This is a genomic window from Pseudoselenomonas ruminantium (genome assembly GCF_900142515.1).
In the GTDB taxonomy this organism is placed as follows: Bacteria; Bacillota; Negativicutes; order Selenomonadales; family Selenomonadaceae; genus Selenomonas_A; species Selenomonas_A ruminantium_D.
The window spans coordinates 50,055-107,725 of record NZ_FRBC01000005.1 but is presented as its reverse complement, the minus strand read 5'-3'; the positions used below and the strand labels follow the sequence as shown (position 1 = coordinate 107,725).

Here is a 57,671-nt window from a genome sequence, read left to right as displayed (position 1 = left end):
ACTGAGCTATTTCCGCATTTTGTTTTTTCATCACCAGCGATTCAGAAGTTTTTTCTGTGTCTCGCTGACTGACAAAAACTATTATACGCATATCCATACCATCTGTCAACACCTTTTTTATATTTTTTTCAAGTTTTTTTAAAAAAGTTTGTCCGCACGCACCCCCCTTAATTCCCCACCAAATCCTACGATAATCATATAGAAGAGATATGCTTTCAAGGAGGAATTCATCATGGCCATGATCATCAACAACAATTCTTCCGCCCAAATGGCTTTAGGCGAAATGCGCAAGAACAACAGCAAGCTGGAAAAAGCCTCCCAGCAGGCCGCCACCGGAGTAAGGATTGGCGGTGCCGGCGATGGCGCTTCTGAATACTCTATTTCCGAGAAGATGCGCGTGCAGATCCGGGGCTTGGAACAGGACATTGCCAACGCCCAGACCGGCACCAGCCTCATCAAAACCGCTGAAGGCGGCATCCAGGACATCATCGACAACCTGAGGAGCCTCAAAGAACTGGCCCTCAATGCCGCCAATGACCATAATACCGATTTGGACAGGGAAACCATACAGAAGGAAGTCAACAGCCGACTGGAAACCATTGACGATATTGCCGCCACTACCAACTACAATGGAAGACTGCTTTTAAATGGCAACTACGGTATCCCCCAGGACGTCAGCACCAATAATGGCCCCACCGGCACCCCTACACTGATTGGCGCTGGGACTTACGATTATAATATCACCAGAGACGGCGTATACAGCATTTCCAGCAATTACCACGGACATATAAACATCACCGCCAAAAACGTCAAATTCGTCTCTGAAACTGCCGGAGCTACCTTGACCGCAATAGCTATAAAAACATCTTCAAGCGGGGGAACAAATGTATGGCTGGATGACATAACCATACATAACGACAATGATACAAGCAATAGCCTGTATGCCCAGGGAAAATGTAATGTCATACAATTCCAAGGAAGTAACAATACCCTGAACATCTGCAATTCTGTACAAATATTTGGCGGGAATTGCAATAATCAAGGCGCTACTCTTACAAATCGCGAAAACTCCGCTGCCATAAATATTGGGGATGGACTAACCATAAATGGCATAGGTGCCAATAGTTCCCTTATAGCCAACCTTACCGATGTTGGTCCTGGTAACTGTCATGCAGCGGTTATTGGCTCAAATCAGGGCGAATCTTTATCCGGTGACCTTACCATCAACAATCTATCTTATTTTCAATCAGGATGTGAGGAAGGGCCCTGCGTTGGCGCCGGTCGGGGCGGACATATCGGCAATATCACATTCAATAACGTAGGAGAGATTCGTTTAGGCACACGCAATGGCAACGGTATCGGAGCTTCCCCCGGCGGAAGCGTGGGCAATATCACCATAAATGCCCATCGTCTCTATGGCAAAACTGGAAACTATGATGGAAATGGCACCGTCATCGGCAATTACAATGGCTCCAATGGTGCCATCAATATCAATGCCGACTATATCTTCCTGGCTTGCAAACCTTCCATAGCCTCCGTCGGAAATTTTACCATGAATAATAATACCAGTGGTACTACCATCACCGCCCCAGCCACCATAAACGGAACTGCCTATAACCCTAGCGGCCATAGTTATATTGCTAATCCCAGTCAATATCCCAATTCCCAAGTTTTTGAATATACTAGTCCTGCCGCCGCTGACAACAATGGTGAAAAACTCCATGGCCTTGTCATCCATACCGGCACCAAGGCCAATCAAAACCTGCGGGTTATCATCAACAGCATGGACACCGGCACGCTGGGAATCGATCCCTTGCCTGTTAATCCCCGCGAAGCGGCAGTCAATGCCATTTCTGCCATTGACAATGCTATCGGCTACAGCCTCAACGAAAACACCCGCATGGGTGCCTATCAGACGGAGCTCTCCTACACCATCACCAACCTCACCACCGCCAGCGAAAACACGCAGGCCTCCGAATCCACCATCCGGGATGCCGACATGGCCAAAACCATGATGGAACACGCCAAATACAATATCCTCACCCAATCCGCCCAATCCATGCTGGCCCAGTCCAACCAGAACAGCAGCAACGTACTGAACCTGTTGCAATAAAGCATTTTTTCAACACAATCCGGGGTGCAAGCGGCGTTTTTCAACACGTCCTATGCAGGAAAAACATTCCTTTCTGCCGAATTCTTTTGTGTTGTTTTTTCACTATTGACTACGAAAGGAAGTTCTTCTATGCAATTCATCCCGAACAACTCCGCCCGCTTTATGATCGGTGCCGGTCTTGCCGCAATGGTTGGCGTAACCAATCCACTGGCCTGCCATGCGGAAACGCCGGCCAATATCTCCCTGCTTGCGGCTGCCCAGCAGGAACAAGGCGGGGCACAGCTCACCAACGTCAATGCATTTCAGGATACGATGCTGAAATACCGGGACCGACAGGAATTACAAAATGCCATCAATTATGGGCAGAGCCTGCTGCAGACCAATCCCGCCCCGGAACTGGCTCTGGAAATCTGCGCCCAGCTGGGCAGCATCTACACCTACGACCTGCCGGACAGAAGCAAGGCCCTGCCCTATGTAAACCGCGCCATCGAGCTTGCCCGCCAAAAACACAGCCAGACCGAGATTGAGCGGCTGGTAAATGACGGTGGGCTGACGGTTGAATTTTGTGCTTATAAGGGGGAAACCAATACCATCCGGGAAATCTACATCATGAAAGCCGTCTTGGAAAACACACCACCAGCCTTTGAAAGCCACACGGTTATAAAAGACGTAAGCTATGTAGAAACGGACAACATTCAAAATATCATCTATCCCACCAACTGGACCGGTTCTGAACGTGTGCGAAATGATGTCGCGGCCAGGAAAATCACGCCAGCAGAAAGAACGCAGCTGGACGAAAAATTTAACCAAGAAACGAGTTCTGCCATTATCGATCTGGAACGCCATGTTATGATTTTCAACGGGATCGGCCTCGCGCCTTCCACTGCCGCCACTGTCACCAAGGCTAAGATAGCCGCCAAGCAGGTAGCATGGCTGGATGCCCTGCGCAGTCTGACGGAAAGAATTATGGGCATTGATACTACTTATCCCGATGAAAACACCTTGATCGCCCAATCCAAGACTCCCCCCAACATCCTCAACCATGCTTACGAAATCGGCACCTTCCCCCTCGATGACGCCCCTAGCGGCTTCTGCACCTATATGGAAATTCCCCTGCAGTATATCGAGGGCTATCTCAAAAAATAAGCGGCGTGAATTGCCATTCCCCCTGCTCATTATGCTATAATGTCGGTATGAACAGATTGCGAAAGGGGAAGGTTTATGCGTTTGCTGAAGGCCATGCAGGAAAAGGAGCGTTTTTCCTGCACGGAAGCGGCTATTGTAGATTACATCCTGGCCCATCCCGCCCAAATCGCGGAAATGACCACCCGGGAGCTGGCAGAAAAGACCTATACCAGCCCCGCCGGCATCTTCCGCTTGTGCCAGAAATTAGGGCTGAAAGGTTATAATGAATTCAAAATCAAATTCACCAGCGAAATCAACCGGACACTGCCCTGCGGTGCTCATATCATGCACCGTCCCATCACCGGCAAGGATACCACCTCGGATATCGTGCGCAAGCTTGCGCAACTGGAAGTCGAAGCGATTGAAGAGACCAAGAACGAGATGGACCTGCAGCAACTGGAACGCATTGCCGCCCTGCTGGATGCAGCCAACATCATTGATATCTACGCCTATGACCAGAATTATTCCCTGGCGCAGATGGCCGTCTACAATTTCCTGCAGATCCAGCGCACCGCCGTGGCCCACAATTCCTTGAACAGCCAGCTTTCTGCCGCCCTCTGCTCCGACCAGAGCCATCTGGCCTTCCTGATCAGCCGTTCAGGCATCAACCAGCGCCTCATCCGCACCGCCAAGCTCCTCAGGGACCGCGGAGTAAAGACCGTGCTGCTGTCCACCAGCGGCCAGACGGAGCTGGCCCAGCTCTGTGACGAATTCCTCTACGTGGCCAACACCGTAGATTATCTGGATCTGGGCGGCAATATCTTCAGCGTGGGCGTCCGCTACTACTTCGACGTCCTGGTCAGCATCATCCTGTCCCAGCACTTCACCGAAGTGGAAAAATCCTATCAGGAATTCGAGAATTATCTGGGACATGCCGAAGACAAAGACCGACTCTGGTGAATCCTAAGCCATAACAAACGGAACGCCGTTTCATGCGTTCCGTTTTTTTCTGTCTTTTTCTGAAACAATCCCCCGCAATTGTCTGAATCTATTGAACCGCCACACATAGGATGCTATAGTAAGAGTATCTTAAAGCCAGGCTGCATTTATAGAAAGGATGACCGTTTATGAAAAAAATCACACTTCTCTGCGCCGCAGGCATGAGCACCAGCATGCTGGTCAAGGCCATGCAGAAAGCCGCCGCTGCCGAAAACTTTGAATGCGAGATTGCCGCTTATCCCACCTCTGAGGCCAAGGAAAAGGCAGCCGGTTCGGATGTGATTCTCTTAGGCCCGCAGGTGCGTTTCCAGAAAGGCAAGATAGCAGAACTGCTGCCGGGCATTCCTGTGGAAGCCATCGACATGCGCATGTACGGCCGCATGGACGGTGCCGGCGTCCTCAAATTCGCGCAGGAAAAAATGAATGCCTGATAAACCTGACACATTCCGCATCTTTTCACGGAGGTTATGATTATGAGTTTTCCAAAAGGTTTCTTATGGGGTGGCGCAGTGGCTGCCCATCAGTTAGAAGGTGGCTGGCAGGAAGGCGGCAAAGGCATCAGCGTAGCTGACGTCATGACCGCAGGCCGGCATGGTGTGCCCCGGGAGATTACGGATGGCGTGCTTCCCGGCAAGAACTACCCCAATCATGAAGCCATTGATTTTTACCATCATTACAAAGAAGACCTAGCCTTGCTTGCAGAGATGGGCTTCAAATGCTTTCGCACCAGCATTGCCTGGACGCGCATCTTCCCCAACGGGGATGAGACAGAGCCCAACGAAGCAGGCCTGCGATTCTATGATGACCTCTTTGACGAGATGCTCAAGCACGGCATTGAACCGGTGGTAACCCTGTCCCACTTCGAGATGCCCTACCATCTGGTCACAGAGTACGGCGGCTGGCGCAGCCGCAAGCTCGTGGACTTCTTTGTCCGCTTTGCCGTGACCTGCTTCAAGCGGTACAAGAACAAAGTCAAGTTCTGGATGACCTTCAACGAGATCAACAACCAGCGGGAAGTCAACGTTCCCTTCACCGCCTTCACCAACAGCGGCATCCTCTACGGCGAGGACGAGGACAAATACGCCACCCTCTATCAGGTGGCACACCACGAATTCATCGCTTCAGCCAAAGCCGTCATCGAAGGCCACAAGATCAACCCGGACTTCAAGATCGGCTGCATGCTGGCCATGGGCCCGGTCTATCCGGAAACCTGCCGTCCCGGCGACCAGATTGCCTCCCTGAAGGAGATGGACAAGAGCTTCTTCTTCGGTGACGTGCAGGCCCGCGGCCATTACCCTTCCTATATCCTGAAACTTTGGGAGAACAAAGGCTATCAGGTGGAAATGGAAGAAGGCGATCTGGAACTTCTCCAGCAGGGCAAGGTAGACTACTTCGCCTTCAGCTACTATATGAGCAATGTGACCACCTCGGTCGAAGAAAACAAACAGAGCCTGCAGGGCGGCTTTGCCACCGGCGTGAAGAATCCCTATATCACGGAATCCGACTGGGGCTGGCCCATCGACCCGGAAGGCCTGCGCTATATGCTCAACATCCTGCAGGAACGCTATGAGCTGCCCCTGATGATCGTAGAAAACGGCATCGGCCTCCATGAAACCGCTCCGGCAGAAGGCGAGATCCAAGATGATGCCCGCATCGACTACTTCCGCGCCCATATCCAGGAAATGAAAAAAGCCATCGACGAGGATGGCGTAGATCTCTGGGGCTACTGCCCCTGGGGCCCCATTGACCTGGTATCCGCCGGCACCGGCGAGATGGAGAAACGCTATGGCTTCATCTATGTGGACAAGGACAACGAAGGCAACGGCACCCTCAAACGAGCCCGCAAAAAATCCTTCCACTGGTACAAAAAAGTCATTGCCTCCAACGGCGAGGATTTAGACTGATACAAGCGAAAGGCCGTCCATTGGTCTTGGACGGCCTTTCTCCCTCTACGGCTGACTTTTGCCCGAGGTACTTTACTGGTGGCTGTGCTTATTTCACCAGCACGGTAAACAGATAGTTGGCTACCAATCCTGCAATCAGAGAAAGCAGGAAGTCACGCAACAGGGGTAAATATTTCATTAGCTTAACCTCCCTTCCGCTGAGAGGCGCACAGCAAAATTATTATAGCATTTTCTGCTACAGTGTGCTACAATACAGTTAAGGTAAATATTTCATAGCTAACAGCGTTGCAGGTTGACTGCCTGCGACGCAGGGGTCCGCTATTCGGACAATAAAAAGCCATCCTTTTGGTCGAGGGTGGCTTTTTTCTTAGGTTCTTCTGCCAGCGAAAAAAGCCTCCGTGCACATACCGCACGGAGGCCTTTTTTATCCGTCAAGCGTTCCCATTCGTCAACATACGTCTCTTCTGTCAAAAACGTTCATTGCAGAAATTTAAGCCTGTATCGTCCGGAACCCGCTGGCCTTGTGGAGCCGGTTCATGATGGCCAGCCCCAGGCCTTCGCTGGTGGTGCCTTCTCCCAGCAGCATATCCGCTTCCTTGTCGTCGAAGCTGCGCAGGCCTTCGTAGATATTGGCGGCGATGGCGGGCAGATTGCCCTGCCGGCCATATGGCACCAGCATTTCCGCCGGCATTAAGTCGTGAAGTTCCGCAATGACTTCCTGACTGGCCAGCACACCCACATTGTGTCCTTCCGCCTGCAAACGTTCGATTTCCCGGCGGAAGGCCCGCACCATGCGGGTAGGCATGCCCTCGATCAGGGTCAGAGGCGCTTTGGGGGCGTAATGGGTGTATTTCATGCCCGGTGCCTTGGGGACGGAATCTGCACCGACCAAAGCGGGGTCAATCACGACACTGCCCTCGCCCAGCACTTCTTCGAGCATTTCCTTCGTAATCGCGCCGGGGCGCAGGATAACGGCCTGTTCGCCCGTGGCATCGACAATGGTGGACTCCACACCGAAATCACAGGCGCCGCCATCGAGGATCATGGGAATCTTGCCCTCCATATCCACGAGCACGGATTCTGCGGTCGTGGGGCTGGGACGACCCGAGATATTGGCCGACGGAGCCGCAATGGGCACACCAGCTGCGGCAATCAAAGCTCTGGCCACATCATGTTCCGGCATCCTGACGCCCACGGTAGACAGGCCGCCGGTAATCTGCTCCGGCACAATGCCTTTCCGCGGCAAGATCAGGGTAATCGGGCCGGGGCAGAACGCCGCAATCAGCTTTTCCGCCTTTTCCGGAATCCTGGCTGCAATCTGGTCAATCATGGAGCGGTTGGACACATGGAGAATCAGGGGATTGTCCGAAGGGCGTCCCTTGGCCTGATAGATTTTCCGGCAAGCTGCGGCATCCAGGCCGTTGGCCCCCAGTCCATAGACCGTCTCCGTTGGGAAAGCCACCACTTCTCCCTTGCGGATAAGCTCACCGGCGAAATGAAGCGCTTCTTTGCCTGCTGTGATATTATCGATTTTTATACATCTTGTCTGCATGATTTTTTATGCCTCTTTCCAAGCCACTACTACCCGCTCAATGCCGGCGTAGTCCTTCAGGATTTCCGTGCGGGAAATCAGCGGGTTCTTCTCGGCCAGTTCCGCTACGTCCCCGGCCTGTTCAATACCCACCTCAAAGGCCATAAAACCGCCCGCCTCCAGCATGGCAGGTGCCTCAGCGCACAATCTGCGGTAGAAATCCAGCCCGTCCTCGCCGCCATCCAGCGCGGTATGCGGTTCACTGGTACGCACGTCCGCCGACAGTCCCTCGATGTCCTTCGCCGGGATATAGGGCGGATTGGAGAGGATGGCCGTATAGGTATTGCCCTGCAAGGGTGCCAGCAAATCGCCCGTGAAGAAATGCGCCCGTTCGTTCAGTTCCAGCGAGGCCGCATTTTCTTCGGCCACCGCCCGCGCCGCCGGGGAAATATCCACCGTGTCCAGAGCAGCATCCTGAACAAAATGCAGCACGCTGAGCCCCACGGCCCCCGTGCCCGTACCGATATCGGCAATGCGGGGATTTTCCGTGCCGAGCTGCCGCAGGCGGTCAACGCCTGCCTGCACGAGGATTTCCGTATCGGGCCGAGGCACGAGCGTATCCTCCGTCACCTTGAAGACCAGGCCCATGAATTCCTTTTCGCCCAGGATATAGGCCACCGGCACATGCGCGATGCGCTTTTTGATCATCTCGCGGAAAGCAGCCAGTTCTGCGGCCTGCAAGGGTTCGTCAAAATGCACATAGAGATAGATGCGCTGTTTCTGGAGGACATGACTCAACAGAACCTCTGCATCGAGCCGCGGATTCTCAATGCCCTTCTGGGCAAAATAATCTTCCGTCCACTTGAGGATGCGGCCGATTGTCCATACTTCATTTCCTGCCATCATTTCACCTGCTTCAGACGCTCTGCCTGATCTGCGGTGATCAGGGCATTCAGGATCTCGTCGAGGTCGCCCGCCAGGACTGCATCAATGCGATGGAGCGTCAAACCGATGCGATGGTCGGTCACGCGCCCCTGCGGGAAGTTATAGGTGCGGATGCGCTCACTGCGGTCACCGCTGCCCACCTGGCTCTTGCGGTCAGCCGAGATGCTGTCCATCTGCTCCTGCTGTGCCTTGTCCATGAGCCTTGCCCGCAGCACCTTCATGGCCTTGTCCTTGTTCTTGAGCTGGGAGCGCTCATCCTGACACTGCACCACGATCCCCGTGGGGATATGGGTGATGCGGATGGCACTTTCCGTGCGGTTGACATGCTGGCCGCCCGCGCCGGATGCACAGTAAAGGTCGATATGCAGGTCCTTGGGGTCGATGGCCACGTCCACATCTTCTGCTTCAGGCAGTACCGCCACCGTCACCGCCGAGGTATGGATGCGCCCGCCCGATTCCGTTGCCGGCACACGCTGCACGCGATGGGTGCCGCTCTCATATTTGAGCTTGCTGTATGCGCCAAAGCCCGTGACCATAAAGGAGATTTCCTTGTAGCCGCCCAGCTCCGTGGGATTCGCGTCGATGATTTCCATCTTCCAGCCCTGCTTTTCCACATAGCGGCCGTACATGCGGAAAAGGTCGCCCGCGAACAATGCCGCTTCCTCGCCGCCGACACCGCCGCGGATCTCCACGATGACGTTCTTGTCGTCATTGGGGTCCTTGGGCAGCAGCAGGATGGGCAGTTCCCCGTCCAGGACTTCTTTCTGCGCTTTCAGTTCGCTCAGCTCTTCCTCGACGAATTTGCGCATCTCATCATCCAGGGATTCCTCGAACATGGCCCGGGCTTCCTCGATGCCCTTGACCACTTCTTTGTACTCCCGGAACTTTTCCACGATAGGCACCAGGCTTGCATGCTCCTTGCTGTACTTCTGCCAGCGGCTCATGTCTGCAATCACATCGGGGTCGCTGATCAGCGATTCCAGCTCTAAAAATTTATCTTCAACGGCTTGGAGTTTTTCCAGCACTGATTTCACCTCAAATTTATTCCGTAACAGCAGCCGCCACGGGAGCACTCTCCGCCGGGGCCGCTTCCTCACTTGCTTTGTTGATATAATCCGGCGTGCCAGCCACGATCTCCTCTTCCGGCAGTACCGCCTTCAGGGATTCAATCGCCACTTCCACCATCTCATCCTCAGGCGGACGGGTGGTCAGATACTGCAGCCAGAGTCCCGGCCTGATGGCCGTCTGGATGATGCTGTTCTCACTGCGGCCCGCCAGACGGATAATCTCATAGGAGATACCCGCCACCACCGGCAGCAGCAGGATGCGGCTGGCAATGCGCTCCCAGAGCGAAGGCCAGCCCAAGAACGCAAACACGAAGATGGACACGAGCATGACGATCAGCAGGAAGTTCGTGCCACAGCGCGGATGCAGGCGCGGGAACTTCTGCACGTTCTCCACCGTCAGCGGCAGGCCTGCCTCATAGCAGAAAATCGTCTTATGCTCCGCTCCATGATACTGGAACACCCGCCGGATGTCCTTCATGCGGGAGATGCCCCAGATATACAGCAGGAAAATCACCAGCCGCAGGCCGCCTTCCAGCAGGTTCAAGACCATCGGATCTTCCGTGGCCCCATGCAGCCATTTCGCCCCGAATGTCGGGATGGCAATGAACAGCACACTGGCCAGCACCAAGGCAAAGACAATCGTGCCTGCCATTTCCTTGTCCGAGAGCTGCTCATCCTCTTCGCCTGCCATCCTGGCCGAATAGGACAAGGACTTCATGCCGATGACCAAAGACTCGATCAGAGACACCGAGCCCCGCAGGAAGGGCTTCTTCAAAATCGGGAATCTATCGCTAATGGAATTCACGGGCTTGGTCTCGACCTGGATTTTCCCCTGCGGATCACGCACGGCAGTAGCCGTAAGCTTCGGCCCCCGCATCATGACCCCTTCGATAACGGCCTGACCGCCCACCATCAATTTCTTACTCATAATTTTTCCTCAACTATACAAAATAAAGCAGAGCCATAAATGTGCTCTGCTTTACCATAACGTTTCTTACTTCTTGGCGTAACGCTTGTTGAACTTTTCGATACGACCGCCTGCCTGTACGTCACGCTGACGACCCGTGAAGAACGGATGGCACTTGGAGCAAACATCGACGCGCAGTTCTTTCTGCGTGGAACCCGTGGTGAACGTGTTGCCGCAACCGCAGGTTACCGTAGCTTCGAAATATTCCGGATGAATACCCTGTTTCATTATTTACACCTCGCTTTCACCCCAACGAAACTGGGAATTGATACAAGCAAGCTATGCGCGAGCTTGGTTTAGACCTAGCTTACCTCTTGGGGCAAAGCCAGTCAAATTTTGACTTGGAACCAGACGTCAGTACGTCCAGTACCCGACTATTATAGCACGCAAGCTGCTGCTATGCAAGGAAAGAAACAAAAATTTGCTTGAAAAAATTTCCTACCTATATGATAATGGTAGTATCTGTCGGAAATAACACCAAGGATTTTGATATAGAAAGGAACAAACACAACCATGGCCAATCAAGCAGTACAACATCAGTGCAGCTTCTGCAAACGGATCATCAACGTCCGCGACCAGTATGACCTGCCCATCTATGACCCCAACACCGGCTTTGCCATCTGCCGCAACTGCATCAAGGATGTCTACCACTTCCTCGAAGAACACGATGCCGCGCAGATCCAGGATGAAAAGCAGGTCTTTGCCGGGGAGCTGGATGATATCCTCAAGAAGAACAAGCCCCATATCATCAAGCAGTATCTCGATGAATACATCATCAATCAGGACCGCGCCAAGAAGATCCTCTCGGTAGCAGTCTACAACCACTACAAGCGCATGAAATACGGCTATCAGAACGACGACGGCACGGAAATCGAAAAATCCAACGTCATCATGCTCGGCCCCTCCGGCTGCGGTAAGACAGCCCTGCTGTCGCACCTCTCGAAGCTCCTCGACATCCCCTTCGCCGTAACGGACGCTTCCAGCCTGACGGAAGCCGGTTTCGTGGGTGCAGACGTGGAAGTCGCCGTGCGCAACCTCTACTACGCTGCGGACAAGGACGTGGAAAAAGCTGAACACGGCATCATCTACCTCGACGAATTCGACAAGATTGCCCGCAAGTCCGGCGCCAACAACTCCATCACCGCTGACCCGGGCCATGAAGGCGTGCAGCAGGCCCTGCTGAAGATGCTCGAAGGCAGTGTTGTGGAGTTCACCTCCCGCGGCCAGCGCAAGCATCCCGAAGCCCCCACCATCAAAGTGGACACGAAGAACATCCTCTTCATCGTCGGCGGTGCCTTCGTGGGCATTGACGATGTCATTGCCAAGCGCCTGTCAAAAGCCAGCACCATCGGTTTTGGTGCCGAAGTGCAGGGCAAGGATGACAAGCCGAAATTCGACGAACTCATCCATAAGGTCCGTCCGGAAGACCTGATGCAGTACGGCATCATCCCCGAGATCATCGGCCGCCTGCCGGTGATCTGCACCCTCGAGACCCTCGACGAGGACGCCCTGCTGCGCATCCTCACCGAACCCAAGAACGCCCCGGTCAAGCAGTACCAGAAACTTCTGGCCATGGATAACGTGGAACTCGAATTCCAGGAAGAAGCCCTGCGCGCTGTCGCCCGCAAGGCCATCGAGCGCAAGACTGGCGCCCGCTCCCTCAAGGGCATCATCGAAGACATCATGCTCGATGTCATGTTCGATATCCCGAAATCCGACGAAGCCCGGAAGGTCATCATCACCAAAGAATGCATCGAAAAAGGCGCCAAGCCGGAAGTCGTGAAGAAATAGTACTACAAATGGCCCATCATTGACTATTGATGGGCCATTTGCTATAATCAAAGTAAAGAAAATGCCACACACCACGGGAACAGTCAGCCCGTATCAATAGATCCGAATTAACCGCCTTTGTTTTGCAGACTTGGGGCGGTTATTTTCGTGTATGCAAATCTTTTCCCAGCATATAGCCAACGCTAAAGCAGGTAAGCGCAAAGGCAAAAAAACCCATTGCTGATTCAAGTGTCATAAGACATCCCCCCTTATACATATTCTCCTAAGAGTTTCTATGTCATCGGAGGGTAACAGTCCCTCCGCAGAGGGCTAACCGCTTCCTTAGGTGTGTAGCAGGTACAGTATAACATATAGTTTCGCGATATAGCAATACACTATTTTCGCGGCTCTGGCAGCAAGAACGTCGCCGCCGCACAGCAGATGGAAATCAGGAAAATCACCACCATCACCGCCGCAATGCCGAAGCTGTCCGCATACCAGCCCAAAGACGGCACGATGATGCCGCCCAGGCTGAAGGACAGGCCCAAAGTCACGCCGGAGGCGAAGCCCAGGCTTTTGGCCAGATAGCTCTGCCCCAATACCACGAAGGCCGCATAGGGCCCCTGCATGGCAAAGCTCATGGGAATCAGCATGGCATAGACAGCCCAGATATTCTGCGTGAAGACCACCACCGCCAGACAGGGGATAAGCAGCAAGGCCCCATAGCGCATGGTATTGACATAACCCTTGCGGTCAGCCAGCCAGCCGCCCACCAACGTTGCCAGCACTCCCGCAATGGAGATGATGGACAGCGTGGCACTGCCCACCGCCGGACTTGCCCCCAGCACCTGGATGCAGAACAGGGGCAGGAACGCACTGATGGACGTAAACAGCGTGGAACGGAACACGATCACCACGAACAGCCGCGCAAAGGCCGGCCAGTCATTTTCCCGCGGCACGGCATCTGCCCTGACCGTGTCCCGTGCCTGAGCCAATTGCCGCCGGCTCTCCCGCGCAATGGCCGGCGCAGCCAAAAAAATCATCGCCGCCGTGAACAGGGACGCAATGCCATAAAAAGCCGTCCCCTGCATGCCAAAGGTGGTGACCAGGAACACCGCGAGCAGCGGCCCCAGCCCGAAGCCGCCGTTGCCGCCCACGCTGAAGATGCTCATGCCCTGCCCCTTTTTCTTGCCGGCAATGGCATTCACATTGCGCGCCGCCTCGGGATGGAAGATGGAACTGCCAATCCCCATCAGGGTAACCGCCGCAAAGATGCCCCAGTAATTGGTCACAAAGCCGGTGCAGGCCAGCGACAGCCCGGCCATCAGCACGCCCAGCACCATAAACCACTGCCGCGAGCCTTTATCCGCCAGCCAGCCGAACAAGGGCTGGATGATCGAGGACAAAAAAGACGAGGCAAACATCAGCCCCGCAACAGATGTATAATCCATGCCGTACTCACTGACGAAAAACGGCAGCAGTGCCGGCAGGGAACCGCTGTTGATATCCACGCTGAGATGACCCGCCGACAGCATATAGAGATATTTCTTATTCATCACCAAGGGACTCCTTCCGAAAAGATTGTCTTTATTGTAGCAATTTTTCCCAGCCCAGGCAAATCCTATACACAATTGAATGAAGAAAAATAAAAGCAGGCTGTCTCCAGCCTGCTTTTTCGCGCCATCATTTGCCCTGCTGATTATCGTCCCAGCAATAACCCCTATGACCATGACGGCCATGACCACCGCCGCACCAGTTATCACCAGCCTGACGGCAATAGCCCGGACGGTCATTGCCAGCGGCATTGCTGTCCGCCGCCAGAGCCGGTACCGCACTGGCCACGATCATGCCAGCCGCCAGAGATGCGAATATTTTCTTCATAATAAAAACCTCCTCAAGGTCCAATCATTTTCTCGATGCTTTCATTATGACGGCCATTTGTGACGAAAATGTTACGAAGAAAAATATTTTTTGCCGCCAGAACGATTATTTGCTAAACGGAAGCCAGATAAATGCAAGGAGGCTTTTGACAGATAAATAAAAAATTATAAATAATTATAAAAGAATCTTGAATACATTATAACTTATCGATATAATAGCATTGAGGTGATGAACTTGGAATACTATACTATCAATAAGTTTGCCAAAATCATCGGAGTCACCCCACAAACCCTGAGAAACTGGGACAGAAACGGAAAACTCCACCCTCATCACACTTCGTCCAACGGTTACAGATACTACTCGGAAGACCAATTAAATGCCGTAACAGGCATTCAATTAGCTCCTAAAAAGATTATTGGCTATTGCAGGGTATCAAGCCCCAAGCAAAAAGATGACCTTGAAAGACAGGTCGAAAATCTGAGAACATATTTGTATGCCCAAGGGCAGCCCTTTGAAATAATCACTGACATAGGGTCTGGAATCAACTACAAGAAGAAAGGTTTACAAGACCTTATTCGTAGGATTGAGTCCAACCAGGCCGAGAAAGTGGTTATCCTCTATAAGGACAGGCTTTTACGCTTCGGATTTGAGCTTATCGAAACGATTGCCGCTATTCATGGTTGCAAAATAGAAATTGTCGATACCACTCAAAAAAGCGAACCAGAAGAGCTTGTTGAGGATTTAGTGCAAATAATTACAGAGTTTAGCTGTAAGCTCCAAGGAAAACGGGCACATAAGGCGAAGAGAATGATACAGGAGTTAGTGGGATTTGATTCAGATGATAAGGTCAAACAGGATACGGCTGCTCCCGAACAACAAGCAGAGGACTAAACTGTTTCAGTTCGCAGGTGCTTCAAGGTTTGCCTACAACTGGGCTTTAGACAAGCAGATGGAGAATTTTCGGCATGGATTTAGGTATTAAAGACTTGGCGATAATCTCTGACGCTACCAAGGTCAAAAATATCAACAAGACGCATACAATAAGGAAACTCAAGAAAACGAGACGCAGGTTGCAGCGTCAGGTATCTCGTAAATACCAGATGAACAAGAAAGGAGATCGTTACTGCAAAACAGGCAACCTTATAAAAAGTGAAAATATAAGTTTTCAGTAACGGGATTGATATGGCACGGATCCTGATTGCCGATGACAACGAAGCGATAAGGGATATATTGTCCATTGCCGCCACGGCAGCCGGTCACGAAAATATACAGGCCGCTGACGGCGAAGATGCCTGGCAAAAATTCACGGCGGGGAACATCGACCTGATCCTGCTGGATGTGATGCTGCCCAAGATGGACGGCTTTGCCCTGTGCCGCAAGATCCGGCAGGAATCGGCAGTGCCCATCATCATGATCACCGCCTGCGGCGACGACTACGACCGCATCATGGGGCTGGATCTGGGCGCGGACGATTATGTGGTCAAACCGTTTTCCACCGCTGAAGTCATGGCCAGAGTCAAGGCCGTCTTGCGGCGCTGGCAGCGGGACGGACAGGCCGCCGGACTCTCCTGCGGCAATCTGCACCTGCAGGAAGAACGCGGCCTGGTCGAAATCGCCGGCGCGCCCCTTTCCCTGACGCATAAGGAATACGACCTGCTCCACCTGTTCCTCACCCATCCGCAGCAGATCTTCTCCCGGGAACATCTGCTGGATCTGCTCTGGGGCTATGATTACAGCGGCGACACCCGCACCGTGGACACCCATATCCGCCGCCTGCGGGCCAAACTGGAAAAAGCGGGACTGGCCGGCGGCAGTATCGGCACCGTCTGGGGCAGGGGCTACCGCTGGGAAAACGAGGCAACAGCGAAATGAAACACACACTCCTGCGGAAAATGCTGCTGTATTTTTCCGCCATCATCCTCCTGTTCTCCCTTATCATAGGGCTGGCTTTCGCCTGCCTGTTTGCCCGGCACAGCCAGGACGTCCATCAGGAAGAGATGCAAAAGCGGGCCATTGCACTGGCAGCCGCCATCCCCGCCATGGAAGAAGCAGCTGCATTGCTGCAAGCCGAAAGCATCGGACCTGACACTCAGCCTGCCCAGCCGGGGCGCGGCGGCCCGGGCATGGGGCACGCCCGCCATCACGGCAGGATGATGCAGCAGGGCTGGTGCCGACGGCAGTACACCCTTGCCCCGCACGAAGCGGGCAGCAATTCCGAAGCAGACCAGCGGCTGGCCAGCTTCTTCCGGCAGTTGAACGAACTGGGCGAAGGCGAGGTTTGGCTGGTTGGTGCGGGCAGCCATATCATCCGCTCCTACGGTGCGGAAAACGAAGAGACCATCACTGAACTGCCGCCGGCAGCCGAAGCGCTTATCACGGATGTCCTCAGCGGCCAGCCCGCCCGCAGTCAGGCTTTCTCGCCGCTGCTCGGCGTCCCTGCTATCACCGCCGCCGCCCCCATCTACCATGACGGACGCATAAGCGGTGCCATTCTCCTGCATCATTCCCTGCAAAACATGGAAACGAGCATCTGGCAGGGCCTGCGCCTGCTCGCCCTGTCCCTGCTGCTCGCCCTCCTCCTGACCGGCACGCTCGCCTGGGGGCTGGCCAGGCATTTCAGCAGCCCCCTGCTCAAGATGCAGCAGACCGCCCGCGCCTTTGCCAGCGGCGATCTGACTGCCCGCACCGGCATCCGGCAGCAGGACGAGATCGGCCAGCTCGCCGCCGATCTGGATGCCTTGGGCACGGAACTTTTGCAAGCCCGCACGGAACGGCAGGAACTGCAAAAACAGCGGCAGGAATTCCTGGCCGCCATCTCCCATGAACTACGCACCCCGCTGACCATCCTGCGCGGCACGCTGGAACTCTTATGGCAGGATCTTTCTATGACCAGCGAAGCCAAAGCGCGCTGCCAGAGCCAAGCCAGCAGCAGCCTCAAGACCTTGGAACGCTTGGTCGGTGACCTGCTGGAACTCACCCGCCTGCAAAATCCTGGCTTCATCCTGCAGAAGGCCCCGCTGGATATCACCGAAGCCTTCCGGGACGCCGTGCGGCAGATGCAGGTCATCGCCCGGGACAAGCACATCACCATCCAGACGGACTTTTCCCAGCCCCTGCCCATGGACGGCGACTACGGCCGCCTGCGCCAGCTGCTGATCATCCTGCTGGACAACGCCATCAAATTCTCCCCCGAAGCCTCTGCCATTACCGTCCGCCAGCAGGTCTCCGAAACCGGCTGGCAGATCAGCGTGATCGACCAGGGCTGCGGCATTGCCCCGGAGGAACTCCCCCATATCTTCGCCAAATTCCACAGCACCCGGAGCAACAACCAGCAGGGTACCGGCCTGGGCCTGGCCATCGCCCAGGAAATCGCCCAGCGCCATGGCCTGCAACTGACCTGTAAAAGCCAGCCCGCCCAAGGCAGCACCTTCACCATCCACGGCAGGAAATCTTCTGGCCTGCCAGCCTTTTCTGCCATGCAAAATCGAGATATACTAGTGTGACAGACACAAAAAAACCCCGGCTTTGACGAGTTGCCGGGAGTTTTTTCTAATCCATTGCTTTCCATATGCCTAGTATAGCACCGCACGGAAAAAGCAATCTCTTTTTCGTGTCTTAGATATCCATCGAATGAATATTCTCCGCTTTCATGAAGGCGGAGATTTTTTGTACGCCGCGCATGACTTCAGCATAGTTTTCCGGTGTCAGGGACTGCGGCCCATCAGACAAGGCCTTGGCCGGATTCGGATGCACTTCCATCATCAGGCCGTCCGCGCCGGCGGCAATGGCCGCAAAGGCCATGGGCTTCACCATTCTCCATTTGCCCGTGCCGTGGCTGGGATCTACAATGATGGGCAGGTGGGACAGATGCTTGACTGCCGCCACTGCGCTCAGATCCAGCGTATTGCGCGTATAGGTCTCATAGGTGCGGATGCCGCGCTCACAGAGCACCACATTGGGATTGCCGGCATTCATGATATATTCGGCAGCATTGAGCCACTCATCAATCGTTGCCGCCAGACCGCGCTTCAACAGCACCGGCTTGCCGCATTTGCCGACTTCCTTGAGCAGGCCGAAATTCTGCATGTTGCGGGCACCGATCTGCAGCATGTCCGCATATTCCACGACACGCTCGATGGCCTCCACCGTCGTGACCTCCGTAACCACGCGCAGGCCAGTGCGCTCACGGGCTTCCGCCAGATACTTGAGTCCCTCGATTTCCAGCCCCTGGAACGCATACGGGGATGTGCGCGGCTTATAGGCACCACCGCGCAGGAACTGGGCGCCAGCCTTTTTCACGATTTCGGCGGCCTCGAACAGCTGTTCCTTGGACTCCACGGCACAGGGGCCAGCCATGACCACCGGCGTGCCATCGCCGATCTTCACGCCAGCGACATCAATGACACTGTTCTGAGGATGGAACTCGCGGCTGGCCAGCTTGTAGCTCTTGGAGATCTCCACGCTCTTTTCCACACCGTCCATCGCATCGATGGGCACCGTAGCCAGTCTTGCCTTATCGCCGATAACCCCGACGATCTTCTGCTGACTGCCTTCCATCACCTTGGCCTGCAGGCCTGCGCCTTCGATGACCGCAATGACTTCCTGGATGTCTTCTGCCGTAGCATCCACATTCATGATAATAAACATAATTCCATCCCCTTCTATATCAGAAAAATTTATTTCACATGTATAACCGGATAAGTGCCCAGATTCCTGAGCCAGATACTCTTCTCCGCCACCGCCGCCAGCGACTCCGCAAGCTTCGGCGAGTCCACATATTCCAGATCGAAGAAGAAGATATAGGCTCCCAGCTCCGTCCGGGCTGGCCGCGACTCGATGCGCGTCATATTGATGCCCCGCTGGGCAAATTCCTTGAGCACATCAAAGAGGGCACCAGCCTTCTGACCATCGATCTGGCAGATCACGAGCAGCTTTTCCTTGGGCAGGAATTCCTGTGCTCCCCGCCCCACCTGGAAGAAGCGCGTGCAGTTGGCCGCACTGTCCTGGATCTCCTTGGCGATAGGCAGTAGCCCCAGAAGCTCACCAGCCCGCGCCGTGGCAATGGCGGCGCAGTTGTCATCCTCCGAATCGGCCACGATCTCTGCGGCCCGGGCGGTGCTCGACACCTTTATGAGTTCCGCCTGCGGATAATGCGCCTGCAAAAAAGCCCGGCATTGGGAAATGGGCTGGGCATGGGAATAAATCCTCTTTATCTCGCCCTTGCGCTTTGCTAACAGCTGATTATGTACGGGCCAGATCAGTTCCCGCCAGACATACAGCCCATCACTGCGCGCCAGCGTGTCCAGAGAGATATTGATGGCCCCCTCCAGTGAGTTCTCCACCGGCACCAAGGCCGAATCCACCTCACCATTTTCCACTGCCTGCAGGCAGTCAAAGATATCGGCAAACAGTACCAGCCTGTAATCCTCGTGGCAATGCTTCTTCAGATAGACCGCCGCCGCCTCGCTATGGGTTCCCGCCGGGCCTAACACCCCCAGGGTCTTTGCCATGCATATCCTCCTCCACAGGAAAAGCCCCGTCCTTGAATCATGGACGAGGCTTTTTGACCTAATTTCCCTTCAAAGTGATACTATCATAGCACAAACGATAGCAATTAACAAGCATTTTTGCAAAATAAGTTACATTATGTCTTTTTTATACATACTTTTGTTTTATTATTTTTAATATCCGCTTCATTGCCACCAATCAGCTCACCGGAAGAATCTCTCTGCCCTCTTCTTGTCTCAGACCTTCAGCAGCCTGCTGACACGCAATGGATTGCCAGCAAAGGGCGGCAGCGCGCAAAGTTCCGCCGACAGGCCCAGCTCGGACAGATCCCTGCCCAGCCCCTCCATTATGGCCGGCGAATCGAATCGCTGGCTGGAGCGTATATACATCGTATCGCCGTAAGTTGAAGCAGCCAGGCCGAAGGAACCCAGCCCCTTGATGCAGATGAGGCGGGTGATTTCCCTGACCAGGGGCTGATCCCCGACCGGATACAGCTTTTCCATCGCCCGGGTGGCAGCGAGGGAAATCAGGGCTGCCACGGAAGTTTTTTCCGCCTTGGCGGCAGCCAAAAATTCCTTCAAGGGATAGCGGAGCTCATAGCCTGAGCAGTATGCCACATCCATGGGATAAGCTTCCTCAGGAATGGCAAAGGCCGCCGAAGATGTGCCCTCCTCCTTCCCGGCTATTTCTTCCGCGAATTTCCGGTAAGGGTCCAGCCTTTCCACTTCATCCAGGGAACGATCCGGCTCCAGCCGTATCACGGAATCGGCATCCGGTACCAGTCCCCGGCCCTGAGCATAATAATAGAGAACCGTCCGCAAAAAACTCCAGATGCCATGGAGCATCACCAGCAGGGAACTCAGATAACACAGGGACATGACCGCTCCCATGCCAAACATGCCGCCTTCCGCATAGAGCACATTGAACAAAGCCCCTACCGCATTCAGCCCCGTCTAGACAAAAATGGCCCGCAGGGCGTATTGGGCCTGCCCCTCCAAAAAGAGCACGGAAATCTGCATGGGCAGGAACAGCAGCAAGGCCATCCCCGGCGCCATGCCCCTCAGATAGTCGGTCAGGGCCTGAGCCACTGCCGGTTCGCCGCCCCCGGCGCCCAGCAGCAGGGAAAGCTCACCTGCGCCCCAAAAGATTCCCAGCCCCAGCAACGAGGAAAGCGGCAGGCAAAAAAGCAGGGCCAGGGAATATATGCCCCGGGCCTCCTCCTGACGTCCCCCGCCGATGCTCTTGGCGCAATTGCTTTGCACCCCCAGCGAAATGACCTGGCTGAGCATCATGACCAAAAAGACAAGCGGCAGCGTCAGCTGAAAGGCACCCATGGCCTCCAGCCCCAAAAAGCGGCTGAGTGCCAGTCCCTCGGGGCCCGACTGATAGATTTTGACGATCCTGTCTCTAGGCAGCCGATAAACCGCTCCATTCCGCCTTTTTCCCTGCACAAAAAGGCCGGCAGACGAATCTGCCGACCAAAGGAATCTCATATTTTTTATTGTCCTCCTGACAGGAGGCAGTTTCCCGCCGCCTGCAGGCCATGATCTGCGGTTTATTTCTGGTTCGCAGCTTTGACCTCTGCCAGTTTCGGTCCCATGATGCGCTTATAGGATTCTACGCCCGGCTGGTTGAAGGCATCCACGTTGGAAAGCTCGCCTTCGTAAGCGACAGACATAGCCAGCATGTAGAGGAGTTCGCCGAGGTGGTAAGCATTGAGCTTCGGCAGGGTGAAGCAAGCGTTGTAGCGCTTGTTGGAAGCCAGTGCATCAGCGTTGGACTGACGGGCAACTTCCAGTGCCTGACCCATGGTCACGCCGGAGATATCGGACAGCTTCTTGGCTTCCGGGAACACATCGGGGATCGTGAGGTCATTTTCCCAATCAGCCAGACGGATGAACTGCACAACCTTGTTGAGCTTGCCCTCCTGATGCTGCTGCGTCTGGGAATGCATGTCCGTCGTGCCTACTGCTACCAGCGGCGTACGGCCATAGCATACTTCCTTGCCGTCCTTGTTGTACTGTTTGCCCAGGGATTCAGCCAGCAGCTGGATATACCACTCGGAAACAGATTTCATGTAATCGCCATAAGGCATCATGACTTCGATATCGCGGCCATGCTTTTCCGAAGCAGCGAATTTCAGGGCTGCATTGAGCATAGCCGGGTTCTGCCAGAGGTCGTCGTTCTGGCAGGCCTTGTCCATGTCGCGGGCACCTTTGAGGAAGGCTTCGATATCAAAGCCCACGCAGGCAGCCAGCGTAAGACCGACTTCGCAGAAGATGGAGAAACGGCCGCCCACCCCATCGGGTACAGCGTACTGCGGCCAGCCCTTTTCGATAGCCAGCTTCTTCAGGAGCGTCTGCTTTTCCATGTTGGGATCCGTTACAGCGACAACTTCCACATCGATGTTATCGAACTTCTGCAGGGCATCATAGATGACCATGAAGTTAGACATCGTGTCGAGCGTACCGCCGGACTTGGAGATAACCAGCAGCAACACTTTCAGGTTGCGCTTTTCATGAGATTTGGTGACTTTGGCGCTGTTTTCGAGATAATGGATGATGTCACCCGTACGGCGCGGGTCAATGTTCTGACCGCTGAAGATGATCTTCGGGAAGCCATCACGTTCTGCCTTCGGCAGTTCGTTCCAGAATTCGCCGCAATGTACGTCAAAGATGACTTTATCGCCTAAGAAGGAGCCGCCGATACCCAGCGAAACCACGAAATCCACATTATCTTTCACATGGTCCGTCAGTTCCTGCAGATGCTTGAGGGAAGACGGGCTGTTCAGATGGCCTTCCTCAATGTAGGGAAGCTGGGAGAACAGCACTTTTTCCGGCTCGCCGTCCTTGGACAGATGGGCACGGATAAAGCCTTTTTCGCGCATGACCTTCATGGCTTCGTGAGCCTTCTTCAGATCTTCTTCATAGGATTTCAGGTCTGCTTCCGTAACTTTGCCTTCGCCGTAGAGGTTTTCGTAATCAAACTCAAAACCAGATTGCAGCTTCAAACTCATGTTCTTAACACTCCTCTAAATTCATTCCACCATAACAATCATCATTCTATTTTATTATTGTTACATACGAAATCATTATAACTCCAAATTGCATATTTTTCCATAGGGCAGGAAAAAATTCTCCCTGCGCCTATTTATGCCAGCCGGTCACCAACTGGGCTGCCCGCTGCTGCAAATAGGTGACGATCTCCTGGCCTTCCGCCTGTTCTTCGTCAGGTGCCTGCCCCGGAACAATGCCCAAAGCCTGCAGTTCTGCCTTCAGCTGGGCCAGCGACGCCTCGGGGTCCAGATACCACTGGCTGCCCCGCACCCGGACAAAGTTCCAGCCCATACGCTCCAGCACGGCCTGACTATAGCGCAGGTCAGCCGCCTCCTTGAGGCTGTCCACCCAGTGCTCGCCATCACAGGCAATGATGACGCGTTTTTCGCCGTATTGGGCGGCCACCGGCACCACCAGGCTGCCCACCGCCATGTTCTGACGGATTTCATACCCTTCAGCCTGCAGGCTGCGGACTACGGTAAGCTCCAGCGAAGCGGGCTGCTTGTCCGCCATTTCGTCCACGGCCTTGGGTGCTGCTGCATATTCCAGCAGCCCCCGCCGCAGATCGCCCTCTTTCAGATCGTCGATGTCCATGGAATGGAAGATCCAGACCTGCTCTCTGGCACGGCTGACGGCGACATTATAGCGCTTGGCCGTGTCGCCGGCATGGCCTTCGCCCACCAGGCGCATCTGCTGGAGTGCCTCCAGGCTGTCCCTGCTGTCCACCAGCGACAGGAAGATCACATCGCGCTCATCTCCCTGAAAATCTGCGGGACTGCCGCAGAGGAAATGACAAGCTTCCAGCGCGGTAATGCCGATTTCCTGCACGGCCAGTTCCCGGATCAGCTTGCCCTGTTCGGTTCCCAACATGGAGATGGCTCCGAACGTCAGCCCCTGATAGGCCGGCTCCTGAAGGCATGCCGACAACGTTGCCACAATGTACTCAGCCTCGAGGAGATTCTGCTTCCTGCCCGGCTCCCGGATACCATGGACCTTCACCGTGACCCAGGGCGGCAACAGGCGGCCGGATTCCCGCAAAGGCCGGATTCGTCCATCATAGGCGAGCTGGTTGGAATAACCGATGATTTCCGGCACACAGCGGAAATGTTCCGTGAGCATCCGGGCGGCAAAATTCATCTGGGCGATATCGTACAGGGAAGTATCCATGGTATAAAGGGACGCATGCTTGATCACGCCCTCGATGGTACTGTTCTGCAGATGGGTGATCTCTGCCGCCGTCACCCCGACCGCAGCGGGACTGACCTGCTTGTCATCGCCCACGATGATGACCTGCTTGCCAAAGTAAAGCAGCGGCAAGGCGGTGATGTCCGCCTGGCTGGCTTCGTCGATCAGGATGATGTCGAATTTGGGGCTTTCCGGATCCAGGTTCTGCCAGACCCGGGGCAGCGGCATGATCCAGGCGGGAACAGCATTCTGTGCCTCCCGCATGCAGGCCTGGGCTTCACGCCTGTGCCGTGCCGCATAGCGGCCCTTGCCACGCCCCAGTTTCTGCACCGCCTTGCTCCAGCCCACTAGGCTGGTCTGCAGGCTGTTGCCCTCCACATTGGCCAACAGATGCTGCCAGGCCTGATTCTCGGCCAAAGCTGCCGTCGCCTGAGCGAACCGTTCCGTCAGTTCCTTGATTTCCACCTCGATGCACTGCGCATCGCCTTGCGGCAGCTGCGCCAGTTCCCGGCGGAACTGGGCATACAGCCAGGCATCCTCAATATTTTCCGGCGGCGTCCCGGCCCCGCTGTGCCCAGCCAGAGACTCAATCTGTGCCGCCCATTGCGGAGCGGCCTTTGCGACCTGCTGCAACAGATGCTGCCGCTGCTGCAGTCTGGGCAGGAGCTTTTCATAGTTCACCAATTTGGCATAAGCCTCTGCATAGGCTTCACCGCTGCCGGCAGCCAGAGCGTGACCGAACTGGCGGGCCAGCGCCCCATCTGCCGCATCGAGCGCGTCCTTGGTCTCCCGCAGGCTGTCCGCAGAGGCCTGACGTCTGGCCTGCATCAGCAGCAAGGCCTGCAGGTGCGGAAAGTCTTCCCGCAGCCAGCGCAGCCGCGCTTTGAGCGTCCCATGAGGCGTTGCATAGCCGGGCTTGCCATAGATAAGCTGCCAGTCCACCCCGGCCTGCCGCCAAAGCAGCAACAGATCCTGCCAGACATTCTCCTGAAAGTGCAGATAGACCTCAATCTCCTGCCAACGGGCACTGAGCAGGTCGTCCAGATCATCCCCCTGGGCCGACAGCTCCTCCCAGGTTATCATGCCATAGGGTTCCAATAGCTGCTGCCACTTCACCTGCACATCATGGCGCGCCAGATGCAAGGTCACATACTGCATGGCCAGCTGGCAGTCCCGGCGGCTCGCAATCTCCTTTCCATCTATCGTGAAAGCCGCCTGCACCGCCTTCCAATCGCTGTGCCACAACTTGTCCCACCAGCTGAGCCTGCCATGTGCATCAAAAGCTGCCGCCATATCCGCCAGCGTCTGGATCAGCTGCTGAGTCAGCCTCCCCTTCCCCCGATAGGCAAAATCCACGCCAAAGAACTGGGTCATATTCTGCTGTTTCAACAGCTGCACCCGTTCAATCGCACGGCCCAGCATCTGCCAGACCTCCAGATAAGCACCCTTGCGCATCCCTGCCAGCAGTGCCTCCTGTGCCCATCTGCCTTCCAGCACGGCAAAGTCGATGCCCGCATAAAGATCGCTGGCCTCCTGCAAGCGCTGCACCGACAAGTCCTGCGCCACAGGCTGGCCGTTCTTGCAGAGCAATCCCAGCTCATCCACCGACATCTCCGGCAGGGATGCCAGCAGTTCCTCCCGCCGCTGCTTTTCCTCGGCAGCCATCGCAATCAGCGGGCCGGCAGTCTCCGGCGGCAGCATCCGGCCACGCTCCGGCAGGCGTTCTTCCATTTCGGCCAGCATATCCGGCGTGAAGAGGGTGTTGGTCTGATACAAGGCGGCCAGATCCTCCGCCGACAGCGGCAGGACGCCTTCCGCCACCGTCCCCGGTACCACGTCATCCAGTTCCGGATGGTCATGGATGAACGCCGCCATGCGGGAAGGTGACCAGGCCCGGCCGCCCAGCACGAAATAATCCCGCTTGGCCTCGAACCGCTGCATATCCTCCAGCAATTGCCTTTTTTCCCGCAGCTGCTGCAGGACGGCCTGCCGCCGTTCTGCCAGCACAGCCACCTGCTGCGCCAGCGCCTCCGCATCACTATGCGACAGGCGCTCACAAATGCCCTGTACAGAACGCTGCATATCCGCCTTGCCGCCGTCCAGCAGCGATACGCAGAGATCCTGTATGCCAGCCGGCAGTTTTTCCTTGAGCACATGCAGCGCCTTATTCGTGGCACTGGTCACCAGCACATGCTTGCCCTGCGCCAGGAAATGCCCCAGCAGGTTGGCGATGGTATGGGTTTTCCCTGTGCCCGGCGGCCCCTGTACCACCACGGCCGGGGATGCCGCCAGCTTGCGCGCAATGCCCAGCTGTTCCGCATTGGCCGCCTTGGTCAGCAGGATATCCTCCGCCTCGCCCCGGATATCGGACAGATCCAGCGCCAGCGGTTCCGCTGCCTCCTGCGGCGCATCCGGATCTACGATCCGCAGCAGCGCTTCCGGCACATCCCCTTCCTTTTCAATCCTGGCCATCATGGCCGTAATGGAACGCTCCGTCCCCGGCTGCACCCGCCGCAGGAACAGCACCTGACGCTCATAGGCCAGATACCAATCCGTGGGCAGCACATCAAACCGATTGGCGGCAAAACGGCAGTTCGGCGTAAGTGCCGCTGTATTCTCTTCCAGAAACGACGCCAGCGTTTCCGACCAGGGATGGATATCCGCCTCATCCAGCGCCTCGCCGAAGGCCCGCAGCCCATCCGCTTCCACCCCGGGCATCTCCTGGAACATATCCGCATAAAGTTCCGTGGGGTATTCCGCATCCAGCAGCTGCATTTTCCCCTTCTTATCGTAACGGAGCTGTACCCGCTTCAGGATGATCGGGTGATTGATGCCCGCGTCCAGACCACTCAGGAAAAAGCCATTGCCTGCCACCAGTTCCAAACCTTCCGGTTCCTTGCGCAGCCGGTCATAAAGCTCATAAAGCTCCATGAAGAGTTCCTGCGTACGGCTTTTCACCATTTCCCCGGCCCGCCAGAGCGTCCGCTGCCGCTTCCACTTCTCCAGTGCCGCCAGCCGCACCCCGGAGTCCACAAACCGCTCCGTCACATCGCCCAAGCGCTCATCATGGCGCTGGCGCTGCTCCCGCACCTCAATGTCCACTACCGCAAAATCCTTATAATTCGGCGTGCGGATCCAGCCCAAAAGATCGAACGGCAATTCCGGGCAAGGAATGAACTCCGGCTTTTCCACCTCCAGCAGCACGCCCTCCTGCCCCTCCAGCTGAGGCAGCAGCCGGATCCGTTTCGGGTCCACCGGCAGCTCATCCAGGAAAAGACTCCACTCTTCATCCTTGATGTTGCGCTGCAATTTCTGTCGTAAGGAGACCACCTTGCGGATATAATCCAACAATTTCAAAACCTTTTTCTGGTTATCCATAAAAACCTCGAAAACATCAACATGAACACTCAAGTTATCCACAGAATTATCCACAAATCCACAGTTTTGGGGATAACTCTGTGGATAACTTCCTTTTTTGTGAATATCATCTGTGAATATTCTACCGATTATAACAAATTCCTGCAAGGAAGAATATTCGCAGCCAGTCTGGACAGCGAAAACAACTTGACGTATTCAACCGTCAAGTATATACTGACCTTGAAATCGCTTTTAGGAGGTTGCGTGATGAACAAAAAAATATTGGCTCTCTGTTCGGCACTGGCTGTAGGAAGCTTCTGCTTCAGCACGGCCAACGCTGCCGAAAAACCCGTGGGCATACCGAATCCCATGGTCAGCTATGATACGGTAGAGGCGGCCAAGGCCGCAGCCGGCTTCCAGCCACTGTACCTGCCTTCCGTCAGCGGCTACCATGTAAGCCAGGTCTGGGTAGTGGCCGGAGATGTCATCGACATCGAATACCTGGCCGATGGGCAGACAGCCACCAGATTCCGCCTGCGCACCGCCCGCTGCACGGAACAGATGAATGAAGACATCAGCGGTCTTTATGGCGTGAAATGGCACAAAAAGACCATAGCGGGCCTGCCGGTGTCTGTCGCCACCGTCCCCGCAGAAAGCAAGGCTTACCCCGACGGCTATGCCGCCCATTGGCAGCACAACAACATGCTGTTCTCCATCAGCGCTGAGAACATCGGCCAACCGGAATTCATGCACCTGCTGGCCAGCGGTCTGGTGGAACTGAGCAAAAACTACTTTTAACATTTGCTGTTGTAATGGATAAGGAGGAGTTTCATGAAAAATCTTGGCTTTATCGGTATGGGCAATATGGCACAGGCCTTGGCAGCAGGCTTTATTGAAGCCAATGCCATCCACAAGGAAAACGTCTTTGCCTTTGCACCCAATCAGGAAAAACTGGCCAAAAACGCCGCCCGTATCGGCTTCACCCCTATGGCCAGCGCCACAGAACTTGCCGCTAAGTGTGATACCCTCGTAATGGCCTGCAAACCTTATCAGATTGAAGACGTGCTGACTAAGCTCGGCACCGCCCTGGACGGCAAGAACCTGATCTCCATTGCTGCCGGCTGGGATTTTGCCAAATATCAGACGGTACTCCAGACCAACACCCCCCTGCAGTTTATCATGCCCAACACCCCTGCTATGGTAGGGGAAGGGGTACTGCTCTTCGAGGAAAAAAATACCCTGCCCCCGGCAGAACGGGAACAGGTCAAAGAACTCTTCGCCGCCGTCGGCCTCGTCCAGGAACTGCCCAGTTCGCTTATGGGCATCGGCGGCACGGTCACGGGCTGCGGTCCCGCTTTCGTAGACCTCTTCATTGAAGCCTATGGCGATGCCGCGGTGAAATACGGGCTCAAGCGCGAGGATGCATATCGCCTGATTTCCCAGATGGTCTTAGGCTCTGCAAAACTGCAGCTCACTACTGCCACCCATCCCGGCGTGCTCAAGGACAATGTCTGCAGCCCTGCCGGCACGACCATCCGCGGCGTTACGGCCCTGGAAGAACACGGCTTCCGCAATGCCTGCATCAAATCCGTGGATGCCATCATGAACAAGTGAGCCGCCACAGCGCAAAAACCCCATCAGCCAAAGCTGACGGGGTTTTTTTATCATGAAATCCGGTTCAAGCAGGGTGCGCATGCCATCCGATCATTCGACTTTGAATTTCTGCACTTCGTCCTGCAGCATGCTGGCCATCTTTGCCAGCTGTTCGCTGTTGACATTCATCTCGTGGACAGATGCCGACTGTTCTTCCGTCGCTGCCGATACGGTTTCGGAGTTGGATACGACACTGCGGCTCATATCCTCGATATCACGGATTGCCGACTGACAGTTCTCAGCACTGTCCGTAGCTTCCCGGGACGCGCTGGCAATCTGCTGGGAACGGTCTGCGATCTTTTCCACCAACGCCACGATATCGGAGAATTCCCGGCCGGTTTCCTCCACGCTGTCTTTCGCGGTGGCGAGGTTTTCCGTACCTTCGTTCATGCTGTTGACGGCCTGCTGGGTTTCATTCTGGATCTGGCCGATCAGGCTGGCAATCTGGCTGGCTGCCTCTTCAGACTGGGCGGCCAGCTTGCGGATCTCATCGGCCACAACGGCAAAGCCGCGGCCTGCATCGCCAGCCCGGGCCGCCTCGATCGCGGCATTCAGGGCCAACAGGTTCGTCTGTTCGGCAATCCCCGAAATAGTATCCGTGATGCGGCCGATGGTATCGGAACGCTCACCGAGGCTATTGACCACGCGGGCAGACTCGCCTACGACCTTGCTGAGATGTGCCATGTCCTTGACCGTGCGGATGACCACCTTGTTCCCGTTCTGTGCCTTCTCCGTTGCCTGCTGGGTTTCAGCGGCGGAACGGCGGGCATTGTGTGCCATGCCGCCAATGCGTTCCATGAGCACATCCATGGATTGTGAAGCATCATCAATAGCAGCCAGCTGCTTGTTGGTCGCCCCGGCCACATCAGTGATGGATTCTGCCACCTGCTGGCTGGCCGCAGCAGACTGGGTAGTCATCTCATTGAGCTGGGCTGCATCGCTGGCCACCTGCTCAGCCGATTCGCGGATGGAACCCATGAGCTTGCGCATATTGGTACCCAAAACCTTCAGGATCTCCACCATCTCGCCGATCTCGTCTTCCCGTTCCGTATATTCCGGTTTGACGGGTTCTGCCCGATAATCGCCATGCGCGAATTTCCGCAAGCGCCCCGTCACAAAGCTGATGGGATCGCCGAAGCTCTGGGCGATCTTGACGCCCAGCAGGGCCATGACAACCGAAACCACCAAAATGATAATGGACGAGATCAGGATCTTATGATAGAGTGCCGACTGATTATCCTGCATGTATTTCGCAGCTTCGGCATCGATATAATCAATCCAGGAGCCAGTGCCCACGATCCAGCCATAGGGCTTGAATTCCAGCACATAGTTGCGCTTGGGCAGGGACTGCGTTTCCCCCGGTTTCGGATAGGAGAAGTCGACAAAGCCGCCGCCATCTTTCTGTCCTTCCTTCCACATGTTTTCCATGTAAGGCACGCCATTGGGATCCTTCTCATTGCGCCGCATCTTGCCCTCTGCATTCCGGTTGCCGGCATGAGCCACGCAGATACCCGTATTCTTTTCATCGGCAAAGAAATAGCCCTTGCCTTCGTCATAGCGCACCGAACGGATGACATCCAGAGCCAGCGCCTTGGCCTGTTCCTCGGTGAACTCACCTTTCTGCTGGCGGGCATAGATGCCATTCAGGGAAGACACCAGCCCCTCCGTCTGCAGCCGGAGTTCCCGGTCATAATGCATCGACAATTCCTGCCGGTATTCCTGCACCAGTTTGTCATTGTCAGAAATAGTCGTATAGATGAAATAGCCGCCTACTGACAGGGTGGCCACTACGCTGACAGCCACGAACAGAGCCGTCAGCTTTCCCCGTACGGATTTCATGAAAAACATAGATTTCCCTCCCTAGAATAAATTTCGCCGTATTTTATGTGAATATTGCGTTTTAAATGAATAGTTCTACCTTTGCCCATAAAATCCTGCTGCCAGCAAAAATATTCCCCACGCCGTACAGCGCGCAGACAACCGTGCCGGCACCTGTATCCATCCGGCGCCGGCACGAGCGATATTCAGTTGATCAGCCCCAGATCGAGCATGACTTCCTGCACCTGCTGCATCTCGATTGGTTTCGACGCATAGGCATCACAGCCCAGCTCAAAGGCCTGATCCACATATTCCATATCCGCGATGGCCGTCATCATGATGATCTTCGCCTGCTTCTGCGCCTCCACATGATGACGCGCCTCCAGCTCCCGGATCAGCTTCAGGACCATCAGCCCGTCCACCTTGGGCATCATGATATCCAGGCACATCATATCGTAAGGCTCACCGCGCTTGAACGCCTCCATGTACTTGTCCAGCGTCTCCATTCCATTGTCTGCCGTATCACAATCGCCATATGCGCGCAGAAAATTCAACAAAAAGGTGCGGCTCAGCTTGTCATCTTCCGCAATCAAAATCTTCAAGTCGTTTCCCCCTTAGGAGGCAGCACCGCGTCTCCAACCATCTTTTGCATACAATAACTAAGCAGGTTCTCCACCTGGGGATCCCGCACCAGATCTTTCCCGCCCTGCTTTTTCCGCGGACGCAGAAGAATACGCCGTTCCTCCAGCGCAGAACCCGCCTCCACCAAAGGCATCCAGAAGGATACACAGGTCCCCCGGCCCACTTCCGAATCCAGGCTCACCGTCCCCCCCATGAGGTCGACCAGTTCCCGGGATATCATGAGCCCCAGCCCCGTGCCGCCAAAGAGACGGGTCGTGCTGCTATCGCCCTGGATGAAGGGACGGAAGATCCTTTCCTGCATCCGGCGGTCCACGCCAATCCCCGTATCCTCCACGCTGAATTCCAGGCTGGGCCTGCCATGACGGGTACTCTGATACGCCGCCAGCGTGACCTTGCCCTGCGCCGTGAACTTCAGCGCATTGGCCAGCAGATTATGGAGCACCTGCCGCAGACGCAGGGGATCGCCCTTCACGTAGCGCGGCAGATGGCTGTAATCCGGCACCACGAACCGGAGCCCCTTGCTGGTGATCAGCTGGCGGTAGATGCCCGCCACCCGCGCCAAAGCCGCATGCAGATCAAAATCAATGCACTCCACATTCAGCCGGCCATTCTCCAGCTTGGCAAAATCCAGGATGTCATTGAGCAGCTGCAGCAGGTCATCAGCACTGCGCCGGGCATTCTGCAGGCACTCCTGCTGCTGCTCGCTGAGCGGCTCCTGTCCGACCATCTCCAACATGCCGATGATGCCATGCAACGGCGTACGGATCTCATGGCTCATGGTGGAAAGGAACTGCGTCTTGGTACGGTCAGCCCGTTCAGCAGCCACCTTGGCCTTTTCCAATTCTTCTTCATAACGCTTGCGGGCAGACTCGTCCACGATGGTGACAATCAGCTGTTTCTCTTCGCCCGAGCCTTCCTGAGACACCCCTAGCTCCAGCCACATGCATTCTCCGCTGCGGGCATTCTTCATCTTCACCGTGAACTCACCGGAAAAATCATCATCAGCGATGGCCGCTTCGATATTGCGCCGCACGGGACAATGACGGCAATTGCCGCCATAACCGCAGCCTTTTTCCAGGCTGTTCTCACAGCAAAAAGCGTCACCAAATTGGCGGCCCAACACATTGGTGTCCTCCGCCTGCATGATCTTCCGGCCCATATCATTGAGCGCCAGCACGCTTCCATCTGCAGACAGCAGGCATATGCCCACCTTCGCTGCCGAAAACACAGCCCGCATACACCTTTTATTGGCTTCCAAACGGGCTTCCATGACTTCAATCTGATTCATAACCCCCTGCAGCTGCGGGGGAAGTTTCTTTACAGCCCTGCGCATAAATCCCGCCTCCTAACAGTCAGCTAGTTCCGTCTCCACACAAAACAGCGCTCACAATCAAGAGACATCACGAAATAATCCTACTATAATAATAACACAAAGCATCCGCCTTGTATAGCAGAAAAATCGCCCCTGCCATTGGCAAAACAAGCCTGTTGGCGTATAATTTAACGGTGACAAACGATAAGAAAGTTGGTGCAGACCATGCAGATAAATGACATCCCCGCACTGCTTGCCAGAGAGCTGGGTGTAACCCCTAAACAGACCGCCGCGGCCATCGAGCTTCTCGACGGCGGCAACACCGTCCCCTTCATCGCCCGTTACCGCAAGGAAGCGACAGGCGCATTGGAAGACGAACAGCTGCGCATCCTGGAAGAGCGCCTGACCTATCTCCGCAACCTCGTCAAACGTCAGGACGAGATCCTCGGCAAGATCGAAGAACAGGGAAAACTCACGCCCGAACTGCGCACGGCCATCGAGCAGGCCCAGAAGCTGCAGGAGCTGGAAGACCTCTACCTGCCTTACAAGCAGAAGAAACGCACCCGTGCCCAGATTGCCCGGGAACGCGGTCTTGAGCCATTGGCCAGACTGCTGCTGGAGCAGGCCAGCATCAGCGGCACGCCGCTGGCGGAAGCCGCCAAATACTGCCAGGCAGAAAAAGGCGTGGCTGCCGCAGAAGACGCATTGAGCGGCGCTATGGATATCGCAGCCGAGACCATCATGGAAGACGCCAAACTGCGCGCCGATATGCGCACCCGTCTCTGGAACAACGGTCTGATCGAGACCGAGCTGGTCGAAGATGCGGAAGATGCGCAGACCTTTGCCATGTATGCCAGCTACAGCGAACCCATCCACACCCTGCCATCCCATCGGATCCTGGCCATCAACCGCGGCGAAGCCAAAGGCTGTCTCAAAGTCCATGTGACCATCGATGCCGAGGACTGCATGGACCGCATCTTCCGCCGCGTCCACAAGCATCTTTCCCCCTGGGACGAGACCCTCAAAGCAGTCATCGAAGACGGCTGGAAGCGCCTGCTCTTCCCTGCCCTGGAGCGCGAAGTGCGCAGCCAGCTCACAGAAGACGCAGAAGCACAGGCCATCAAGATCTTCGGTGTGAACCTCAGGCAGCTGCTCCTGCAGGCACCACTCGCCGGCCATACGGTATTGGGACTTGACCCCGGCTACCGCACGGGCTGCAAGCTGGCCGTGGTGGATGCCACCGGCCATGTCCTCGACCACGGCGTGATCCAGTTGACCCAGAGCGAAGGGGCCAAAGCTGCCGCCGCTCAGACCGTACTGAACCTCATCCGCAAGCACCATATCACCCTGCTGTCTATCGGCAACGGCACCGCCTCCTACGAAACGGAACAATTTGCCGCCCAGCTGATTGCAGACAACCATCTGACGGACGTACACTACCTGATCACCAATGAAGCCGGCGCCTCCGTCTACTCCGCATCGGCTCTGGCCAAAGAGGAACTGCCTGAATACGACGTGACCATCCGCGGTGCCGTCTCCATCGCCCGCCGCATCCAGGACCCTTTGGCTGAACTGGTGAAGATTGACCCCAAGGCCATCGGCGTGGGCCAGTACCAGCATGATGTCAACCAGAAGGAACTCGGCGCCACCCTTGATGCCACCATCGAAAGCACCGTGAACCATGTCGGCGTTGACCTCAACACGGCCAGTGCCGCCCTCCTGAAGCACATTGCCGGCATCAATGCCACCATTGCCAAAAACATCGTGGCCTACCGCAATGAAAACGGCATCTTCACCAGCCGCAGACAGTTGCTGAAAGTGCCCCGCCTTGGCCCCGCCGCCTTCACTCAATGTGCAGGCTTCCTGCGCATTGCCGGCGGCAAATCCCCCTTGGACAATACCTCCGTCCATCCCGAATCCTATGCCCTGGCTGAAAAACTGCTGGCACGCTTGGGCTTCAGCCTCGCGGACCTCAGCAACAAGGACGCGCTCAGCCTGCTCGCCGCAAAAGCGAAACTGGCAGACTGCCAGAAACTGGCCCAGGAAATGTCTGCCGGCGAACTCACTATCCGGGATATTTTCGACGCCCTCGTAAAACCGGGCCGCGACCCCCGCGAAGACCTGCCTGCACCGCTGACCCGCCAGGCCATCGTAAAGCTCTCCGACATCAAGGAAGGCAGCATCATGCGCGGCACTGTCCGCAACATCACGGACTTCGGTGCCTTCGTGGACATCGGCCTCAAGACCGCCGGCCTGATCCATATCTCGGAAATGAGCCGGAAGCGCATCAAGCATCCACTGGATGTACTGGCCGTAGGCGACATCGTCAAGGTCATGGTCATCAGCGTGGATGAAAAACGCAACCGCATCGGCTTATCCCTGAAACAAGTTCCCCAAGAGGAGGCACGTATCGGATGAAATTATTGGAAGAGACCATAGCCGCCATCACCCCGGCCGGACAGGAACCAGCCCGTCAGGCCGCCAAACAGCTGGCCAGCGTGCTGGAAGGGGACGAGGATTCCTTAGGACGTTTCCAGGACCTCCTCTTGCGCTATATCGCCATCGCCGCGGACCTGCACCCGGCCCACCCGGACAAATGTACCGTCATCTGCTGCGCCAGTCATGGCGTAGCCGCAGAAGGCGTCAGTGCCTATCCGGAAGAAACCACCCTGCAGATGACCCAGAGCTACCTGATTGGCCAGGGAGCCGCCGCTAACGCACTGGCCGACTTTGCGGACAGCGAAGTCTTCGTGGCGGACTTTGGCATCCGGGGCGACACGAGCGATATCCCCGGCCTGATCGACTGCCGGGTCGGCAACGGCACCGCCAGCATCGCCCAAGGCCCCGCCATGAGCCGCGAGCAGGCGGTAACCGCTCTGGAAAACGGCATCCGGCTGGCCAACAAATTGATTGCCGAAGGCTTTGACTGCCTCTTGCCGGGCGAGATGGGCATTGCCAACACCACCATCAGCGCCGCTATCGTGGCAGCCCTCTGCGACAGGAGCGCAGCTGACGTCACCGGCCGCGGCACCAATATCTCCAACGAGCGCTTAGCCAAAAAAACCGCCATTGTAGCCCAGGCACTGACCATCAATCAGCCGGACAAACATGACGGTTTGGATGTACTCGCCAAAGTTGGCGGTTTTGAATTCGGGGCTATAGCGGGCCTGATGTTAGGCTTTGCCGCCGCACACAAGGCCATCATCCTCGACGGTGCCAACTGCGCAGCAGCGGCCCTGTTGGCCTGTAGCCTCGCACCGGACTGTGTGGATTACCTGCTGCCCTCCCAAAAAAGCGGGGAGCCATCCCAGGCCTTTGCCCTGGAAAAGCTGGGCCTTGCCCCCTTCCTGCATCTGGACCTGAGCCTGGGGGAAGCCTGTGGCAGTTCCATCCTGGTCAAAGAGCTCACCACCGTTCTGGATCTGTGGGATGTCATCAGCCACCTGCCCCACGATCCCGTGGAGACTCCGTTCCAGCAGGCATATATGCCCAATCTGGCGCCCAAAGTCACCAACAAGACCTTCGATTTCTACCTGTCCACCATGCAGGACCTTGACCTGCCAGCCATGAACGCCTGCCGGGAACGCATCGACCATCTGGTCAAACCCCTGAACAGCCTGGGCGCACTGGAGCAGATTGCCGTGGAAATCGCCGGCATCACCGGCGATGAATTGCCCGCCGCCGATTTGGACCGGGCACTCCTCTGCTTTACCGGCAAGGTCACGAATCCCTTGCAGATGCAGCTGATTGCCGCCAGTTCCCAAAGCGCCAAAGCGGATGTGACCATGGCACATGTCCGCGAAGGACTCCCCCTGACCGCCGCTTTCGACTTTGGGCGGGAACAGGGCGAGTTCCTGTCCCTGTCCTATCCACTTCTGGGGCTGGCCATGACCGAAATCGACGAACATGCCCCCTTCGGCACGGCCAGCGAACTGCTGCGCACCGAACTGCTCCATGCGGACGGCAGCCTGAAATATCCTGCCGATGAGTTCCTCACCCATGCGCCCGAAGTGGCTCAGCCCTTTATCGGCGCCATGATCGGTGCCATCATCGCCGCGGCCCACAACAGCGCCTTCATCATTCTGGATGATGAAGCCAGTGAAATCATCGCCCGATATACAGAGCTCCTGTGCCCGGCTGTACGCCCCTACATCCTCCATGTGCAACCCCTGCTGCTGCGAGCAGACTGCACTCTGCCCGGCGGCCTGATTGCCGGCATGGGCATGGATATCGCCGATGCCTCGCTCTATATGCTGAACCATATGCGCACCTTTGCCGAAAGCAAAGTAGCGGTCGCCAGCGACGGCCCGGGAGCCGAACGGCAGCAGCGCTGAACTAAGCTATGCTATGCCATCCTTCGCCTCTGCCGCGGCCTGCTGGCAGGCAGGGCAAAGGCCATAGAAATAATACTGCTGTCCCGTAAGCTGATAGCCGGTCTCCTCCATGACCTGCTGACTGAAACTGTCCGTGGGCAGGGTCTTCACATCATCGACCCGCCCGCACTGCAGGCAGTGGATATGAGGATGTGGCTGGACTCTGGCATCATAACGGAAGGAATCCTCCCCCACATTCAATTCCTGAGCCAGTCCCACCTCGCAAAAAATCTTCACAGACTTATACACCGTAGCCAGACTCATGGTGGGATAATCTTCCAGCAGCTGGTTATAGAGGGTCTCCGCACTGGGATGTTCATCCATATGTGCCAAAGCGCTGTAAACTGCCAGCCGCTGTGGCGTGACCTTGAAACCACGCTCCCGCAGCAGCGCCGTCACTTCCTTTGGTTTCAATGGAGGCCGCATAAAACTTACCTTCTTTCATAAATGCTAACAAATAACCATTATTTATTAGCATTTATTTTAATGATTTTCAGTCCCTCTGTCAATCCGGATTCAAACCAAAGTCTCCCCTGTTGCCTTGTCCTCTGCCCCTGAAAGGGGGCAGCTTTCAGCCTTATCAGGTCAGATGTCCTTTTAAAACGATAAAAAACAAGTTACAATAATCATGATATCCTAACATATTTATAGTCATAGTAGAAAGAAGGATGCTTTGTGAAAATTACCCTGAAACGCACCTTTAGACAAGCCGCCCTGACGGCTCTCACCGCCGCCATTGTCAGCGGCACGGCCTTTGCCGGGGATCTGACGGTATTCTCCACCTCTGATGTCCACGGCAGCGTCATCGGCTGGGATTACTTCCGGGCCAAACCTGCGGACGTAGGCCTGGCCAAGATCAGCACCCTGATCCAGGAAGCCCGCCAGCAGCAAACGAAAGATGATGCCATGCTGATCATCGACGCTGGCGACATCATCCAGGGTACGCCGCTCGACACCTATATGGTCAAGAACAACAAGGAATGGAAAGCGGGCCAGCATCCCATGTTTGCCGCCTTCAAGACCATCGGCTATGATGCCATCCTCTGCGGCAACCACGAATTCAACTTCGGTCTCGACTATCTGCAGAAGGCCATTGGCGACCGCAAGGACATCATGCTGTCCGCCAACACCATCGATACGAAAACCGGCAAGACTTGGAAAGGCGTGAAACCCTACCTCATCAAGAACCTCAAGATTGACGGCGAGAATCTCAAAGTTGCCATTATCGGCACCGTTACCCCCGCCATTCCCAATTTCGAAGCTCCCGCTCATTATGCCGGCGTGCGCTTTGACGACCAGATTCCCGTAATCCAGCAGTGCATCAAAGAAGTCAAAGCCAAGGGCGCTGACCTCGTCATCGTGGCCACGCACAGCGGCGTAGAACGGGCTGACCGGGACAGCGACGAGAATCAGGTCGTAAACATCGCCAAGAACTGCCCGGGCATTGACCTCCTCATCTGCGCCCACAACCATGTGGTCATCGACAACAAAGCAGGCATCAAGGGCACGGACTACAAAGATGCCGTAATCAATGGCGTCCCTGTCATTGAATCCGGCAAAGACGGCAAATTCCTGGGCCAGAGCAAGCTCACCCTGCACAAGAAAAACGGCCAATGGCAGGTGGAAAAAGTGACCACCGAAGCCCTGTCCGTCAAAGGCGTAGCCGATGACCCCGTCATCGTGAAGCAGGCCAAGCCCTGGCACGACAAGACCCTCGCTTATCTGCAGCAGGTCGCCGGCCAGGCAGATGGTGATTTCATCGGTGCAGAATCCAATCATCAGGACTCCGCCATCGTGGATCTCATCAATACCATCCAGCGGGATGTAGCCGGTACGCAGCTTTCCGCCGCCGCCTCCTTCAACACCAGCCAGAACATCGAAAAAGGCCCCATCACCCTTCAGCAGCTCTCGGGCCTCTACATTTACGAGAACTATCTCTACGGCATCGAAATCACCGGCAAGCAGCTGCGCCAGTACATGGAAAAAGCCGCTTCCTACTATGGTACCAGCCCGGACTACAACTACGACATGCTGCAGGGTGCGGACTACGTCATTGATATGAGCAAACCCGTAGGCAGCCGCATCACGAAACTCGAATACCAGGGCAAGCCCGTACAGGATACGGACAAATTCACCCTCGCCATGAACGACTACCGCTTCAACGGCGGCAGCGGCTACATGGAAGCCATGGGCTTTAACGAAAACAACCCGCCCAAAGTCGTCTACGACTCCATCAAAAAACTCGGCGACGACGGCCAGGTCCGCAGCCTTATCATCGACTACATCAAGAAAAAAGGCACGATCACCCCGACCGTCGATAACAACTGGAAAGCCATCAACGTGAAAAAACAATAAAATAAGGCATACTCGAATCCCGAGTACACCTTGACCGATACGCCTCATTCTCTTATAATGAATGAGGCGTATTTTTCGCGCCAGCCACCATAACGGTAGGCGGCTTGTTTCCCCTCGCAGAAAGGGTCGATCCCTTATAGAGAAAGCGAGGTCATAGTTATGAATGACACCACTTTGCAGCTTCTGCTGATTTGGCTCATTATAATGACGATGAAAAAGAAATAACCGCCCAAGTGACCAAACTCAGCGGTTAAATCTTTTGTTTAAATTTAGTAATTAACCATCGAGCGAGGGAACAAGCCGTCTATCGGTGGCTTTCTTTATGTCCATTATACCAACAAACCCGCCTTTTGACAAGGCGGGTTCTTGTGTTGCGCTTGTTTTACTATGAAATCTTTGCGAGTCAAGCCGTTAGGCGCGGAATCGCTTAGATTTCGTGTAAGGGCGTAGCGACGCAACGCTAGTCCTTTAGGATGCGAAACACTGTTTCGCACAAAGTTTAGTTCGCGCCGTTGACGTATTTTACATTGTCGTCATTGTTGATCGGAGTCTTGCCGCAGTAGCGCATGAGGGCGCGGAAGAAGGAGGCGCTGCGGTTTACACGCTGGATAGCTTCCTCATGGGTGAGTTCACGGTCTTCTGCACGAAGCTTCTGAGCCAGTTCGAAGGACTCGTTAGCAATCATCAGCATGTGGTCAATGATTTCATCCTCGCTGTTGAAGCGGAGGCTGTCATCCACCGTCATTTCCTTCGTGATCAGGGGCACACCATCCACATCCCATTTCACTTCACTGTGATTGAGCGTCTGGTCAATGTTCAGATGATGTTTCTTGTTGAAATCATCATAGACGGACATATGCAGCGGCATGGACAGGTCACCGCAATAATGGCCGAGGATCGCATAGTTGTAATCATCGAACTTGCCCAGTTCCGTCCAAGCCTTGGACTTGCGGGTAGCGTTGATGATGGCACCGAGGATCCAGCCGTCCGGGCTGTCATCACGGCCCTGGCCGATCATTTCCAGCTGTGCTTCCACATCTTTGCGCGTAGGCGGTTTGGAAGCATCAAAGAAATGCCCCTGGCCATCCGTCTTTCTGAGCTTGTTGATGTTGGACACCGTCTTGGAAACGTCCGGAGACGGCGCATTCTGATAGCTCATCAGACCAGCGGCACGCTCAATAGCCATATGGGTCTGGTCCGTCCAGGCCTCAGCCGGCGCCGGAGCAAAGGTCATGGCACCGAAAGATGCCAGCATTGCCGGAATAATCATCAGTTTGGATTTCTTGCCGAATTTCATTTATCTAACCTCCAATTCTAAAATAACCAACACACTACCCCCTCTGTCCGCTTTGCGGACATCTCCCTAAAGGGGGCAGCTTTCTCAAGGGCCTTGTAATACAAAGAGGCTGTGAATCGTCCTTCCGCCGTCCCCTTCAGGGGGAAGGTGGCTCGTCAGAGCCGGAAGGGGTTACTCTTTAGCTTGTTCGCTTATACGAATCGGATAAAAAGTTACCCCCTTTGCCCTTACGGGCACTTCCCCCTGAAGGGGGCAGCTTCAGGACTTTTCACAGCCCCTCTTTATGAGTTAATTTTTAGGGGAATCAACGGAACTTGTAGGCAACTTCAGCGGTTACAGCCGTCTTCCACTGGCCATCATATTTGTCACGGTAGTCGGAACCACCTTTATCCTTCATACGGGAAACTGCGATATCTGCAGAAAGCCCCTTCTTGAAGGTATGACCATAGTTGAGACGCCAGCCTCTGGCATCATCAAAGAAGGTCGTGTTGTGCGAATCCGTAGCATTCACGCCGACATCCTGATACTTGAGGGACCATACATTCGTCCCCGGTTTCTGCAGGGGCAGGCCGGAAGTCATATCAGAGGTCGGGCCGGTGAACACTTCAACGTACCATGCACGTCTGCCAGCATTGTTGTTGGCCGTACGGTTACCATAAGCCGTGCTTCTGTTGCTGACTTTCTTGGAGAAGTTATTGATGAACTCGCCCTGTACCGTGAAATCCTTGGCTTTTACCTTGGAACCTACGGACAGCAGATGGAGTTCATTATACCCCTTGCTGGTTATGGAACCATCCCAGTTGGTCTGGGTGGCACGGCCATCGCCGCCGTCATTCACATCGGTATCATGGTCGATATAGGTCAGGGAGAACTGCCACGGTTTGGTCACATTATGGGTGAAGTTAGCAGCATAGAAGTTGGAGCCGTTGGCCTTCTGGCCCACCAACAACTGCAGGCAGGTCGGGTCATACCAGTTACCGAAGGAAATCTGCGCACCCGTCAGGTTACCCGTGGAGTTATGGATCAAGCCCTGACCAAGGTATGCGCCCTTCTTACCAAGGGTATAGACCATATTGGCCTTGCGGTCACGCAGCTGCAGGAATGCCTGGTCAAAGTACGCATCGCTGTTCTGGCTTACGTGCTTGTTGTCTTTTAAAACAGTTTCGTAACCAGAGTGCAGACGTGCCTGGAACATGGTGTTTTTGTCCTGATGATACTGGATCTGCAGACGAGTATAGTTGTTCCAATAGCTCCGGTCTACCTGTTTTCGGTCAGTGGTATCCCATTTGCCGTAGCCCAGTTTATGTTTGTCCCAGTTGTAGCCGATTACGCCGTTGATTTCCATGCGGAACTTATCGGAAATCTCTGCACTGGCCGTCTGCGGTGCAACTACGCTTACACCAGCGGTGGTCCCCATCATCAGGGCCATGGCCAATGATAATTTAGCTGATTTTTTCATTATGATATCCCCTATCTTCTAAAAACGTCTCTATTATTTAATGTCAGGTCGTACTAAGCGGATAGTACGCTACCCCCTCTGGGCCTTGCCCATCTCCCCCTGAAGGGGGAGGTTGGCTTTATGCCTCTTTGGGGTGTTAGTTTTCTGTCCCGGGTTTGGTGTTAGCCTTGTCCTGAGCGTTCTTCATCGGACGCCAGGTGCGCAGGGACTTGCGGCGGGTTTCGCTCTTTTCAGCAGGGCTCTGTTTCCAGTAGTTGCCGTCTTTCGCCAGAACAGGTTCCCAGTCACCATAGGTCGGGTTCGGCAGCACGATGAAGCGGTTGCCAAATTCCTTCTGATGCTGATCAACAAGGCCATTGCGTTCTTCCTGGCTCTTGTGATAAGAACCGATTGGCATATCGCCGGTGTTGTCGCCCATGAAAACCACTACATCATAGTCTTTCATGACCTGCTCGAAGCGGGGCATCTTATCGCTCGTGTCCGTCTTCAGCAGCATATGCTTCTTGTCAATCTGCGGGAAGCCGATTGCCTTCATGTTTTTAGCGGAACCTTCGTACTGTGTCTTCATGCTGCGGTTCGTCACATAGAAAATATCTACACCCAGTCTGTCCACAGCCTGGAGATATTCAGCGGCACCCGGCATTGCCGTAGCCTTAGCAGCAGCGCACCATTCATCCCAGGTAGCATTGCTGTAGCTGTTGCCCGTACCGATAAGGCCGGCTTCAAAAGCGCTGTTGTCCAATACCGTTTCATCCGCATCGAGAACAATAGCCAGCGGCTTGTCACCCTTCTTGTGATGGGCAACCGCATGCACGACACGCTCTAATGCCGTGTTGTATGCCTGATAGCAAAGCTCACGGTACTCAGCGGAGTTCTGGAACCAAGCCACAGCCATTCCCAATTCACCGTTCAGCTGCTCCTGCGTGTAATCAGCAGGAACATCTGCAGCATAACTGGTCGAAAGCGGCGCTGCCATAAATGAGACGCTCATAGCGGCTGCAATCAGCAGGCTCTTTCTCTTGCTCAAGAAATTCATCTACATAACCCCCTAAAATAACCCTGTCTGAAAATCGCCAGGTTCCCAACCGTCAGAGGATGATTCCCCGAATCACGCTGCAGCACATGGTTCCGATCTGTTCAGGCAGTTTCCATGTTGCCTGCCTGCCAAAGAATAGGCTTTCAGCGCAATCTCTCATTTCGCTCTAATTGTTGTTTCTCTTGCTAATTTTCAAACTATTTGAGAACTACAGGTTTATTATATCCTGCTTTTTCGTGAAATAAAAGGTCAGGTGTCCTACATAGTACACATTCATTTACTACTTTCTCTCATTTTTCTGAAATTCGCCTGAAAAATGCGGTGTAACAATTTTGATCTGCACATCAAAACGCCTTCCCTTCCGGGAAGGCGTTTTTCCTGCCAATATTTTATTGCAGATCGAGCTGGATCAGCAGCGGATCATGGTCGCTGACACGGCCGTGTTCTTCCATGAAAGAAGAGTTCACATGCACGATGTCGAATTCGTAGTGACCTTTCAGATTATTGCTGACAATGATATTGTCCAGAATCTGGTTATTTCCCTGATAATAGTAGGCATAGCGGTCACCTAAATCATAGTCCTTGATCACGCTGGTCATGTTGGCCCCCTCGAAGGTCTTGATTACGGGGCTGAATTCGAAATCGTTGAAGTCACCCGTGAGGATGATGTTGAGATTCGGGTTCTGTTTGAAGCCCTCATCCACGAACTTCTTGATGTCAGCAGCCAGTTTGAGACGTTTTGCTTCCGATTTCAGCACCACAGGCTGCTTCTGCCCATAGAGGGTATCGTCGCCGCGTTTGGAGTTCAGATGGTTGGCCACAATGACCACATCCTTGCCGTTGAAGGTGAATTCCGCAGCCAGAGATTTACGCGTGAAGTTATAGAGTTCATCCTTGGGATTGATACGGCCCGGATTCAGGGACAGATGTCCATCCACCCATTTGTTCGCATCATTGGCCTTGCCGATTTTGCCGGCCTTCAGCTGCACCCTGTCGGGACGATAGAAATAAGCGACACGGATGTTGGCACCGGGCTGGCCGCCATCCTCATTATTGTTCGGATTGATGTTGACGCAGTCGTACTGCACACCGGAGATCTCCTTGATGGCATCGGTGAGGCGCTTGGCACTCTTGGTGGCATCCGCATCCCCGCTATCCGTGGGGCCATCATTGTCCTGCAGTTCCAGCACGGTGATGATGTCCGGCTTCTTGAGGTCATTGACGATGGATTCTGCCAGCCGTTTCACCTTGCGGTCCGGGGTCTTGCTCGGATTTGCCGAGAAATTTTCAATGTTGTAGGAAGCCACCAGCAGTTTGGCCGGGTCCGGATTGATGGTGGTCTTTTCCGGCTGCAGTCCGCCATCTACCAGCGGCGGCATCTGATTCGTACGGGTGAGCACCTTGAAGATGCCAAAGCCGTAGGAAACCACACCCGTAACATTGCCGTTCAATCGGTCACCGGATTTGCAGACATAGCTCTTGGCATTTCCCCCGACCATGGACAGGCAGATATGCTCGGGATGCATATCCTCAGCCGTAATGGACAGGCTGCCCGAATTATTGAACGGCCCTTCATGCGTGCCAGGTACGACAAAGATCTCGCCATAGCGCTGCGGCCCCAGGATAATGGGCTGTTCCACTTCCACCAGCATGCCTTCCAAGGATTCCCAGAAGTCAATCGCATCTTTATCGGGATTGAACACCGTAAGGCCATCGCTGTCGATGACTTTGCGCGGAATCTTGCGGTCCTTGTCCAGGACTACCGGTTGGGGCAGCTCCTTGCGTCCCAGCTGTTTTACCTTGCTGGCCTTGATTTCCGTGATGGAAAGATCCGTTTCTTCCTTGCCCTTATAGCCCGGGCCATAGAATTCGGTCACTTCACCATCTACAGAAACATAATCGCCAATCCCGGCGCTGGTGTTCGGTGCATAGACCATGATGCCATCAGCTGTCTTGTCGTTGCCATCGCCCTCATCCTGAATGAAGAAAACGCTCTCGCTCTGACGGAACGTGATAACGCCGCGGATATCCTTGACCGTCTTCCCCTTATACGGCGAAACATGGCTCTCGCCCTGAATGTCACCGATATGCAGAGAAGCCTTCTGCTCCGCCGCATAGCTGATGCCAGCCTGCCAGGGCAGTTCCGGCGCGGTATAGAGGCCGGCTCCTGTAAGCATCATGGCCGCCATTCCTGCTCGCAGCCATGTCTTCTTCGTGAATAACATATAAAGATCCCCTTTCGTCAATACGGATTTTCCCATGTAGATTGTAAAGTATCCATGAAATATTGTCAATAGATAAATTTTTCAGATAAATCTTATCCTCTTATGCACGCGCAAAAAAGAGACTGCAGAAGGGCAAGCCTTTGCAGTCTCTCCGTCAGCCAATCATCTTCAGTTAGCCGTCGTTGCTACACCATACAGGCTGGTCGCGCTTTTCGTCTGGATGTAGAATTCGGTGCCGGCAGGCAGGTCGATATTCTTACCATTGACAAAGGCACCGCCGATGACGCCAATCGGCCCCAGGATCACGATGCCCGCCAGGCTGGCACCAGCCGCCATGGCCAGATTCTTCATCTCCTGTTTGGCCTCTTCACCCATGAAAGTGTTGACATAGGTTCCGTCGATGGATTTCGTCTGTTTATAATCAATGTCCAGTTTGGCGTTGCGGCCAAAGTTGCGGGCCTGCTTCACGTTCGTGACCACGCCATCTCCCGGTTCGCCTTTTGCAAAGACCAGTTTGCCATCCACGATGACATCCGCTGCCACTTTGTAACGGATCGTATCACCTTTTTTCAGGTTCTTGGTATTCACTTCATCCACCAGTGCCACTTTGATCAGCGTATTCTGCGGGACGATCACCTTCTCCATCGGGAGCTTTTCCGTGCCGAAGGAAGCACGGGACAAGCTGGCGATACGCTTTTTATAGGTGCCTTCATTCGTCTGGCCGCTGATGGTCATCTCCATATCGGCCACGCGCTTTTCCACGGAATTCATGCTGGCCTCATGGTCGATATTCCACTCGATGGCATTGAGCTGTGCCATCATGGAAGGCTTGCCGTTGTTCTTATACATCTCATCATAAAGGGCATCCACACGGGCCATCATGCTGCCACTGCGATGAGCACCATCATAATCTTTTTCCAGTTTATTGATGCGTTCCAGGATGGCACCGGTCTGCTCCACACCATAGGTGTCCTTTTCCATGACCTCCAGTTTTCCCTGCACCGTCTCTGGCGTAGCAGCACTCGCAATCCCCACAGAAGTTGCCACCAGCAAAGCGGACAGGAAAGATGCACATATCTTACGGAATTTCATAATCGGTCCCCCATTCAATTTCTAAATCACAAATACCATTTTAACATATTTTACGGGATATTTCTTAAATTTACGTTAAAAATTTGCCCCTCATTCTTTGAGCAGGGTGGCCTTCTCCTGATGCTTGGCCAGCTCATATTGCTCGGCCTTGGTTTCCGGCGCATGATTGCCGGCCGGTTCCGGGTGGATCAGGATATCAAAGGCACCGAATTCCGCCCGGATTGCCTCTTCCAATTCATCGCAGATGGCATGGACATGCGCCAGATGCATATTGCCATCAAAGAGCACATGCACATCCAGCAACTTGTAGGACCCGGACTTACGCGTGCGCAGGCAGTGGCATCCCCGGACTTCAGGAATATCATCAATGATTTCCATGATGCGGCTTTCCATCTCCTCTGGCAGGCTCACATCTGTCAGCTCCATCGTAGAATCCACGACCATCTTCCAGCCTTCCCGGAAGATGATCACCGCCACCACAATGGCAATGGCACCATCCAGCCAGGCCCAGCCAGTGACTTCCATGAGCAGCAGGCCTGCCATGACGCCGACAGACGTCCAGACATCCGCGCGCAGGTGCAGGCCATCAGCCTCCAATGCCTGCGATTCGGTGAGCTTGCCCACGGAAATCAATTTCTGCGATACCACGAGATTGATGATGATGGACACCAGCATGATTGCCACGCCAAAGTGCAGCATCTCCGGCACCGTATCCTGCCCCAAATGTTCAAAGGCCTCGTAGACGATACCGCCAGCGGCAGCAACAATCAGCAGGGCCTCCACGGCTGCCGAAAGGTTTTCAAACTTGCCATGTCCATAATCATGCTCCAGATCCGGCGGCGTGACGGATTTTTTCACCGCCCAGAACGCAATCAGCGAAGCCAGCAGATCCACACTGGAATGGAGCGCTTCGGAAATCAGGCTCACAGCGCCAACCCATACGCCCACAATCAGCTTCAAGAGCACCAGCACCGTATTGGATATGATGGACAGATAGGCCGTGTCTTTTTTTAAAACATCGATTTCGGTCATGATAATCCCCCCAATTTGCATATGACCTAAACAAGCTGCCCCCAATAGGGGGCAGCTTGTTACATACGTTTCTTGCCGCGGGACTGCGCGTAAATATAATCCACCACTTCCTGCATGGGGGATGTCTCTACAAAGGGCAATTCCTGGGATACGGCATCGCTTTTCTCCAAGACTTCCTTCGTATCATAGGCCTGAACTTTGGAAGAAATAATGCGATACACCATCTTTTCCTTGTTGAACTGCATCAGATAGGTATAGCGGCGCTGCGTACGGGCCTTGACCACCGCCACCCGTGCCTGCACCAATTCATACGTGCGCATTGAACCATCCAGCTGCGGCGCTTCCTCTGTGGTATAAGCAATGGAATTCACATCCACATAATATCCCGTAGGACCTACTGCATCCACAAATTGCAGCTTCTCCGCCGCAAAAACCGTAACGCTCCCCAGCAGCCATAAACCCATCAACAAAGGTAAAATCCGCCCTATTTTCATGCATGCCTCTTCTTTCTATCTGTGTAGCTGAATTCTTCTAAACATGACCCATTATAGCTAAAAAGATAGTTTGACGCAAGCCATTCAGCAAATTCGGGGCACGATATTCCCCAGCGGCATATCCACCACGCGGATACCGCCGATAGCCGTCCGCAAACCGACGGTTCCCGGTGCTTCTGCCGTCACCTCACCGATAATGCGTGCATCCTGTCCATAAGGACTCGTCCGCATGGCCTTGAGCACTTTTTCCGCACTGCCTGCCGGCACGAAGGCCACACATTTGCCCTCGTTAGCCAGATACAGCGGATCGAAGCCCAGCATATCGCAGACCCCCTGCACTTCCGGATGGATGGGAATCTCATCCTCGTCGATCAGGATACCACACTTCGATGCTGCCGCGATCTCATTGAGCACCGCCGCTACGCCGCCACGCGTGGGGTCGCGCAGCACGGCGATATCCGGCGCCGCTTCCAGCATCGCTTTGGTCATCTTGTTCAACGGCGCACAATCCGTCTGCACGCTGGCTGGCAGGCTGATATTATGCCGCCCGGCCATGATGGCCGCCGCATGGTCACCGATATAGCCGGACAAGATGACCTTCATCCCCGGCTGCACCTTCAGCGGGCTGATATCCGTGCCTGGAATCTTGTCGCCAATGCCGGCGGTATTGATGAAAATACCGTCCGCCTTGCCTTTCTCCACGACCTTCGTATCGCCCGTGGCAATGACCACGCCAGCCTCGTCCGCCATCTTCTTCATCGTGCTCACAATGGTCTGCAGATCCTTGATGGGGAAGCCTTCCTCGATGATCATCCCCACGGAAATATAACGTGGAACCGCGCCGGTCATCGCCAGATCATTGACCGTGCCGCAGATGGCCAGCTTGCCGATATTGCCGCCCGCGAAGAACAGCGGCTGCACCACATAGGAATCCGTGGTGAATGCCACCTCGCCGCTCATCTGCACCAATGCCCCATCATGGAGGGTATTGAGCACCGGATTGCCATACGCCGGCAAAATCACCTGCTCCATGAGTTCCTGACTCACCCGTCCTCCGGCACCATGGGCCAGAGTCACTTTATCACTTGCCATATGTAAACCTCCCCTGACCATATTTATACCAGGCCGCACACACGCCTTCCACCGACACCATGCAGGGGCCGATGGCATGCGTGGGCACACAGGCCTTGCCAAACAGAGGGCACTCCTTGGGCGTCACGATTCCCCGGAGCACTTCCCCACAGCGGCAGGCCGTTTTCTTCGCCACCGTCTCCACCTCGATGGGCAGGACCTGCTCAATATCAAAGCGGGCGTATCCGGCCCGCATCTTCAGCCCGGACAGAGGCACAACGCCCATGCCGCGCCAGCCGGTATCGCAGGGTTCATAGACTTGGTTGGTGATCATCATGGATACGGGATTGCCCTCAGGCTTCACCACGTCCGTATACTCATTTTCCACTCTGGCCTCACCCTTTGCCACCTGCTGCACAAGGCGGTAAAGCCCCCGCAGGATCTGCACCGGCTCAAACCCCGTGACCACTCCGGGCACGTGATATTTCGTGATGACCGGCTCATAAACACCAGTCCCTGTGACAACCGATACATGCCCCGGCAGGATAAAACCATCCACATGGACTTCCTCATCATTGAGCAGGGTTTCCATGACTGGCGGCACCAGCTTCTGCGCAGAAAGCATGAAGAGATTATCAATCCCCTGCTGCTCAGCAGCCAGCACCGTAGCCGCCGCCGTAGGCGCGGTGGTCTCAAAGCCCACCGCCAGGAAAATGACCTTCTTGTCCGGATTGTCTTTGGCTATCTGAATGCTGTCCATAGGCGAATACACAATGCGGATATCTGCGCCATTGGTCTTGGCCTCGTTCAAACTCGACTTCGAACCCGGTACTTTCAGCATATCGCCGAAAGTCGCGATGATCACATCATCACGTTCCGCATAGGCAATGGCCTTGTCCATATAATCGTCCGGCGTCACGCAGACCGGACACCCCGGCCCCGACACCAGTTCCACCGTTTCCGGCAGCATCTGCCGAAGCCCTGCCCGGAAAATCGCCACCGTATGCGTGCCGCAGACCTCCATAAAGCGCAGCTTGCGCCCCGTGGACGCGGCCAGTTCACCAATCTTCGTTACGAGTTCTCTGGCAAACTCCCGCTCCTCAGCTTTCGTCAGTTTCTCCTGTCCCGTCACAGCTTATCCACCGTCCTCGGCGCTCCGCGCATCTCCGCCATCAAGGCATAAGTCTCCTGCGCATCCTTCTCCTCCACCTTCTGCATGGCAAAGCCGGCATGGACTAAAACATAATCGCCAATCTTCGTCTCCGGCAAAAGCATCAGGCTCACATCACGGGTGACACCAGCAATATCCACCGTACCCATGGCATCCTTTATCTCAATCACTTTGGCAGGAACAGCCAAACACATATTATCTACCTCCATTTGTGGTGGGCAACGATACAGATTCATTGTTGCCCCTTTCGGTGCTTCGCACCACTTCCCCCCAGAGGGGGAAACTTTCTATTTTCTACTTTCAGCGTATTACTAACAAACTTTATCCTTAACAACAAACAAATTCTGCCTATCAGCCTCTCTTTGTGCCGAACAACATAGCTATTTTACAGCAAATTTGCCTGGCGCAGGGCGGCGGGGGTGTTGTGCTGGAGCGTTTGACTGTCCGCGTTAAGAAAGTATTTTTTGCCGTCCGCCAAAATGCCTACTGTTTGAGCGCAGCGAGTTTAGGCATTTTTACGGACATAAGGGCAAAAAATACTTTTAGCGGACAGTCTAAGCGGAAGCACAACACCCCCGCCGCCCGAAGCCACCACGCATCATCTGACAGCCGAAAAGTCCTCAGCAACTTTATTATAGTCCATATCAGCAACGCCCGTCCGCACTTTCGGCTCAATGCCCCAGTTTTTGAGTTCCGCCAGTGCCTGTTCCACCATCCCCGGCAAAAGCTTCATCATGCCGTCAGACAGTTCCACGCCCGCCTCCACATCATATGGCTGGGCGCCGATGACCACCACATCGGGAATCTTATGCCCGGTGACCGTCAGCAGTCCCAGCACATCCTGGATGCCGACTTCATGAGCCGAAAGCTTATCCTGAAAATGCTCCATGACATCATCATTATGGAAACGGAAGGTCGTACCCGGCTCGGCACCGCCGTTGATGGAATCAATCACCAACAGCTTCTCCGTCCCCGTCACATACTGCGTGAGCTCAATCCCCAGCGTACCACCGTCCACAATCTGCACATGCTCCGGGAACTCATAATGCTTGTCGAGATATTCCGCCACACGCACACCAAACCCCTCATCCCGCAGGATGATATTGCCGATGCCCAAAATCGTCACTTCTGTCTTATAGAGCACATTATCCAAAGAGGATGTGCCGCCTGCCGTAAATACATCTGCCATAATCAGTTTCCTTTCTTCGCCGCAATCTTCTGCAGCAGCCAGTCACACCAGGCATCAATTCCATCGCCCTTGGTGCAGGACACCTCCAGCACCCCGATGCCCGGATGCAGGCTCGTGATATCCTTCTTCGCTGACTCCATATTGAAATTGCAGTAGGGCGCCAGATCCACCTTGTTGATCAATGCAATCTCGCTTTCCTTGAACATCAGCGGGTACTTCAGCGGCTTGTCGTCTCCTTCCGTTACCGAGAGCACCACAGCCCGGGCATCTTCACCCACGGGGAATTCTGCCGGGCACACGAGATTGCCCACATTTTCCACCACCAGTAAATCCAGCTCGTCCAGATTCATTTCCTTGACGGTCTTCTGCACCATATTGGCATCGAGATGGCAGCCGCCTGCCGTATTGATCTGGATGACCGGTACGCCGTATTTGTCGATGCGCTCCGCATCCTTGCTCGTGAAAAGATCGCCCTCGATGACCGCCATGTTGATCTTATCCTTGAGCCGCTCCATCGTCTTTTCGAGCACTGAAGTCTTGCCCGCCCCCGGCGAACCCATAAAGTTCAGCACGAACACTTTCTTTGCCGCAAACATGGCCTGATTTTCAGCGGCCAGCCGGTCATTTTCCCCTAAGATATTCTTGATAACCTTGATTTCCATATTCAGTCAACCTCCAGATATTCCACCTGCATCTCCCTGCCGCTGATGGTCGTAAGCACGCCATTCTCGCATTCGGGACACCAGAAATCATAATGTTCGATATGATATTCCCTGCCGCATTTGCTGCACCTGCCCACCAACGGCACATGTTTTATCTTAAGCTGTGCCCCTTCGGCAATGGTTCCCTGCACCAGCATGTTAAAGGAAAATTCCAGGGAATCCACCTCGACACCGGACATTTCACCCAAAAGCAGGCCGATTTCATTGATCTTTTTGGCAGCATTCTGTTTTGCATAGTCCAAAGCAATATCCAGAATGCCCTCGGCAATGGCCATTTCATGCATAACTTTTCACCCTTTTTATAAAGCATCTTGTTGGGAGTGTTCCCCCATCTGATACATAATGAAAACGCCTCCCCCGCCAACACTAATAAGGGCAGGGAAGGCGTAATCCAAAGCTGTGACTTACAGGATGGCATCCAATCCGCGATCATTCAAAGCCTTCAGGATCTCTCCGAGCTTCGTCTTCTCCGGATTGTAATCCACCGTGGTCTCACCATCATGGGCATGGATATGGACATACAGTACCCCGGGCATCCCCAGAAGTTCTTTTTCCACTTCCTGAGCGATCTCCTCAGTATAACCATGCACCGTAAACTGCAGGCGGGTATTCGCAGCACCCTCATGCCCGCAACCACATTCTTTACACATGGGCAAAGCCTCCTTTATTGAATCAAATCGTGCGTTATCGTTGCCCGGCGCTCAAGGAAGAGCGCCGGCGGACGTAAATCGCGTGATGCGATTTCAGTCCGCTGTTTCTTTTGGTACTTTTCTTTGCACCAAAGAAAAGTACAGAAATTACGCACTAACTATAACCGCTAGCCAATCTTGCCCAGTGGTCAGTAACAAAAGACTTACTTCAGCGTCCCATCGAGGTGACCAGCATCTCTCGGTTCATGCGCCAGGATCTTGCTGCCGGAGAACATCGAGGAAACCTCGCTCTCCCCTTCCATAAACTCAGCACGGATAACCATGTAGAGATGGCCGATGGCAAACAGGATAATCGCCCAGGCCACATAATGATGCACGAGATGTGCCATCATCTCGCCGCCGAGCACCGTAATCACCCAGCCGAACAAGGTGCCGCCGATGCCGAAAGGATCCGTCATATAGTAGATGCCGAAACCCGTGAGGATCTCGATGAACACCAGTACATACAGGAACGCATAGGAGCAGCGTGCCAGCGGGTTACGCAGATAAGAAGCATGCTCCGATCTCAGGAACATATAATGCAGTGCCACATCTACTGTATTGCTGTAGAAATATCCCTTCCACACATGGGGGAACAGCCGATCACCAGGATTGATGATAAAGCCGTAGATTTTCAGGATAAACGCGGCACTAAACAGATAGGCTGCCAGGAAATGGATATTGCGGATGTTATCTACCGTCATGCCAGAGAACGTCGGCTCTGCGGAATAGATAATCCATGGGCTGGTGATCATCAGGCCTGTAGCGAACAGCACGCAGATGCTCACCACCATAATCCAGTGAAAAATCCGCAGCCAGGGACTAAACAGGTAATATTCCCTGCGAACTACTTGTTTCATAGCCTTTTCCTTTCTGCAGATTACTTGTCAACGCGGGTACCAGAATAAGGATCCGTGGTAATGACATTGATCTTTTCACCCTTGGCATTGAACATATGGGTTGCACAAGCCATGCAGGGGTCAAAGGAACGGACAACCTTTACGATTTCCAGCGGCTTGTCGGGCACTTTCACCTGCGTGTCCTTCATGGCCATCTCATAGGCACCATTGCCGGCGTTATCGTCACGCGGGCAGGCATTCCAGGTGGTCGGCACGATGCACTGGTAGTTGAAGGTCTTGCCATCCTTGATATGGATGTAATGGGACAGTGCGCCACGCGGTGCCTCGTAGAGGCCAACACCTTTGCAGTCTTTCGGCCAGGTGCTGATTTCCCACTTATCGGAGTTGGCTACCTTCGTATCGCCAGACTTGATGTTGGCAATGAGCTTATCAAAGAAGAACTTGTTGATCTCTGCATTGAGCTGTGCATCAAGCGCACGCGCAGCCGTACGGCCAACCATCGTCGGCAGCCATACTTCCGGAGCCAGGCCCAGGACCTTGGAAACTGCATCGAGCTGATCGAGCATCATCTTCTCTGCCCAGGTCGGTTCCGGCAGCAGGCCTTTCTTGGCCTTGGTGTAGATGATGATATAGCGAGCCAGCGGGCCAACTTCGCAGAGCTTGCCCTTCCATTTCGGCGTCTTCAGCCAGGAATATTTGCCGGTCTCATTGAGCGCCTTCCAATCCGTCGCCGTGCCCTCTTTAGGACCGGTGAACTTAGGCGCAGTAACGCCATCCCAAGGATGCAGGTCTTTCTTCCCGGCAGGATACTCATACCAAGCGTGGTCAACGCTTTCCGTAATATTTTCCGTCGTAACATCTTCTGCCGTTACCTCCGAGAACTTAGCGGCTGCAATGCCCTTGCCGAAATCTTCGACTACGCCGTTGCAACGGATGAGCTGGTTCTTGAAGAAGCCGCCATCGGACGTGCCCGTGTAGCCTTCGATCGGATAGGAGCCATAACCCAGCACGCAGGTCTTGGCCATGCCGCCGCCATCGACGCGGCCGGCTTTGACATATGCTGCACCGATTGCCAGCAAGTCAGGCAGATAATAATTGTTCACGAGGCTTCTGCCCATATTGATGGCACGGTCCACGATCTCCAGTCTGGCCGTGTTGACCGGTGCATTGCCATCGTCCAGGGAAATGGAGCAGGGCATACCGCCGACCACATAATGCGGATGCGGGTTCTTGCCGCCGAAGATGACATGCGGCGTAACGAGTTCACGCTGCTTGTCGAGCATTTCGAGATAATGTGCCACAGCCAGGAGATGAACTTCCGGCGGCAGCAGCTTGTAATCGGGATGATCCCACCAGTTGGCGGAGAAGATACCGAGCTGACCGCTTTCGACGATAGCCTTTACCTTGCCTTTGATCTGTTCAAAGTACTGAGGCGTAGCAGCCGGGAAATCATGCTCATAGGCTTCCGTCGTGGAAGTCTCCGGCGCACGGAAAGGCAGTCTGTATGCATTCAGCAGCGTAGTCTGAAGGTTAGCCGTGGCAATGGGATCAGCCGCCAGAGCTTCTACCGGGCTGACCCAGTCCAATGCGTGCAGATGATAGAAATGCACGATATGGTCCTGAACCGTAAGGGTTGCTGCCATGATATTGCGGATATAGTTGGCATTCTTCGGAATGGCAATGCCCAGTGCGTCTTCAACGGCACGGACAGCACCAAGGGCATGTGCGGTGGTGCACACGCCGCAGATGCGCTGGATATATGCCCAGGCATCACGCGGGTCACGGTCTTTCATGACAAGTTCCAGACCGCGCCAGGCGGTACCGGAGGAAACAGCGTCTGTGACCTTGCCCGTTGCTTCATCTACCTGAACCTCGACACGAAGATGGCCTTCGATGCGGGTTACCGGATCTACTACTACATGTTTCATTTATTCACCTGCTCCCTTATTCCTTCTCATGTTCTTCCGCTTCGCGTTTCTGCTTCTGGATGACGCTCATAGCACCATGGACAGCTACGCCGGCAGCCGTACCAACGGCCATAGCGGCACCGATCTTATCCACATTCCCGAGGGGACCATACTCCGGCATGCGGGTGGTCATCGGATCTTCCTCCCAGAAATGGGCATTGGAGCAGCCAATGCAGGGTGCACCGGACTGAATCGGATAACTCATGCCCTGGAACCAACGCAGGTTGCCGCAGGAGTTGTAGGTCTCGGGGCCACGGCAGCCCAGCTTGTAGAGACACCAGCCAGCTTTGGCGCCGGCATCATCGAAGCGTTCCGCAAACATCCCGGCATCGAAGAAGGGACGGCGATAGCAGGTATCGTGGATGCGGTTGCCATAGAACTGCTTGGGACGGCCCTCGTTATCAAGCGGCGGTACCGTACCAAAGAGGGCAACGTGCATCACGACGCCCGTCATGACTTCCGGAATCGGCGGGCAGCCCGGTACATTGATGACCGGCGTCTTGCCTGCAAAATGAGCGATACCGGCTGACCCCGTCGGGTTCGGTTTCGCAGCCTGGATACCGCCGGATACCGCACAGGTACCATAAGCGATGACCGCTGCTGCATTATGGGCAGCGTGCTGCAATGTCTCGATGAAGGGCTTGCCGCCGGACATGCAGTAAACACCGTTGTCCTTCGTGCAGACAGCACCTTCTACACAGAGAATGTACTGACCCTTGTACTTTTTGATGGTTTCTTCCAGATGTGCCTCAAAGGGCTCGCCACTGGCGGCACTCAGAAGATGGTCATACTCCAGCGCAATCTGGCTCAGCACCAGGTCTGAAGCGAGCGGTGCACCGGAACGGATGAAGGATTCATCACACCCCGTGCATTCATGGCCGTGAATCCAGACTACTACCGGCAAAGGCTTCTTTTCGGCAGCTTCCACCACCTTGGACACATGGTCCGTGCTGAGTCCCATCAGGGAAGTCAGAGCTACGCAAGATTTCACGAAGCTGCGGCGGCTCATGCCTTTTCTGAGATATACATCCCACATACTCTCCCGTTTGTCCACTGTTTTACCTCCTCATTTCTATCCTTGCAAAATTGCTTTAGATTCATTACACCGTTGGCTCGTTTACGATGTCATAAAGAAAATCTATTAGCGAACTCCTTTATTATACGCTGAAAAAATACAAAATTCCATATCTATCCCTATAATAATTCGCTATAAATCTTATTTATTTTTCCAAAGCAATAAAGCAAGGATATCGTTTGATAAATCGGACTAATAACGCCCATATTCCATAGGTCTACTGTTTTCCCATTTCGCCAATATAATACCTTTTTCCTGCTACGAAAAAACATTTTCATGCAAAATAAATACGATATCCAGCAATAAAAAAACAAATTTCCCGACCAGCTCTTGTAAAACAATAACAAACGCGGTATACTGAAAAAGGTTCAGAAATGAACTACTATTACGATTAAATCGGGGACGTAGCTCAGCTGGGAGAGCACCAGGTTCGCAATCTGGGGGTCGAGGGTTCAATCCCCTTCGTCTCCACCACTTTGAACGCATAGATCTTCATCTAATGTATGAAGGCTTTGGTTTATAGTACGGAACAACTGACTGGAATAGTTCAGCTGTTCCGTATTTTTGTATCAGTCATGTGTCAGCAGTAATAATTGAGAACATTTTTCACAAAATATCCTCGGCTATTATTTGCTTTTCCTAATAAACCTCGCTATGGTACAATCTGCTGCCCAAAACCGGTGCCCGCTTATGTGTTGTAGTTCCCTAATAAACCTCGCTATGGTACAATC

49 protein-coding genes and 2 tRNA genes (1 of these 51 only partly in view) are annotated in these 57,671 nt (G+C 54.5%); 16 read left to right on the top strand and 35 right to left on the bottom strand.

All coding sequences use genetic code 11. The features are described from left to right. A tRNA-Gly gene (locus BUB68_RS04155) sits at positions 1 to 16 on the bottom strand; it reaches 60 nt to the left of the window's first position. A 216-nt stretch (positions 17 to 232) separates the two neighbouring features. On the opposite strand from BUB68_RS04155, the gene BUB68_RS04150 reads away from it, so the two are divergent. The 5 genes from BUB68_RS04150 (at position 233) to BUB68_RS04130 (ending at position 6,141) form a co-directional block, all read left to right on the top strand. Continuing rightward, on the top strand, positions 233 to 2,113 hold the full coding sequence (locus BUB68_RS04150) for a flagellin N-terminal helical domain-containing protein (RefSeq protein ID WP_073088520.1): 1,881 nt from the start codon (positions 233 to 235) through the stop codon (positions 2,111 to 2,113). A gap of 129 nt (positions 2,114 to 2,242) precedes the next feature. Continuing rightward, entirely contained in the window at positions 2,243 to 3,259 is a 1,017-nt protein-coding gene (locus BUB68_RS04145; protein WP_073088519.1) for a hypothetical protein, read from the top strand. Positions 3,260 to 3,334: 75 nt separating this feature from the next. Continuing rightward, positions 3,335 to 4,198: a MurR/RpiR family transcriptional regulator gene (locus tag BUB68_RS04140; RefSeq protein ID WP_073088518.1), complete on the top strand. Its 864-nt coding sequence runs from the start codon at positions 3,335 to 3,337 to the stop codon at positions 4,196 to 4,198. A 167-nt stretch (positions 4,199 to 4,365) separates the two neighbouring features. Beyond that, positions 4,366 to 4,668 carry a PTS sugar transporter subunit IIB gene (locus BUB68_RS04135; protein ID WP_073088517.1) on the top strand — a complete coding sequence of 101 codons (303 nt, stop codon included), beginning with the start codon at positions 4,366 to 4,368 and terminating at the stop codon, positions 4,666 to 4,668. 42 nt (positions 4,669 to 4,710) lie between these two features. After that, positions 4,711 to 6,141: a 6-phospho-beta-glucosidase gene (locus BUB68_RS04130; RefSeq protein ID WP_073088516.1), complete on the top strand. Its 1,431-nt coding sequence runs from the start codon at positions 4,711 to 4,713 to the stop codon at positions 6,139 to 6,141. 490 nt (positions 6,142 to 6,631) lie between these two features. Here the strand turns inward: BUB68_RS04130 and BUB68_RS04125 are convergent, their stop codons facing one another. The 5 genes from BUB68_RS04125 to rpmE form a co-directional block, all read right to left on the bottom strand. After that, a complete protein-coding gene (locus tag BUB68_RS04125; RefSeq protein WP_073088515.1) occupies positions 6,632 to 7,693 on the bottom strand; it encodes an L-threonylcarbamoyladenylate synthase in 1,062 nt (353 codons plus the stop codon). Between the two features lie 6 nt (positions 7,694 to 7,699). Then, positions 7,700 to 8,575: a peptide chain release factor N(5)-glutamine methyltransferase gene (gene prmC / locus BUB68_RS04120; protein ID WP_073088514.1), complete on the bottom strand. Its 876-nt coding sequence runs from the start codon at positions 8,573 to 8,575 to the stop codon at positions 7,700 to 7,702. Continuing rightward, the gene (gene prfA / locus BUB68_RS04115; RefSeq protein WP_073088513.1) at positions 8,575 to 9,642 is read right to left on the bottom strand and encodes a peptide chain release factor 1; all 1,068 of its coding nucleotides are present in this window, start codon (positions 9,640 to 9,642) and stop codon (positions 8,575 to 8,577) included. The genes prmC and prfA overlap by 1 nt, the downstream gene beginning before the upstream one ends. Before the next feature lie 16 nt (positions 9,643 to 9,658). Further along, positions 9,659 to 10,612, bottom strand: a complete 954-nt coding sequence (locus BUB68_RS04110; protein ID WP_073088512.1) for a DUF1385 domain-containing protein — start codon at positions 10,610 to 10,612, stop codon at positions 9,659 to 9,661. A gap of 66 nt (positions 10,613 to 10,678) precedes the next feature. Continuing rightward, a complete protein-coding gene (gene rpmE / locus BUB68_RS04105) occupies positions 10,679 to 10,879 on the bottom strand; it encodes a 50S ribosomal protein L31 (RefSeq protein ID WP_014423491.1) in 201 nt (66 codons plus the stop codon). A gap of 285 nt (positions 10,880 to 11,164) precedes the next feature. Between rpmE and clpX the strand changes: the two genes are divergently transcribed. Continuing rightward, the gene (gene clpX, locus BUB68_RS04100; protein ID WP_073088511.1) at positions 11,165 to 12,442 is read left to right on the top strand and encodes an ATP-dependent Clp protease ATP-binding subunit ClpX; all 1,278 of its coding nucleotides are present in this window, start codon (positions 11,165 to 11,167) and stop codon (positions 12,440 to 12,442) included. Between the two features lie 374 nt (positions 12,443 to 12,816). Here the strand turns inward: clpX and BUB68_RS04095 are convergent, their stop codons facing one another. Together BUB68_RS04095 and BUB68_RS04090 are read right to left on the bottom strand one after the other, a co-directional pair. After that, complete coding sequence (locus BUB68_RS04095; RefSeq protein ID WP_073088510.1) at positions 12,817 to 13,977, bottom strand: MFS transporter; 1,161 nt, start codon at positions 13,975 to 13,977, stop codon at positions 12,817 to 12,819. 127 nt (positions 13,978 to 14,104) lie between these two features. Then, complete coding sequence (locus BUB68_RS04090; RefSeq protein WP_073088509.1) at positions 14,105 to 14,302, bottom strand: hypothetical protein; 198 nt, start codon at positions 14,300 to 14,302, stop codon at positions 14,105 to 14,107. Between the two features lie 234 nt (positions 14,303 to 14,536). On the opposite strand from BUB68_RS04090, the gene BUB68_RS04085 reads away from it, so the two are divergent. The 4 genes from BUB68_RS04085 (at position 14,537) to BUB68_RS15535 (ending at position 17,805) form a co-directional block, all read left to right on the top strand. After that, entirely contained in the window at positions 14,537 to 15,193 is a 657-nt protein-coding gene (locus BUB68_RS04085; protein WP_073088508.1) for an IS607 family transposase, read from the top strand. Further along, entirely contained in the window at positions 15,141 to 15,284 is a 144-nt protein-coding gene (locus BUB68_RS15540; RefSeq protein ID WP_256625777.1) for a helix-turn-helix domain-containing protein, read from the top strand. The genes BUB68_RS04085 and BUB68_RS15540 overlap by 53 nt, the downstream gene beginning before the upstream one ends. A 200-nt stretch (positions 15,285 to 15,484) precedes the next feature. Then, the gene (locus BUB68_RS04070; protein WP_073088506.1) at positions 15,485 to 16,174 is read left to right on the top strand and encodes a response regulator transcription factor; all 690 of its coding nucleotides are present in this window, start codon (positions 15,485 to 15,487) and stop codon (positions 16,172 to 16,174) included. Next, positions 16,171 to 17,805, top strand: coding sequence for a sensor histidine kinase (locus tag BUB68_RS15535; protein WP_256625775.1), 1,635 nt, complete (start codon positions 16,171 to 16,173; stop codon positions 17,803 to 17,805). The genes BUB68_RS04070 and BUB68_RS15535 overlap by 4 nt, the downstream gene beginning before the upstream one ends. Before the next feature lie 112 nt (positions 17,806 to 17,917). Here BUB68_RS15535 and aroF read toward each other — a convergent pair whose 3' ends face one another. The 6 genes from aroF to BUB68_RS04035 form a co-directional block, all read right to left on the bottom strand. Beyond that, on the bottom strand, positions 17,918 to 18,949 hold the full coding sequence (aroF, locus tag BUB68_RS04060; RefSeq protein ID WP_073088505.1) for a 3-deoxy-7-phosphoheptulonate synthase: 1,032 nt from the start codon (positions 18,947 to 18,949) through the stop codon (positions 17,918 to 17,920). Positions 18,950 to 18,978: 29 nt separating this feature from the next. Then, positions 18,979 to 19,812, bottom strand: coding sequence for a prephenate dehydratase (pheA, locus tag BUB68_RS04055; RefSeq protein ID WP_073088504.1), 834 nt, complete (start codon positions 19,810 to 19,812; stop codon positions 18,979 to 18,981). A 234-nt stretch (positions 19,813 to 20,046) separates the two neighbouring features. Beyond that, a complete protein-coding gene (locus BUB68_RS04050; protein ID WP_073088503.1) occupies positions 20,047 to 20,739 on the bottom strand; it encodes a hypothetical protein in 693 nt (230 codons plus the stop codon). A 24-nt stretch (positions 20,740 to 20,763) separates the two neighbouring features. Next, positions 20,764 to 21,303, bottom strand: coding sequence for an MATE family efflux transporter (locus tag BUB68_RS04045; protein WP_073088502.1), 540 nt, complete (start codon positions 21,301 to 21,303; stop codon positions 20,764 to 20,766). 62 nt (positions 21,304 to 21,365) lie between these two features. Next, the gene (locus BUB68_RS04040; protein ID WP_073088501.1) at positions 21,366 to 22,826 is read right to left on the bottom strand and encodes a glucose-6-phosphate isomerase; all 1,461 of its coding nucleotides are present in this window, start codon (positions 22,824 to 22,826) and stop codon (positions 21,366 to 21,368) included. Between the two features lie 130 nt (positions 22,827 to 22,956). Further along, on the bottom strand, positions 22,957 to 27,429 hold the full coding sequence (locus BUB68_RS04035) for an AAA domain-containing protein (protein ID WP_143188078.1): 4,473 nt from the start codon (positions 27,427 to 27,429) through the stop codon (positions 22,957 to 22,959). 246 nt (positions 27,430 to 27,675) lie between these two features. On the opposite strand from BUB68_RS04035, the gene BUB68_RS04030 reads away from it, so the two are divergent. Both BUB68_RS04030 and proC read left to right on the top strand, forming a co-directional pair. Beyond that, complete coding sequence (locus BUB68_RS04030; protein WP_073088499.1) at positions 27,676 to 28,206, top strand: hypothetical protein; 531 nt, start codon at positions 27,676 to 27,678, stop codon at positions 28,204 to 28,206. 33 nt (positions 28,207 to 28,239) lie between these two features. Then, positions 28,240 to 29,022: a pyrroline-5-carboxylate reductase gene (gene proC / locus BUB68_RS04025; protein ID WP_073088498.1), complete on the top strand. Its 783-nt coding sequence runs from the start codon at positions 28,240 to 28,242 to the stop codon at positions 29,020 to 29,022. A gap of 90 nt (positions 29,023 to 29,112) precedes the next feature. On the opposite strand, the gene BUB68_RS04020 is transcribed toward proC, so the two are convergent. The 3 genes from BUB68_RS04020 to BUB68_RS04010 all read right to left on the bottom strand — a co-directional run bounded on the left by BUB68_RS04020 (position 29,113) and on the right by BUB68_RS04010 (position 32,854). Then, on the bottom strand, positions 29,113 to 30,909 hold the full coding sequence (locus tag BUB68_RS04020) for a methyl-accepting chemotaxis protein (protein WP_081371847.1): 1,797 nt from the start codon (positions 30,907 to 30,909) through the stop codon (positions 29,113 to 29,115). A gap of 176 nt (positions 30,910 to 31,085) precedes the next feature. Then, positions 31,086 to 31,481, bottom strand: coding sequence for a response regulator (locus BUB68_RS04015; protein WP_073088497.1), 396 nt, complete (start codon positions 31,479 to 31,481; stop codon positions 31,086 to 31,088). Continuing rightward, positions 31,478 to 32,854: a PAS domain-containing sensor histidine kinase gene (locus BUB68_RS04010; RefSeq protein ID WP_073088496.1), complete on the bottom strand. Its 1,377-nt coding sequence runs from the start codon at positions 32,852 to 32,854 to the stop codon at positions 31,478 to 31,480. The genes BUB68_RS04015 and BUB68_RS04010 overlap by 4 nt, the downstream gene beginning before the upstream one ends. Positions 32,855 to 33,058: 204 nt before the next feature. Here BUB68_RS04010 and BUB68_RS04005 point away from each other — a divergent pair, with 204 nt between their 5' ends. Together BUB68_RS04005 and BUB68_RS04000 are read left to right on the top strand one after the other, a co-directional pair. Then, entirely contained in the window at positions 33,059 to 35,251 is a 2,193-nt protein-coding gene (locus tag BUB68_RS04005) for a Tex family protein (RefSeq protein ID WP_073088495.1), read from the top strand. Beyond that, positions 35,248 to 37,167 carry a nicotinate-nucleotide--dimethylbenzimidazole phosphoribosyltransferase gene (locus tag BUB68_RS04000; protein WP_073088494.1) on the top strand — a complete coding sequence of 640 codons (1,920 nt, stop codon included), beginning with the start codon at positions 35,248 to 35,250 and terminating at the stop codon, positions 37,165 to 37,167. The genes BUB68_RS04005 and BUB68_RS04000 overlap by 4 nt, the downstream gene beginning before the upstream one ends. 6 nt (positions 37,168 to 37,173) lie before the next feature. Here BUB68_RS04000 and BUB68_RS03995 read toward each other — a convergent pair whose 3' ends face one another. Then, on the bottom strand, positions 37,174 to 37,632 hold the full coding sequence (locus BUB68_RS03995; protein ID WP_073088493.1) for a transcriptional regulator PerR: 459 nt from the start codon (positions 37,630 to 37,632) through the stop codon (positions 37,174 to 37,176). A 249-nt stretch (positions 37,633 to 37,881) separates the two neighbouring features. Here BUB68_RS03995 and BUB68_RS03990 point away from each other — a divergent pair, with 249 nt between their 5' ends. Further along, positions 37,882 to 39,561 (top strand): bifunctional metallophosphatase/5'-nucleotidase, encoded by a 1,680-nt coding sequence (locus BUB68_RS03990; protein WP_073088492.1) that lies wholly within the window; start codon positions 37,882 to 37,884, stop codon positions 39,559 to 39,561. Positions 39,562 to 40,060: 499 nt separating this feature from the next. On the opposite strand, the gene BUB68_RS03985 is transcribed toward BUB68_RS03990, so the two are convergent. The 17 genes from BUB68_RS03985 to BUB68_RS03905 all read right to left on the bottom strand — a co-directional run bounded on the left by BUB68_RS03985 (position 40,061) and on the right by BUB68_RS03905 (position 56,919). Next, positions 40,061 to 40,858, bottom strand: coding sequence for a phospholipase C/P1 nuclease family protein (locus BUB68_RS03985; RefSeq protein WP_073088491.1), 798 nt, complete (start codon positions 40,856 to 40,858; stop codon positions 40,061 to 40,063). Between the two features lie 304 nt (positions 40,859 to 41,162). Then, positions 41,163 to 42,317 carry a hypothetical protein gene (locus BUB68_RS03980; RefSeq protein ID WP_073088490.1) on the bottom strand — a complete coding sequence of 385 codons (1,155 nt, stop codon included), beginning with the start codon at positions 42,315 to 42,317 and terminating at the stop codon, positions 41,163 to 41,165. 136 nt (positions 42,318 to 42,453) lie between these two features. Next, positions 42,454 to 43,353: a 5'-nucleotidase, lipoprotein e(P4) family gene (locus BUB68_RS03975; RefSeq protein ID WP_073088489.1), complete on the bottom strand. Its 900-nt coding sequence runs from the start codon at positions 43,351 to 43,353 to the stop codon at positions 42,454 to 42,456. A gap of 389 nt (positions 43,354 to 43,742) precedes the next feature. After that, positions 43,743 to 45,578: an endonuclease/exonuclease/phosphatase family protein gene (locus BUB68_RS03970; protein WP_073088488.1), complete on the bottom strand. Its 1,836-nt coding sequence runs from the start codon at positions 45,576 to 45,578 to the stop codon at positions 43,743 to 43,745. A gap of 168 nt (positions 45,579 to 45,746) precedes the next feature. Next, the gene (locus BUB68_RS03965; RefSeq protein WP_073088487.1) at positions 45,747 to 46,670 is read right to left on the bottom strand and encodes a hypothetical protein; all 924 of its coding nucleotides are present in this window, start codon (positions 46,668 to 46,670) and stop codon (positions 45,747 to 45,749) included. A gap of 90 nt (positions 46,671 to 46,760) precedes the next feature. Next, complete coding sequence (locus BUB68_RS03960; protein WP_073088486.1) at positions 46,761 to 47,702, bottom strand: cation diffusion facilitator family transporter; 942 nt, start codon at positions 47,700 to 47,702, stop codon at positions 46,761 to 46,763. A gap of 59 nt (positions 47,703 to 47,761) precedes the next feature. Continuing rightward, complete coding sequence (locus BUB68_RS03955) at positions 47,762 to 48,172, bottom strand: hypothetical protein (RefSeq protein ID WP_143188077.1); 411 nt, start codon at positions 48,170 to 48,172, stop codon at positions 47,762 to 47,764. A 108-nt stretch (positions 48,173 to 48,280) separates the two neighbouring features. Then, positions 48,281 to 49,288, bottom strand: coding sequence for a hydrogenase expression/formation protein HypE (gene hypE, locus BUB68_RS03950; protein ID WP_073088484.1), 1,008 nt, complete (start codon positions 49,286 to 49,288; stop codon positions 48,281 to 48,283). Beyond that, entirely contained in the window at positions 49,278 to 50,381 is a 1,104-nt protein-coding gene (gene hypD, locus BUB68_RS03945; protein ID WP_073088546.1) for a hydrogenase formation protein HypD, read from the bottom strand. Before hypD ends, hypE begins: the two co-directional genes overlap by 11 nt. 14 nt (positions 50,382 to 50,395) lie before the next feature. After that, positions 50,396 to 50,632, bottom strand: coding sequence for a HypC/HybG/HupF family hydrogenase formation chaperone (locus BUB68_RS03940; RefSeq protein WP_073088483.1), 237 nt, complete (start codon positions 50,630 to 50,632; stop codon positions 50,396 to 50,398). A 404-nt stretch (positions 50,633 to 51,036) separates the two neighbouring features. After that, positions 51,037 to 51,627, bottom strand: coding sequence for a HyaD/HybD family hydrogenase maturation endopeptidase (locus BUB68_RS03935; protein WP_178139460.1), 591 nt, complete (start codon positions 51,625 to 51,627; stop codon positions 51,037 to 51,039). Positions 51,628 to 51,629: 2 nt separating this feature from the next. Continuing rightward, positions 51,630 to 52,289 (bottom strand): hydrogenase nickel incorporation protein HypB, encoded by a 660-nt coding sequence (gene hypB / locus BUB68_RS03930; RefSeq protein WP_073088482.1) that lies wholly within the window; start codon positions 52,287 to 52,289, stop codon positions 51,630 to 51,632. Between the two features lie 2 nt (positions 52,290 to 52,291). Then, a complete protein-coding gene (hypA, locus tag BUB68_RS03925; protein ID WP_073088481.1) occupies positions 52,292 to 52,633 on the bottom strand; it encodes a hydrogenase maturation nickel metallochaperone HypA in 342 nt (113 codons plus the stop codon). A gap of 120 nt (positions 52,634 to 52,753) precedes the next feature. After that, positions 52,754 to 52,999, bottom strand: coding sequence for a heavy-metal-associated domain-containing protein (locus BUB68_RS03920; protein ID WP_073088480.1), 246 nt, complete (start codon positions 52,997 to 52,999; stop codon positions 52,754 to 52,756). Positions 53,000 to 53,202: 203 nt separating this feature from the next. Then, entirely contained in the window at positions 53,203 to 53,898 is a 696-nt protein-coding gene (cybH, locus tag BUB68_RS03915) for a Ni/Fe-hydrogenase, b-type cytochrome subunit (RefSeq protein ID WP_073088479.1), read from the bottom strand. 20 nt (positions 53,899 to 53,918) lie between these two features. Then, entirely contained in the window at positions 53,919 to 55,826 is a 1,908-nt protein-coding gene (locus tag BUB68_RS03910) for a nickel-dependent hydrogenase large subunit (protein WP_073088478.1), read from the bottom strand. A 16-nt stretch (positions 55,827 to 55,842) separates the two neighbouring features. Beyond that, the gene (locus tag BUB68_RS03905) at positions 55,843 to 56,919 is read right to left on the bottom strand and encodes a hydrogenase small subunit (protein ID WP_073088477.1); all 1,077 of its coding nucleotides are present in this window, start codon (positions 56,917 to 56,919) and stop codon (positions 55,843 to 55,845) included. A gap of 419 nt (positions 56,920 to 57,338) precedes the next feature. Here BUB68_RS03905 and BUB68_RS03900 point away from each other — a divergent pair. Next, a tRNA-Ala gene (locus BUB68_RS03900) sits at positions 57,339 to 57,414 on the top strand. Positions 57,415 to 57,671 lie beyond the last annotated feature (257 nt).

Coding starts and splice junctions, on each gene's coding strand:
- BUB68_RS04130 (WP_073088516.1), top strand. CDS start 4,711: ATGAGTTTTCCAAAAGGTTTCTTATGGGGTGGCGCAGTGGCTGCCCAT.
- BUB68_RS03980 (WP_073088490.1), bottom strand. CDS start 42,317: ATGAAAAAATCAGCTAAATTATCATTGGCCATGGCCCTGATGATGGGG.
- BUB68_RS03975 (WP_073088489.1), bottom strand. CDS start 43,353: ATGAATTTCTTGAGCAAGAGAAAGAGCCTGCTGATTGCAGCCGCTATG.
- BUB68_RS03970 (WP_073088488.1), bottom strand. CDS start 45,578: ATGTTATTCACGAAGAAGACATGGCTGCGAGCAGGAATGGCGGCCATG.
- BUB68_RS04040 (WP_073088501.1), bottom strand. CDS start 22,826: ATGAGTTTGAAGCTGCAATCTGGTTTTGAGTTTGATTACGAAAACCTC.
- BUB68_RS03920 (WP_073088480.1), bottom strand. CDS start 52,999: ATGTGTAAAGAATGTGGTTGCGGGCATGAGGGTGCTGCGAATACCCGC.
- BUB68_RS04145 (WP_073088519.1), top strand. CDS start 2,243: ATGCAATTCATCCCGAACAACTCCGCCCGCTTTATGATCGGTGCCGGT.
- BUB68_RS04030 (WP_073088499.1), top strand. CDS start 27,676: ATGAACAAAAAAATATTGGCTCTCTGTTCGGCACTGGCTGTAGGAAGC.
- BUB68_RS03940 (WP_073088483.1), bottom strand. CDS start 50,632: ATGTGTTTGGCTGTTCCTGCCAAAGTGATTGAGATAAAGGATGCCATG.
- BUB68_RS03985 (WP_073088491.1), bottom strand. CDS start 40,858: ATGAAATTCGGCAAGAAATCCAAACTGATGATTATTCCGGCAATGCTG.
- BUB68_RS15540 (WP_256625777.1), top strand. CDS start 15,141: ATGATAAGGTCAAACAGGATACGGCTGCTCCCGAACAACAAGCAGAGG.
- prmC (WP_073088514.1), bottom strand. CDS start 8,575: ATGGCAGGAAATGAAGTATGGACAATCGGCCGCATCCTCAAGTGGACG.
- BUB68_RS04090 (WP_073088509.1), bottom strand. CDS start 14,302: ATGAAGAAAATATTCGCATCTCTGGCGGCTGGCATGATCGTGGCCAGT.
- BUB68_RS04140 (WP_073088518.1), top strand. CDS start 3,335: ATGCGTTTGCTGAAGGCCATGCAGGAAAAGGAGCGTTTTTCCTGCACG.
- BUB68_RS04150 (WP_073088520.1), top strand. CDS start 233: ATGGCCATGATCATCAACAACAATTCTTCCGCCCAAATGGCTTTAGGC.
- pheA (WP_073088504.1), bottom strand. CDS start 19,812: ATGGCAAAGACCCTGGGGGTGTTAGGCCCGGCGGGAACCCATAGCGAG.
- clpX (WP_073088511.1), top strand. CDS start 11,165: ATGGCCAATCAAGCAGTACAACATCAGTGCAGCTTCTGCAAACGGATC.
- BUB68_RS04095 (WP_073088510.1), bottom strand. CDS start 13,977: ATGAATAAGAAATATCTCTATATGCTGTCGGCGGGTCATCTCAGCGTG.
- BUB68_RS03910 (WP_073088478.1), bottom strand. CDS start 55,826: ATGAAACATGTAGTAGTAGATCCGGTAACCCGCATCGAAGGCCATCTT.
- BUB68_RS04045 (WP_073088502.1), bottom strand. CDS start 21,303: ATGAGATTCCTTTGGTCGGCAGATTCGTCTGCCGGCCTTTTTGTGCAG.
- proC (WP_073088498.1), top strand. CDS start 28,240: ATGAAAAATCTTGGCTTTATCGGTATGGGCAATATGGCACAGGCCTTG.
- BUB68_RS04125 (WP_073088515.1), bottom strand. CDS start 7,693: ATGCAGACAAGATGTATAAAAATCGATAATATCACAGCAGGCAAAGAA.
- aroF (WP_073088505.1), bottom strand. CDS start 18,949: ATGTTTATTATCATGAATGTGGATGCTACGGCAGAAGACATCCAGGAA.
- BUB68_RS04005 (WP_073088495.1), top strand. CDS start 33,059: ATGCAGATAAATGACATCCCCGCACTGCTTGCCAGAGAGCTGGGTGTA.
- cybH (WP_073088479.1), bottom strand. CDS start 53,898: ATGAAACAAGTAGTTCGCAGGGAATATTACCTGTTTAGTCCCTGGCTG.
- BUB68_RS04020 (WP_081371847.1), bottom strand. CDS start 30,909: ATGTTTTTCATGAAATCCGTACGGGGAAAGCTGACGGCTCTGTTCGTG.
- BUB68_RS04110 (WP_073088512.1), bottom strand. CDS start 10,612: ATGAGTAAGAAATTGATGGTGGGCGGTCAGGCCGTTATCGAAGGGGTC.
- hypA (WP_073088481.1), bottom strand. CDS start 52,633: ATGCATGAAATGGCCATTGCCGAGGGCATTCTGGATATTGCTTTGGAC.
- rpmE (WP_014423491.1), bottom strand. CDS start 10,879: ATGAAACAGGGTATTCATCCGGAATATTTCGAAGCTACGGTAACCTGC.
- BUB68_RS03995 (WP_073088493.1), bottom strand. CDS start 37,632: ATGCGGCCTCCATTGAAACCAAAGGAAGTGACGGCGCTGCTGCGGGAG.
- BUB68_RS04000 (WP_073088494.1), top strand. CDS start 35,248: ATGAAATTATTGGAAGAGACCATAGCCGCCATCACCCCGGCCGGACAG.
- hypB (WP_073088482.1), bottom strand. CDS start 52,289: ATGGAAATCAAGGTTATCAAGAATATCTTAGGGGAAAATGACCGGCTG.
- BUB68_RS04135 (WP_073088517.1), top strand. CDS start 4,366: ATGAAAAAAATCACACTTCTCTGCGCCGCAGGCATGAGCACCAGCATG.
- BUB68_RS04010 (WP_073088496.1), bottom strand. CDS start 32,854: ATGCGCAGGGCTGTAAAGAAACTTCCCCCGCAGCTGCAGGGGGTTATG.
- BUB68_RS15535 (WP_256625775.1), top strand. CDS start 16,171: ATGAAACACACACTCCTGCGGAAAATGCTGCTGTATTTTTCCGCCATC.
- BUB68_RS04070 (WP_073088506.1), top strand. CDS start 15,485: ATGGCACGGATCCTGATTGCCGATGACAACGAAGCGATAAGGGATATA.
- BUB68_RS04035 (WP_143188078.1), bottom strand. CDS start 27,429: ATGGATAACCAGAAAAAGGTTTTGAAATTGTTGGATTATATCCGCAAG.
- BUB68_RS03935 (WP_178139460.1), bottom strand. CDS start 51,627: ATGGCAGATGTATTTACGGCAGGCGGCACATCCTCTTTGGATAATGTG.
- BUB68_RS03960 (WP_073088486.1), bottom strand. CDS start 47,702: ATGACCGAAATCGATGTTTTAAAAAAAGACACGGCCTATCTGTCCATC.
- BUB68_RS03965 (WP_073088487.1), bottom strand. CDS start 46,670: ATGAAATTCCGTAAGATATGTGCATCTTTCCTGTCCGCTTTGCTGGTG.
- hypE (WP_073088484.1), bottom strand. CDS start 49,288: ATGGCAAGTGATAAAGTGACTCTGGCCCATGGTGCCGGAGGACGGGTG.